This is a genomic window from Candidatus Eisenbacteria bacterium (assembly GCA_016867715.1).
In the GTDB taxonomy this organism is placed as follows: Bacteria; Orphanbacterota; Orphanbacteria; order Orphanbacterales; family Orphanbacteraceae; genus VGIW01.
Genome location: VGIW01000007.1, coordinates 1 through 57,671 on the forward strand (window position 1 = coordinate 1; position 57,671 = coordinate 57,671).

At 65.5% G+C, this 57,671-nt stretch carries 46 protein-coding genes (1 of these 46 running past the window's edge); 18 read left to right on the forward strand and 28 right to left on the reverse strand.

All coding sequences use genetic code 11. The annotated features are described in order from the left end of the window. Positions 1-12 precede the first annotated feature (12 nt). Together FJY73_02600 and FJY73_02605 are read right to left on the reverse strand one after the other, a co-directional pair. Complete coding sequence (locus FJY73_02600) at positions 13-648, reverse strand: hypothetical protein (GenBank protein ID MBM3319546.1); 636 nt, start codon at positions 646-648, stop codon at positions 13-15. Further along, positions 641-1,048, reverse strand: coding sequence for a hypothetical protein (locus FJY73_02605; protein ID MBM3319547.1), 408 nt, complete (start codon positions 1,046-1,048; stop codon positions 641-643). Before FJY73_02605 ends, FJY73_02600 begins: the two co-directional genes overlap by 8 nt. Before the next feature lie 104 nt (positions 1,049-1,152). Here FJY73_02605 and FJY73_02610 point away from each other — a divergent pair, with 104 nt between their 5' ends. The 3 genes from FJY73_02610 to FJY73_02620 all read left to right on the forward strand — a co-directional run bounded on the left by FJY73_02610 (position 1,153) and on the right by FJY73_02620 (position 5,376). After that, on the forward strand, positions 1,153-1,335 hold the full coding sequence (locus FJY73_02610) for a hypothetical protein (protein MBM3319548.1): 183 nt from the start codon (positions 1,153-1,155) through the stop codon (positions 1,333-1,335). A 308-nt stretch (positions 1,336-1,643) separates the two neighbouring features. Continuing rightward, positions 1,644-2,147, forward strand: a complete 504-nt coding sequence (gene tpx / locus FJY73_02615; GenBank protein ID MBM3319549.1) for a thiol peroxidase — start codon at positions 1,644-1,646, stop codon at positions 2,145-2,147. A gap of 316 nt (positions 2,148-2,463) precedes the next feature. Continuing rightward, positions 2,464-5,376 carry a S8 family serine peptidase gene (locus tag FJY73_02620; GenBank protein ID MBM3319550.1) on the forward strand — a complete coding sequence of 971 codons (2,913 nt, stop codon included), beginning with the start codon at positions 2,464-2,466 and terminating at the stop codon, positions 5,374-5,376. A 139-nt stretch (positions 5,377-5,515) separates the two neighbouring features. Here the strand turns inward: FJY73_02620 and FJY73_02625 are convergent, their stop codons facing one another. From FJY73_02625 to FJY73_02675, 11 genes are all read right to left on the reverse strand, one after another. Further along, positions 5,516-6,403, reverse strand: coding sequence for a cyclase family protein (locus FJY73_02625; GenBank protein MBM3319551.1), 888 nt, complete (start codon positions 6,401-6,403; stop codon positions 5,516-5,518). Next, the gene (locus tag FJY73_02630; GenBank protein ID MBM3319552.1) at positions 6,403-7,869 is read right to left on the reverse strand and encodes a DUF1116 domain-containing protein; all 1,467 of its coding nucleotides are present in this window, start codon (positions 7,867-7,869) and stop codon (positions 6,403-6,405) included. The genes FJY73_02625 and FJY73_02630 overlap by 1 nt, the downstream gene beginning before the upstream one ends. After that, complete coding sequence (fdrA, locus tag FJY73_02635; GenBank protein ID MBM3319553.1) at positions 7,866-9,404, reverse strand: acyl-CoA synthetase FdrA; 1,539 nt, start codon at positions 9,402-9,404, stop codon at positions 7,866-7,868. Before fdrA ends, FJY73_02630 begins: the two co-directional genes overlap by 4 nt. After that, positions 9,401-10,255, reverse strand: coding sequence for a DUF2877 domain-containing protein (locus FJY73_02640; protein MBM3319554.1), 855 nt, complete (start codon positions 10,253-10,255; stop codon positions 9,401-9,403). The genes fdrA and FJY73_02640 overlap by 4 nt, the downstream gene beginning before the upstream one ends. Continuing rightward, a complete protein-coding gene (locus FJY73_02645; GenBank protein MBM3319555.1) occupies positions 10,252-12,582 on the reverse strand; it encodes a xanthine dehydrogenase family protein molybdopterin-binding subunit in 2,331 nt (776 codons plus the stop codon). Before FJY73_02645 ends, FJY73_02640 begins: the two co-directional genes overlap by 4 nt. Then, on the reverse strand, positions 12,579-13,085 hold the full coding sequence (locus FJY73_02650) for a (2Fe-2S)-binding protein (GenBank protein MBM3319556.1): 507 nt from the start codon (positions 13,083-13,085) through the stop codon (positions 12,579-12,581). The genes FJY73_02645 and FJY73_02650 overlap by 4 nt, the downstream gene beginning before the upstream one ends. Further along, positions 13,082-13,939: a xanthine dehydrogenase family protein subunit M gene (locus tag FJY73_02655; GenBank protein MBM3319557.1), complete on the reverse strand. Its 858-nt coding sequence runs from the start codon at positions 13,937-13,939 to the stop codon at positions 13,082-13,084. Before FJY73_02655 ends, FJY73_02650 begins: the two co-directional genes overlap by 4 nt. A gap of 10 nt (positions 13,940-13,949) precedes the next feature. Then, positions 13,950-14,348, reverse strand: coding sequence for a DNA-binding protein (locus FJY73_02660; protein MBM3319558.1), 399 nt, complete (start codon positions 14,346-14,348; stop codon positions 13,950-13,952). A 3-nt stretch (positions 14,349-14,351) separates the two neighbouring features. Further along, on the reverse strand, positions 14,352-15,530 hold the full coding sequence (locus FJY73_02665; protein MBM3319559.1) for an acetyl-CoA acetyltransferase: 1,179 nt from the start codon (positions 15,528-15,530) through the stop codon (positions 14,352-14,354). Then, a complete protein-coding gene (locus FJY73_02670; protein ID MBM3319560.1) occupies positions 15,527-16,201 on the reverse strand; it encodes a hypothetical protein in 675 nt (224 codons plus the stop codon). The genes FJY73_02665 and FJY73_02670 overlap by 4 nt, the downstream gene beginning before the upstream one ends. A 122-nt stretch (positions 16,202-16,323) precedes the next feature. Next, complete coding sequence (locus FJY73_02675) at positions 16,324-18,513, reverse strand: DUF5110 domain-containing protein (protein MBM3319561.1); 2,190 nt, start codon at positions 18,511-18,513, stop codon at positions 16,324-16,326. A gap of 291 nt (positions 18,514-18,804) precedes the next feature. Between FJY73_02675 and FJY73_02680 the strand changes: the two genes are divergently transcribed. The 4 genes from FJY73_02680 (at position 18,805) to FJY73_02695 (ending at position 29,813) form a co-directional block, all read left to right on the forward strand. Continuing rightward, a complete protein-coding gene (locus tag FJY73_02680; protein MBM3319562.1) occupies positions 18,805-21,156 on the forward strand; it encodes a hypothetical protein in 2,352 nt (783 codons plus the stop codon). A 66-nt stretch (positions 21,157-21,222) separates the two neighbouring features. Continuing rightward, positions 21,223-25,800 carry a GNAT family N-acetyltransferase gene (locus FJY73_02685; protein ID MBM3319563.1) on the forward strand — a complete coding sequence of 1,526 codons (4,578 nt, stop codon included), beginning with the start codon at positions 21,223-21,225 and terminating at the stop codon, positions 25,798-25,800. 139 nt (positions 25,801-25,939) lie between these two features. After that, entirely contained in the window at positions 25,940-27,907 is a 1,968-nt protein-coding gene (locus FJY73_02690; GenBank protein MBM3319564.1) for a DUF3857 domain-containing protein, read from the forward strand. A 13-nt stretch (positions 27,908-27,920) separates the two neighbouring features. Then, positions 27,921-29,813: a DUF3857 domain-containing protein gene (locus tag FJY73_02695; protein MBM3319565.1), complete on the forward strand. Its 1,893-nt coding sequence runs from the start codon at positions 27,921-27,923 to the stop codon at positions 29,811-29,813. Positions 29,814-29,983: 170 nt separating this feature from the next. On the opposite strand, the gene FJY73_02700 is transcribed toward FJY73_02695, so the two are convergent. The 3 genes from FJY73_02700 to FJY73_02710 form a co-directional block, all read right to left on the reverse strand. Next, positions 29,984-30,757 (reverse strand): slipin family protein, encoded by a 774-nt coding sequence (locus FJY73_02700; GenBank protein MBM3319566.1) that lies wholly within the window; start codon positions 30,755-30,757, stop codon positions 29,984-29,986. 5 nt (positions 30,758-30,762) lie between these two features. After that, positions 30,763-32,175: a nodulation protein NfeD gene (locus FJY73_02705; protein MBM3319567.1), complete on the reverse strand. Its 1,413-nt coding sequence runs from the start codon at positions 32,173-32,175 to the stop codon at positions 30,763-30,765. 88 nt (positions 32,176-32,263) lie between these two features. Next, the gene (locus FJY73_02710; GenBank protein ID MBM3319568.1) at positions 32,264-33,574 is read right to left on the reverse strand and encodes a deoxyguanosinetriphosphate triphosphohydrolase; all 1,311 of its coding nucleotides are present in this window, start codon (positions 33,572-33,574) and stop codon (positions 32,264-32,266) included. A gap of 171 nt (positions 33,575-33,745) precedes the next feature. Here FJY73_02710 and thiD point away from each other — a divergent pair, with 171 nt between their 5' ends. The 3 genes from thiD to FJY73_02725 all read left to right on the forward strand — a co-directional run bounded on the left by thiD (position 33,746) and on the right by FJY73_02725 (position 35,743). Further along, on the forward strand, positions 33,746-34,549 hold the full coding sequence (gene thiD / locus FJY73_02715; protein MBM3319569.1) for a bifunctional hydroxymethylpyrimidine kinase/phosphomethylpyrimidine kinase: 804 nt from the start codon (positions 33,746-33,748) through the stop codon (positions 34,547-34,549). A gap of 78 nt (positions 34,550-34,627) precedes the next feature. Then, a complete protein-coding gene (locus tag FJY73_02720; protein MBM3319570.1) occupies positions 34,628-35,176 on the forward strand; it encodes a flavin reductase in 549 nt (182 codons plus the stop codon). A gap of 57 nt (positions 35,177-35,233) precedes the next feature. Further along, positions 35,234-35,743, forward strand: a complete 510-nt coding sequence (locus tag FJY73_02725; protein ID MBM3319571.1) for an RDD family protein — start codon at positions 35,234-35,236, stop codon at positions 35,741-35,743. 87 nt (positions 35,744-35,830) lie between these two features. On the opposite strand, the gene FJY73_02730 is transcribed toward FJY73_02725, so the two are convergent. The 4 genes from FJY73_02730 to FJY73_02745 all read right to left on the reverse strand — a co-directional run bounded on the left by FJY73_02730 (position 35,831) and on the right by FJY73_02745 (position 39,828). Then, positions 35,831-36,409, reverse strand: coding sequence for a fumarate hydratase C-terminal domain-containing protein (locus FJY73_02730; GenBank protein ID MBM3319572.1), 579 nt, complete (start codon positions 36,407-36,409; stop codon positions 35,831-35,833). Next, positions 36,396-37,274 carry a fumarate hydratase gene (locus FJY73_02735; protein ID MBM3319573.1) on the reverse strand — a complete coding sequence of 293 codons (879 nt, stop codon included), beginning with the start codon at positions 37,272-37,274 and terminating at the stop codon, positions 36,396-36,398. The genes FJY73_02730 and FJY73_02735 overlap by 14 nt, the downstream gene beginning before the upstream one ends. A gap of 120 nt (positions 37,275-37,394) precedes the next feature. Further along, on the reverse strand, positions 37,395-38,693 hold the full coding sequence (locus tag FJY73_02740) for an acetyl-CoA hydrolase/transferase family protein (protein ID MBM3319574.1): 1,299 nt from the start codon (positions 38,691-38,693) through the stop codon (positions 37,395-37,397). A gap of 7 nt (positions 38,694-38,700) precedes the next feature. Next, positions 38,701-39,828: an alanine dehydrogenase gene (locus FJY73_02745; protein ID MBM3319575.1), complete on the reverse strand. Its 1,128-nt coding sequence runs from the start codon at positions 39,826-39,828 to the stop codon at positions 38,701-38,703. 138 nt (positions 39,829-39,966) lie between these two features. Here FJY73_02745 and FJY73_02750 point away from each other — a divergent pair, with 138 nt between their 5' ends. The 6 genes from FJY73_02750 to FJY73_02775 all read left to right on the forward strand — a co-directional run bounded on the left by FJY73_02750 (position 39,967) and on the right by FJY73_02775 (position 45,815). Next, a complete protein-coding gene (locus FJY73_02750) occupies positions 39,967-40,299 on the forward strand; it encodes a cupin domain-containing protein (GenBank protein ID MBM3319576.1) in 333 nt (110 codons plus the stop codon). 215 nt (positions 40,300-40,514) lie between these two features. Beyond that, positions 40,515-42,212, forward strand: coding sequence for an acetate--CoA ligase (acsA, locus tag FJY73_02755; GenBank protein MBM3319577.1), 1,698 nt, complete (start codon positions 40,515-40,517; stop codon positions 42,210-42,212). A gap of 52 nt (positions 42,213-42,264) precedes the next feature. Then, positions 42,265-42,522 (forward strand): acyl carrier protein, encoded by a 258-nt coding sequence (locus FJY73_02760; protein MBM3319578.1) that lies wholly within the window; start codon positions 42,265-42,267, stop codon positions 42,520-42,522. 64 nt (positions 42,523-42,586) lie between these two features. After that, entirely contained in the window at positions 42,587-43,801 is a 1,215-nt protein-coding gene (locus FJY73_02765) for a glycine C-acetyltransferase (protein MBM3319579.1), read from the forward strand. A 10-nt stretch (positions 43,802-43,811) separates the two neighbouring features. Further along, positions 43,812-44,600 carry a methyltransferase domain-containing protein gene (locus FJY73_02770; protein ID MBM3319580.1) on the forward strand — a complete coding sequence of 263 codons (789 nt, stop codon included), beginning with the start codon at positions 43,812-43,814 and terminating at the stop codon, positions 44,598-44,600. A 180-nt stretch (positions 44,601-44,780) separates the two neighbouring features. After that, complete coding sequence (locus FJY73_02775; protein MBM3319581.1) at positions 44,781-45,815, forward strand: bifunctional transcriptional activator/DNA repair protein Ada; 1,035 nt, start codon at positions 44,781-44,783, stop codon at positions 45,813-45,815. A gap of 207 nt (positions 45,816-46,022) precedes the next feature. On the opposite strand, the gene FJY73_02780 is transcribed toward FJY73_02775, so the two are convergent. Next, positions 46,023-47,924, reverse strand: coding sequence for an OPT/YSL family transporter (locus tag FJY73_02780; GenBank protein ID MBM3319582.1), 1,902 nt, complete (start codon positions 47,922-47,924; stop codon positions 46,023-46,025). Positions 47,925-48,173: 249 nt separating this feature from the next. Here FJY73_02780 and FJY73_02785 point away from each other — a divergent pair, with 249 nt between their 5' ends. Beyond that, the gene (locus tag FJY73_02785) at positions 48,174-49,223 is read left to right on the forward strand and encodes a toll/interleukin-1 receptor domain-containing protein (protein ID MBM3319583.1); all 1,050 of its coding nucleotides are present in this window, start codon (positions 48,174-48,176) and stop codon (positions 49,221-49,223) included. A 103-nt stretch (positions 49,224-49,326) separates the two neighbouring features. On the opposite strand, the gene FJY73_02790 is transcribed toward FJY73_02785, so the two are convergent. Beyond that, a complete protein-coding gene (locus FJY73_02790; GenBank protein ID MBM3319584.1) occupies positions 49,327-50,631 on the reverse strand; it encodes a COX15/CtaA family protein in 1,305 nt (434 codons plus the stop codon). Between the two features lie 170 nt (positions 50,632-50,801). Between FJY73_02790 and cyoE the strand changes: the two genes are divergently transcribed. After that, positions 50,802-51,782 (forward strand): protoheme IX farnesyltransferase, encoded by a 981-nt coding sequence (gene cyoE, locus FJY73_02795; GenBank protein ID MBM3319585.1) that lies wholly within the window; start codon positions 50,802-50,804, stop codon positions 51,780-51,782. 66 nt (positions 51,783-51,848) lie between these two features. Here cyoE and FJY73_02800 read toward each other — a convergent pair whose 3' ends face one another. The 6 genes from FJY73_02800 to coxB all read right to left on the reverse strand — a co-directional run. Continuing rightward, a complete protein-coding gene (locus FJY73_02800; GenBank protein MBM3319586.1) occupies positions 51,849-53,204 on the reverse strand; it encodes a sulfatase in 1,356 nt (451 codons plus the stop codon). Positions 53,205-53,339: 135 nt separating this feature from the next. Then, complete coding sequence (locus FJY73_02805; protein ID MBM3319587.1) at positions 53,340-53,942, reverse strand: heme-copper oxidase subunit III; 603 nt, start codon at positions 53,940-53,942, stop codon at positions 53,340-53,342. Next, positions 53,939-54,304 (reverse strand): cytochrome C oxidase subunit IV family protein, encoded by a 366-nt coding sequence (locus FJY73_02810; protein MBM3319588.1) that lies wholly within the window; start codon positions 54,302-54,304, stop codon positions 53,939-53,941. The genes FJY73_02805 and FJY73_02810 overlap by 4 nt, the downstream gene beginning before the upstream one ends. A 32-nt stretch (positions 54,305-54,336) precedes the next feature. Then, on the reverse strand, positions 54,337-55,134 hold the full coding sequence (locus FJY73_02815; protein ID MBM3319589.1) for a cytochrome c oxidase subunit 3 family protein: 798 nt from the start codon (positions 55,132-55,134) through the stop codon (positions 54,337-54,339). A gap of 1 nt (position 55,135) precedes the next feature. Further along, on the reverse strand, positions 55,136-56,782 hold the full coding sequence (gene ctaD / locus FJY73_02820) for a cytochrome c oxidase subunit I (GenBank protein MBM3319590.1): 1,647 nt from the start codon (positions 56,780-56,782) through the stop codon (positions 55,136-55,138). Between the two features lie 9 nt (positions 56,783-56,791). Continuing rightward, positions 56,792-57,671: the 3' portion of a cytochrome c oxidase subunit II gene (gene coxB / locus FJY73_02825; GenBank protein ID MBM3319591.1), read on the reverse strand. It continues 89 nt past the right edge of the window; 880 of the gene's 969 nt are visible here — the last part of the coding sequence; its start codon lies off the right edge, out of view — the gene reads right to left on this strand; it ends in the stop codon at positions 56,792-56,794.

The window sequence follows — 57,671 nt, forward strand, 5'->3', positions numbered from 1 at the left end:
TGCGAAAGATCCCTACTTGTCCAGCTCCACCTTCGGGCATCCCGCCCCGTCGAGCGTGACGGTTCCGGAGAGCCCCTGTTCGGCGAGCTGCCGTTCGATGTCGGCGATCACGTCGGCGTCGGTCATTCCCGGCGTGCGGCGCACCTCGATCCGGACGCATGTCGGATCCGTCCCACTCTCCGTTTCGCAACGAATCTCAGGGATTCCCGGATTCCCTTCTGCAGAGGCGCGGACGCAGATCCGCGCGCGTCCATCTTCCCTTGAAACGTCAACCTCCGCGCCGATCGCTCCCTTCATCTCCTTTGCGATCTCCGCGACCGCCTCCGCCCCGGGAGTCATTCCCGAGAGCGTGAAGGCTACGTCGTGCCCGACCGTCTTCTCGTACGAGATGGGAACGAACAAGAGGACGGCGGCGATCGCGCAGCCGGCAAGGCCGGTGGCGAGCCGCGGTCGATCGATAATCCCCCGCGTGAGCTTCATGACCACACCTCTCTTCTTTCGGTTCGCGATCCACTCGATCCAAGACGTCGATGTTTCCGAGAAGGACGGCAGGTCGCGACGGCTCGCCGCGCGAAGCGCCTCGATGTCCACGGAGTAGGCTTCCTTCCGTCCGACGTCTGTTCCTTCATACCGGACTCTTTCATCCATCGTTCGTCTCCAGTGGAGGGAGGCATTCGGTTGCGTGCCAGGTCGGCCTCGCCGAATCGCCTCGCGCCGCCGTGCCCGTCGCGGGCTTTCTCTTTCGCCGCACGGGCCCTGCACCTTCCTCGTGAAACCCGAGCCTCTCGTAGAACCGGCGGAGCTTCTCGCGACCGCGCGCGATCCGAGACTTCACCGCCGGCACGGAGGCTCGTTGGAGAACCGCGATCTCTTCGACCGGAAAGTCCTCGAGCTCGAAGAGAACAACGGCCTCGCGTGGGAGCGCGGGCAGCCGCGCGAGGGCTCCCGAAACCCGCCGCGCCCGCCGCCGAACGGACCGCTGTTGGGAGGGTTCACGAGTGCCGATGATCTGGAGTGGAGGCCGAGCATGTCTTCTCTGCCATCTCACGTGCAAGTTTTTTCGCACAAACGCGTTGTGGGGATCCCGCGGCGGCTCGGCGATCCCTGCCGGCGGGCACGCGGATTGCGGACCTGCCGGGGAGAGGGGTGACCGTGAGGCGGAAGAAGACATCCCAGCGCCTCTTGGAGATGATCCAGGGGCCGGAGGTTCGCGCGGCGCTCCCGCTCGCCGTGCGGACGTTTGCGCTCGTCGCGGTCGGCATCGTGTCCGCCAGAGGTTTCCTCGCCGTCTTTCGCCGGGTTCTCGTCTCGCTTCTCGGGTCGGGTCTTCCCTAAGCGCAGTCCGCTAGAAGCTTCTCTGTTGGTTTTTCGGCCGGCAACGTGAGACGCCCTCTTGCGCCGGGCGCACGTCATGCCGCCGGTTCGGCAGGGCCGGGCGTGCTCCCGACCGCGCCGTCGACGGATGGACGCCGAGCCGTGTCCCCTCCTATTGGTCGCACGCCGATTCCCAAGAAGCCTTGGTTGCTCCATCCACCGGTTCCGCTTATGTTCCGTGCGAGTGAATCGGCAAGTGCGGTCATACGTACCGATGTCCGCTTCAACCAAACGATAGGAAGCGGCTCGTTGCGGAAAGGAGAAACAGGATGGCCAGGATCGCGTTCAAGGGACAGCCGGTCGAGACGATCGGCACTCTGCCGAAGGTGGGGAGCGCGGCTCCCGATTTCAAGCTCGTGAAGACCGACCTCTCGGAGGCGTCGCTCGGCGACTTTGCGGGGAAGCGCGTCGTGCTCAACATCTTTCCGAGCCTCGACACGCCGGTCTGCGCAACGTCGGTCCGGCGTTTCAACCAGGAGGCCGGGAAGCTCGCGAACACGGTCGTGCTCTGCGCGTCGATGGACCTCCCGTTCGCGCACGGGCGTTTCTGCACGACCGAAGGACTGAAGGACGTGCGCGGCGTCTCGGACTTCCGCTCCGGTTCCTTGGGCAAGAACTACGGCGTGCGAATCACCAGCGGACCGCTTGCGGGACTTCTCTCTCGCGCGGTCGTGGTGATCGACGAGAAGGGGAAGGTCGCCCACACCGAGCAGGTGCCGGACATCGTCCAGGAGCCGAACTATGACGCGGCGCTCGCGGCGCTCTCGGGTTGATTCTCTCCCGGACTTCCCGGCGGTGTTCCCGCGGAATGCCTTGATCGGCGGGGTGGCCCCCTCCATCCCGCCGATGAGTCCGTTTCCGAGAAGACCGCAACCACTTGTTGCGCAATAGAATACGACACGCGCCCCTCTCGCGCCTTCGGCCCGCGCGGGCACCCGGTTCCAACCTGTACCCTCCGCCTCGTCGGTTGCGGAGCCCACGCACGCCGGCCTTGAGTGAAGAGAGGCGGTTGCGGTACAATAAGCCTCGAAGCTCGCTCCCTTCCCGCCGTGTTCCGGACAAAGGCCCGCCCGGGGCCGAAAGGAGATCGTGGTGCGACTTGCCACCGTTCTCGCGACCGCTCTTCTTGCGCTCTCCGTTCTTGCCGCGCAAGCGGGGACCATCCACCCGATGCTTGAGGCGCGAATGGATGTTCTCCGCGACGGAGAGCCGATCAGCGTTCTCGTTCACATGACCGAACAGGCGCCGATCGCCGAGCTGAACCAGCACCTCAAGACCGAGCGGTCGACGATGGCCGAGAGGCATCGGCGCGTGATCGAGGCGCTCAAGACCGCCGCCAAGAGCCAAGAGCCGCTCGCCGCGCAGCTCGAGTCCTCGAAGGGAATCGGCGGCGTGGTCGGCTACACGCCCTACTGGATCTCGAACCTCTTCGTCGTGTACGCCACGAAGGACGCCATCTACGAGATCGCTGCGCGAAGCGACGTGGACTTCGTGGAGCCGAACTTCACCGTGAGCCTGATCAAGCCGGTGGGGACTCCGGAGCTCGGCTCGAGCGAGGAAACGCCGGCTCTGCGCGGGATCGGCGTCCCCCCGGGGATCCGGGCCGTGCGCGCGGATCAAGTTTGGTACGAGCTCGGCGTCAACGGAAGCGGGCGCCTCATCGGCAGCCTCGACACGGGCGTCGACGGCAACCACCCCGCCCTCGCGAGCCGCTGGCGCGGAACGCACGCGCGGTGGCAGGAGTGCTGGTTCGACGTGCTCGGCTCGGGCGGGACAACGTTCCCTACGGACACGCACAGCCACGGAACGCACACGACCGGGACGATGACCGGGATGGCGCCGGACGACACGATCGGGGTCGCGTGGGGCGCCGAGTGGATCGCCTGCAACGCGATCAACCAGGGGGTCGGGAGCGAGTTCGACAACGACATCATCAAGGCGTTCCAGTGGTTCGCCGACCCGGACAGCAATCCGAACACGATCGACGACGTTCCCGACGTCGTGCAGAACTCGTGGGGGATCAACGAGGGGTTCCCGGGCGGCTACACCGACTGCGATTCCCGCTGGTGGGCGGTGATCGACAACTGCGAAGCGGCGGGAGTGGCGACGATCTGGTCCGCCGGCAACGAGGGATCGGGCGCGCAGACCCTTCGCTCGCCCGCCGACCGCGCGACCACGCTGACCAACGCTTTCTCGGTCGGCGCGGTGAACGCGACGAACTACTCGTGGCCGTATCCGATCGCGGGCTTCTCGAGCCGCGGGCCGACCGGTTGCACCGTCCCCGCCGATCGCAAGATCAAGCCGGAGGTCGTGGCGCCCGGCGTCAGCGTCTACTCGTCGGTTCCGGGCGGCGGCTACCAGCAGAGCGGATGGGACGGGACCTCGATGTCGGGGCCGCACGTCGCGGGAACCATCGCGTTGATGCGCCAGGCGAACCCGAACCTTGACGTCGATACGATGAAGATGATCCTTATGCAGACCGCAAGGGACGAGGGGACCGCGGGCGAGGACAACACGTACGGGCACGGGTTCATCGACGCGTATGCGGCCGTTCTCGCCGCGGTGGAAGGATACGGGCGGATCGAGGGGGTCGTGACGAACGGAAGCTACGGCAACGGTCCGCTTCCGGGCGCCGAGGTCGTGCTCGATGGGACCGGCTACCGCTGGCTGACCGCGGCGAACGGCTCCTACGGCGGCTTCGCGGAGGAGGGAACCTACACGGCCCGGGCGTCCCTCGCGGGGTTCGCTCCGCTTGAGATCCTCGTCGAGATCGTTTCCAACGACACCACGGTTCAGAACTTCGCTCTGACCGACATCGCGGGCCCCGCGATCACCGAGGTCTCCGAGCCGTTCGCGACCACCGACGAAACGGGACCCTACGCGATCGGCGCGAACGTCGAAGACTACAGCACCGTGGCCTCGGCGAGCCTCTTCTATCGGGTGGCCGGCGGTTCGTGGGTCGAGGTTCCGATGACGCGCGGCCGCGCGCTCTACGAGGGATCGATTCCCGGCGCACCCGCGAACACCCAGATCGATTACTACGTGTGGGCGGAGGACGGCATCGGGCTCTCTTCCGTGAACCCGTCCGGAGCGCCGGCGGCCTTCTACTCGCTCTTCATCACCGAAACGATGTACGCGCACAACGCGGAAGATCCGGGCGACGCGAACTGGATGCTCGGAATGCCGGGGGACGCGGCGACCACCGGGATCTGGGTGCGCGTCGACCCGAACGGAACGTCGTACAACAGCGTGCCGATGCAGCCCGAGGACGACCACACGCCGGCGCCGGGCGTGAAGTGCTTCGTCACAGGACAGGGGAGCGTGGGAGGCGGCGCGGGAGATGCGGACGTCGACAACGGCTGCACGACCCTTCGGAGCCCGATCTTCGACCTCAGCGACGCGAGCATGGCGTTCGTGCGCTACTGGCGATGGTACGCCGAGGGAGGGAACTCCACCGACGACCAGTTCGCCGTGGACGTCTCCGACGACGGCGGCACGACGTGGGTCCCGCTCGAGCGCGTCCCGTCGATCGCGAACACGTGGACGGAGGTAGCGGCGAACGTTTCCGACTTCGTGGATCTCACGCATCAGGTGGTCTTCCGGTTCGTGGCGTGCGATCTCAACACGCAAGGGCTCACCGAGGCGGCGATCGACGACTTCGCCGTCGAGACCTTCCAGGCGATCGACACGGACGTCGCGGCCGCGGCGGACGGAATCCGCGCGACCGAGCTTTTCGCGAGCCGTCCGAACCCGTTCCGCGCGGGAGGCGAGGTCTCGATCCGGTTCCAGCTTCCCCGCGCCGAGAATGTCGAGGTGAAGATCTACGACCTCAGCGGGCGCGTCGTTACGACGCTCGCCGAGGGGCGTTTCGCCGCGGGCGAACACCGTCTCGCTTGGGACGGGCGCGACGCGGACGGCAAGGAAGTCGCTTCAGGTGTGTACTTCTATCGCATGAAGAGCGACACGCGGACGGAGAGCCGCCGCCTGACGATCCTGCGGTAGACGATCGCCCGAGCGGAAGAGACGACGCCCGGCCGGAACCCCTTTCCGGCCGGGCTTTCGTTCACCCCAAGCCGATCGAAGCGCGTCGGGTGTTCTCCTCGCAGGGGTGCGGGGCGAGTGCGTGAACCCGCGAGTTTCCCTACCGACGGCTCGCCGAACGGGCGCGGGCCTCTTCGTGAAGCCACTCGTTCAGGGCGCCCGCGACATCGCCGAAGCGGGTGAGCTTCGCTTTCGCCTTCTTCTTCGTCAGCTCCGCGTGAAGGCCGTCGTCGACGAACGCGAGGATGCGGCAGATGCACGACTCGCCGTCGACGAGGCGCCAAGGGAACGCGCCGATCACGGCGCGCCGGTTCAGAAGAAGATCGATGTCGCCGCCGAGGCACTCGGCGTGAACGATCCCGTGATTGAACAGCTCGAGGTGCATGAGCTGGTACTTCGAGTCGTCGAAGAAGTCGTCGAGCGGCTTGCCGTGCTTCTTCCGAAAATGCGTGTCCGCCTCTTTCGCCTGCCGCGGCATCCAGTTCCGGATGATCGTGTTCATCGGGTGGTCGGCGCTCCCGCAGTCGACGCCGAGCCAGCGGAGCTTCTTCGCACGGCACCATTCGGCGAACTCCCGGTCCGGACCCGGGTGCTTCACCATGTAACGGATCTCATCCGCCGCCGGCTGGTCCCATCCGAAGTGGTGGTAACCGGTGTGGATGACGAGGATGTCCCCCTCGCGCACCTCGACCCGCTCCTCGACCATGCGCGAGGTGTAGACGTCGTAGTCTCCCGCCGCGTCGGAAAGATCGACGACGACCCCTTCATGCATCAGGTAATCGAGATCGAGCGAGGCGATGTCCTTCCCCGGCGTGTGGAAGTGGATCTCGCCGTCGAGGTGCGTGCCGACGTGGTTCGAGTGGGTGAGGATCTGGCCGTTCGCTCCGTTCGGCGCGAGACGCTTGAAGTACTTCATTTGAAGCGGCTCGTAGGTGGGCCACGCGGGCGTGCCGATCCCGAGCGGGATGGAGAGATCGATGGGGCGCATCAGGACCTCCTTGTTTCTTCTCTTCGCGCCGCGCAATGCTCGGCGAACGCGAGGAGGGCGTCGTGAAAGCACTTCCAAGGCGGGCGCACGAGCCCCGCGCCGACCTGCCCGATGCCCGGTTCCCGGTGGGCGATGCCCGTGTTGATCGTCGGGAGGAGGTTTCGTTCCTCGACCTTTCGAATGTCGATGCCGACCGGCGTTCCCGCGAAGCCGAGCGCGGGGATCGCGAAGGCGCCGTTCGCGCCGATCGCGATTCGGCGCATCGCGCGCGTCGTTTGAAGAGCGTCTTCGGCCGATCCGCCGACGAACTGAACGATCGCCGGAGCGGCCGCCATCGCGAAGCCGCCGAACCCCGCCGTCTCGGTGATCGAGGAATCGCCGATGTCCGCGTTCGCGTCCCCCTCTCCGAAGCCGGGGAAGTAGAGGCCGCGGACCGTCTCGGCGGGCGCGGTGAACCAGCGCCCGGGCATCGAGGCGAGCCGGATCCCAAAGTCGGTTCCGTTCCTCGCCATCACCGAGACCATCGACGACAGCGTTTCCCCCTCCGCCGCGAGGAGCATGCACTTCGCCGCCGGCATCGAAAGGTTCAGGAAGAAATGATCGTTTCCGTGGATGAACGCGAGGGCGCGCGCGGCTCTCTCCCGGTCCGCGGCCGCGCGCACGATCGCGGGGGCAAGCTCCCGGAAGAGAAGCGAGGTGGCGGCGCGGTTCCGGTTGTGTCCCTCGTCCCCCATCTGGAGGGCTTGCGCGAGGAGAGCCTTGAGGTCGATCGGACCGCGCGCGGCGAGCGCGTCCGCGAGAAGCGGCGCGAGATCGTCGGATAGATATCGCAGCCGCGCGATCACATCCTCGGAGAACGCGCCGTAGCGGAGGACCTTCCCGAGCCCCTCGTTCAGCGTGGAGAAGGCGCGGTTTCCGCGGCCCGCTCCTTCCCCGTCCTCGACGATCCAGACCGGCATCGACGGCGTGACGAGACCGGCCATCGGTCCGACCGCTCGGTGTTCGTGGCACGGCTCGAAGCGAACGCCTCCCGCCGCGGCGATCCTCTCCGCTTCTGCCGCGCTCTTCGCTCGGCGCTCGAAGAGGAGGCCGCCGATCACCGCGCCCCGCATCGGGCCGCACATCCGCTCCCACGCGACGGGCGGACCGGCATGAAGAAAGAGATCGTCGGCCATGCCGGGGATCGTCTCTCTCGCGACGCCGATCCCGACGAGGCGGGGGCGGCTTTCGAGAAGACGCGCGAGCGCGCGTTCGTTCGCCGCGTCGATCGCGGGGCCGAGGGGTTCGGAGAGAAGCGCGCGGAGAGCGGCGATGCGCGCGGCGTCGCCTCCGGCGGGGGGGAGGAAGGGGACCCGCGCGACCCTCGCGCCGGACGCCTCGGGCGCGCGCGCGACGCTGTCGATCCCGAGATGGACGACCTCGATCGGACCGGCAAGAAGCGCGCGCGACGCGGCACGATCGTTCATGGGCGCCCGCCTCCTTGCAGAAGCTCCGCGGCCGCGCGGGCCGCGCGCGCCGCGCTCGCCGCAACGAGAACGCCGGCTTCGCGGAGAACCCTCTCCTGACGGTCTCGGTCCTGCGGATCGTCCGCCGCGCCGGCGACCGAAGAGACGATCTCGAGTCGCGCTCCCTTTCTCGCGGCGCGCGCCTTCTCGATCGCCGCGGCGATCTCCGGAGCCGGATCCGGATGCGCTCCGTCGCCGAGAACGAGATCGAGAAGAAGAAGGCCGATCGACGGATCGGCTCCCGCGCTTCGGATGAGATCGCAGCGGACGGTCGGGTCGATCATCGGGTGCGGCTTCCCGATCGTGTAGAAGTCTTCCCCGAGGTCGACGAGGAGATGCTCCGTCCCCTCGATCGGCCGCCCCGCGGGGAGCGGATGATTCGGCGTCCTCGCCTCGATTCCGCGGAGGGCGAGCGCGTGCTTCGCCTCCGCCGCAAGGGACCCGCCGCCGAAGAGCCCGAGAAGCCGCCCGCGGACCGGGTCCTTCTCCCGAAGAGCCGCTTCGAGCGATCGGTCCGATTCCTCGAGGAAGGCGCTTGCGTCCGCCGCGCGAGACGCATACGCCGCCGCCGCGGCCGCCGCTTCGTCGATCGAGCCCGCGTACACCACTCCTTCCTCGGGAGGCCGCCCTGCTTCTCCGAGGAGGCGGACGATGCACGGCTTCCCGATCCCGGCGAGAAGACCGTGAAGGCGCCTGGCGACCTCGAGGTCCGGGTTCTTCGCGATGAGAAGAATGACCTCGGTCGCCGCGTCCTCCGCGAGAAGGCGGAGGCCGAGCTCCGCGGTGCGTCCGTTCACCGCCCTCGAGAGATCGCGCCCTCCGGTTCCGATCGCGTGCGAGATCCCGACCCCCATCCGGTCGAGGAGACAACTCGCCTCCTGGATGCCGGTCCCGGACGCGCCGACGATGCCGATCGGACCTCGGCGCACGCGGTTCGCGAACCCGAGACCGACGCGCGCGAGGATCGCGGTCCCGCAGTCGGGTCCCATGAGAAGAAGCCCGAGGCGCCGCGCGCGATCCTTGAGCTCAATTTCATCCTCGAGCGAAACATTGTCGCTGAAAAGAAAGACGTGGCGTTTCTCGTCGAGCGCGCGGTGCGCGACGAACGCCGCGTACGCGCCCGGCACCGCGATCGACACGAGGTTTGCGGCCGGCCGATCGGCGAGCGCCTCGGAGAGGCTCCCCGGAGCGGCCTCTCCCACGGGCGTCGCCGCCTCGGAGGCTTCCCCTCGGAGCGTCGCGTCGAGCGCCTCCTCCGCCGCCTCGAGGTCCGTCTCCCGTTCGCCCCGAAGCGCGGCGACGAGGTCGAGCGGCGTGATCTCCGCCTCTCGGCCCAAGCGGAAACCCGCGCGCGCAAGAAGATCGATGTTCATCGGCGTCCCCATCAGAACCTCGGCCTCGCGGATGCCGGGAATGGACTTCAAGGCATGCGCCGCCGCCATGAGCCGCGCGGAGTCGTGATAGGCCCCCTTCCGGATCAGCACGCGCTCGGTCATGCGGCACTCTCTTGATGATCGAAGGATCGCGCGAGCCCGAGCGCTCCGTCGATGAGATCGGCGCCGGTGCGGGCGCCGATCGCGGCGAGGCGAAGGGATCGCGCGGCGACCTCGGAAAGGGGCGCGCGCGGATCCCCGAGGATCGAGACGAAGGCGATCAGCGCCTCGGGAAAGCGGCGGCCCGATGCGTGGAGAAGCATCTCGCGGGCGACGGGGGTCGTGTGCCCGCGGGGAACGCGCCCGAGCGCGCCGAGGTAGGTGGAGACCGCCTCGCGAGCGATCCGGCCGCCGCGCGAGAGATGAAGAGCCGCCGCCGCGAGCCCGACGAGACGGTCGTCTCCGCTCGGCGTGAGGCCGGGGCCGAGGCCGGAGAGGGCGAGGATGCGGCCTCGATACGCCTCTTCGCTCACGCATCCCCCGAGGAGCCGCGCGGCGATCTCCTCTTCCGCCGCCGGTTCCGGGAACGGAGCGGAAGGCGGGGGAAAGAACTCGACATGAGCACGAAGCGCCTCGCGGGAAAGGGCGATCTTCTTCTCGGGAAGCTCGAGCGAAATCCCGGGGCCGCGAAGGAGAAGAGCGCGCGCGCCTTCGGCATCGGCGATCCGAAGCGTTCTCTTTCGAAAGGAGACGGTCGATCCCTCGCGGGGGAGCGGAACCCCACGGGGAAGCGCGGCCGAGAGCGGAACAAGATCCTTGAGGGATGAAAGAAAAGTGAGCGCGGGGCCCTCCCGATCGTCCGGCCGGAGAACCGCGGCGTGCGCGAAGACCCGCTCCACCCGCCCGCGCCACTCGCTCGTCCTTCTCGCGAGGGCGGCGTCGAATCGGTCGACGACATGCGGCGGCGATCTCACCCGCCCTTTTCCTTCCTCTTGAGGGCGGCCCGCACTTTCTCCGCCGTGATCGGGAGATCGAGGATCCGGATCCCGCAAGCGTCGAAGAGCGCGTTCGCGACCGCGGCGGGTGTCGGGATCATCGTGTGCTCGCCGATCCCGCGCGCGCCGAGAGGCCCGTCCGCTTGCGGCGTCTCGACGAAATCCAGCCGGATCTCGCGGGGGAGGTCCTCAGTCGTCGGGATCTTGTAGTCCACGAGAGATGCGTTCGCGACGCGGCCGCTCGCCGGATCGACGACGAGTTCCTCCATCATGCCGGTGCCGAGCCCCTGCACGACGCCTCCGTAGAGCTGTCCCGCGATCATCGCGGGATGGATCACGCGCCCCACGTCGTAGCACGCGGCCACGCGGTCCACCGTGTATTCTCCCGTTTCCGGATCCACGGTCACATCCACCGCTTGCGCGCCGAACGTCCACTTCGCGACCGGCTTCGGGCTCTGGCTCGTCTCCGGATCCAGATGGATCAACCCTTCTGGTATGAATGATCCGGCGGCCGCGACCGGCCCTCCGATCGTGTGCCCGTCCGGGAACTGGTATCCCATCGCGAGCTTCGTGATCGGGATCGAGCGGCCGCTCTTCGCGTGGACGACGTTCTCCTCCTCGACTGCGAGCTCCGAGGCGGGGACGCCGAGCGTCTCAGCGGCGGTCGCGAAGAGCTGATCGCGAATCTTCTCCGCGGCGCGGAAGATCGCGTTCCCCGTCGCCCACGATTGCCTCGAGGCGACGGTCTGCCAATCGTACGGGAAGGAATCGGTGTCCGGGTTGCCGCGCACGCGAACCTTCTCGATCGGCATGTTCATCGCTTCGGCGGCGAACTGGGCCGCGACGGTCTTGAGGCCCTGTCCGATGTCGATCCCGGAGATCAGAACCTCGAGAGTTCCGTCCTCCGCGTACTTGAGAAGAACCGACGAGGCGGCGTCGTTCGGCATCGCCGGGGCCTTCACCGCGCAGGCGATCCCCTTCCCCCGGTTCGGAGAGCGGGGGCGGTTCTCGCGCATCCCGATCATCTCGGCGACCCGGCGGATGCACTCGTCCACGCGCCCGGCCTCTTCGCCGAGCACCTCGCCGGTGACGGTCGACTTGCCGGGTCCGAGGCAGTTCAAGAGGCGGAAATCCGCCGGATCCATGCCGATCTCGCGGGCGACGATGTCCATCTGCTGCTCGAGAGCCCAATGAATCTCCTGCATCCCAAACCCGCGGTACGCGCTTCCGACCGGACGGTTCGTGTAGACGCCGATCGAATCGCCCTCTACGTTCGGGAACTCGTACGCGCCGCCGCAGGTGTACCCCGCGGCACGCACGATGTTCACGCCGTAGCCGCCGTAGGCTCCGCAATCCCAAAGATAGTGCATCTTTTGGGCTTGAACCTTTCCGCTCCGGTCGATCCCGGTCGTCAACGTGGCGGTGAGTCCTTGGCGGACGACGGTCCCGTAGAACTCCTCCGGTCGGTCGATGAGAAGCCGCACCCAGCGGCCTCTCGCCTTCATCGCGAGCGCGACCGCGATCGGCTCGATGCCGATGCCGGCCTTCCCGCCGAACCCGCCGCCGACCGCGGGAACGCGGACGGAGATGTCCCCGTGCGGCATCGAGAAGCAGGCGGCGAGGAGGTGTCGGACCGTGAAGGGGCTCTGCGCCGACGTGTGGACTTCGATCCTTCCCGAGAGGTCCGCGCGGGCGACCGCGACGTGAGTCTCGAGCGCGACATGCTGCACCTGCGGCACCGCGAACGTGTTCTCGAACACACAGGCGCACTTCGCCAGCGCTCTCCGGTAGTCCCCTTTCCGCACCTTGAGATGGTTGCAGATGTTCGTGCCGCCTCGGGGACGGATCCAGGGGACGCACTCGTACGCGCCGAGGTCCGGGTGGACGAGCGGCGCGTCCGGTCCGATTCCGGCGACCGCGTCGAAGTTCGCGGGGAGCGGCTCGTAGTCGACCTCGACGAGAGCGGCCGCCTCGCGAGCGGCCTCGGGTGTCTCCGCCGCCACGGCGGCGATCGAGTCCCCTACATGACGCGCTCGGTCGATCGCGAAAATCGTTTGATCCTTGAGATAAATCCCGGTGTGGAAGGGGAACTCGCGTCCCGTCGCGACGGCCCGCACGCCGGGAACGCGCTCCGCCTTCTCCGTCCGCACGCCGAGGACCCGCGCGTGCGCGTGCGGGGATCGGACCACGTGCGCGTGCAGCATGCGCGGGAACTTGAGGTCGGCCGTGTAGCGCGCGCTCCCGGTCACCTTCTCCAACCCGTCGACGCGCGGAACGTCCTTTCCGACCCAGCGGGGCGCGCTCATCCCGTCTTCTCCTCCGGCGCGCGGGCGGCCTCGCCGCGCATCGCGGCGGCCGCGGCGAGGACCGCGTCGATGATCTGCCGGTATCCGGTGCAGCGGCAGAGGTTCCCGGAAAGCGCGGATCGAATCTCCGCCTCGGTCGGGCTCGGGTTCTCGCGGAGGAGCGCGAGCCCGGCGAGAATCATGCCGGGGGTGCAGAAGCCGCATTGCACGGCGGTATGCGCGAGGAACGCCGACTGGAGCGGATGGAGGCGCGAGGCGTCCCCGATCCCCTCGATCGTCGTCACCGAGCAGCCGTCCGCCTCGACGGCGAGCATGAGACAGCTGTTCACCGGCTTGTCGTCGACGAGGACGATGCAGGAACCGCATTCCCCCTCGCCGCACCCCTCCTTCGCGCCGGTCAGGTCGAGCGTGTCCCGAAGAAAGGAGAGGAGCGTTTGGTTCGAGGGAACCGTCCGGCTTTCCTCGAGACCATTGACCCGCAAAGTGATCGTGTGCTCCGTCATTTCGTTCGCCGGTCGAGCGCGGCGGCCCCGCGCCTCACGAGAACGCCCACCATCTCGCGCCGATACGCGGCGGTTCCCCGAAGATCGGTGATCGGGCGGCACGCCTCGCGCGCGATCTCGGCCGCCCGAGGCGCGGCGGCGGCTCCGTTTCGGTCGAGACAGGCCTCCGCCTCGGGAACGCGGAGCGGCGTCGGCGCGACCGAGGCGAGCGCCACGCGATGGCGTCCCGGATCTTCTCCGTTCGAGCGCGCGACGAGCACGCCGACGGTCGCGAGGTCCATGCCGCGCCGGCGCGACAAACGGAAGTAGGCTCCGCGCCATCCCGACGCCGCGAGAGGGAGAACGACCTCCGTGACGAGCTCGCCCGGAAGGAGGGAGGTCTCGCCGGGTCCCGTGAAGAAATCCGCGATCCGGATCGCGCGCGATCCGGACGGTCCGCACGCCGCCGCTTCCGCGTCCAAGGCGAGGAGGGCGACCGCCGTGTCCGCCGCCGGCGAGGCGTTGCAGATGTTCCCGATCATCGTCGCTCGGCTCCGGAGAGGCCGCGCGCCCACCCGCGTGCAGCATTCGGCGAGCAAAGGATACCGTTCGCGGACGATCGGATGCTCGGCGATCGCCGCGAGGGGAACCGCCGCCCCGATCGAAAGGTCTCCGTTCGTTCTCTCGCGGATCGCGGAGAGATCGTCGATCCTCTTGATGTCGATGAGAAGCCTCGGCGCGCGCTTCCCGATCCTCATCTGCGTGAGGAGGTCGGTTCCTCCCGCGAGATAGGCGGCGCCGGGGCTCTCCCCCCACCGGGAGACCGCCTCTTCGACGGTCCTGGCGGCCGCGTATTCGAATCGGGAGAGAAGCACGGCGAATCCCCTACGGGCTCGGATCGAAAAGTTGAAGTCCGTAACAATCGCGTCTGACGAGCTCACGGACGAGCCCCGGACGCGCCTCGAGGAGCGCTCCCGTCTTCGGTTTCTCCGTCATGAGCACGCCCACCGCGCGGATCCCGTTCGTGAACTCGACCACGCCGAAGGCGAGGCTCGGCCGGTCGATCCCCTCGGGGAGGGCGTAGATCCTCGTCCACGTGAGGAGCTTGCAAGGGCCGCCGAGCGGGACTTTCTCGAAGTCGGAATACACGGTCGTCGAGGGATCGCGGCGGTTCCGGCACTTCCGGCAGATCATCGGCGCGGGATAGTAGAGCGCGCCGCACTCGGGGCATCGATACGCGTAGACGTTTCGGTCGACGGCGTAGAGCTCGGTCGTGGTCGGCATGGTCTACTCCTTGGCGAGGATCGTCGCGACGACGTTGTTTCCGAAGCCTCCGAAGTTGACTGCGAGACCGTAGCGCGGGTTCTTCACGCGCCGCCCTTCCTCCGCCTCTCCGCGGAGCTGCTTCACGATCTCGTGGATCTGGGAGACGCCGGTCGCGCCGACCGGGTGCCCTTTCGCCTTGAGGCCGCCCGACGTGTTGATCGGGATGCGCCCTCCGATCTCGGTTTCGCCCCGTTCGATCGCCTTCTTCGCTCCGCCCTTCGGGAAGAAACCGACCTCCTCGCTCTCGGCGACCTCGAGGATGAGAAACGCGTCGTGCAGCTCCGCGAAGGAGATCTCCTTCGGACCGATCCCCGCCATCGCGTACGCCCGCTCGGCGGCGAGCCGAACCGCCTTGAGATCGAGAAGGTCGTCCCGATTGAACACGCAATGCGTGTCGGTCGCCTGTCCGATCCCCGCGATGCGGATCGGTCTCTTCTTGAACCGTCCGGCCGTATCCATCGCGGTAAGCACGACCGACGCGGCCCCGTCGGAAACGGGACAAAGGTCATAGAGACGTAAAGGATCCGCCATCACCGGGTTCACGACCTCCCGGTGCGGTCCGTCATAGATCCCGTCGATGCTCGCCGTCTCCTCGATGTGGGCGAAGGGGTTCTTCTCCGCGTTCTGGTGCGCCTTCACCGCGATCATCGCGAGATGCTTTTCCGTAAGGCCGTGCCGTTCCATGTACGCGCGCGTGAACATCCCGCCGTACGCGGGGAGCGTGAGCCCGTAGGGGTACTCCGCGTCCGGATGCGTGAGCGTGGCGACGAAATCGGTCGCCTTCCATCCGGTCGTTTCGCGCATCCGCTCGCCGCCGGTCACGAGGACCGTGTCCGCCATCCCGGCCGCGATCGCGAGATACCCGCACTTGACCGCGGAAGCGCCGGAGGCGGGGCCGTTCTCGATCGTCTCCGCCATCGCCGGCTCGAGGAAGATGCGCGAGACGAGCGCCGAGGCGATCCCGGTCTGGTTGTTGATCGCTCCCGCCCCCATGTTGGCGACGAAGACCTGGTCGATGCCCCCCTCGATGCCCGCGTCCTTGAGCGCCTCGAGAGACGACCAGGCCATGATGTCCACGAGGTCGTAGTCCAAGCGGCCGAACTTCGTGTGTCCGATCCCGGCGATTCCGACCGCCCTCATCGCTTGAACCCCGGAATCTGCGGGTACTCGTCCGGAAGGACGAGCGTGTCCGCGGTGCGAAGAACCTCCGGCGGGACGGGGCGCGTGCCGGCGAGAAGCCGCGTCTTGTACAGGTCGTACAGCTTCCTGGTGAGCGCGTACGACCCGACGCCGCCGAGCTCGTGCTGGAAATCAGGTCTCGGCTCGAGCTGGTACTCGATCATCCACCGCTTGAAGCCGAGGTAGCTCTCCGCGACGATGAAGACCTCTTCCTGATTCAGGACATCCATGTGATGTTCCATCTTGGCGGCGAACATGTGGGCGCCGCAACGAAGGCCCCGATGGATCGTCAGCGTGTGATAGCTCATTCCGCGTTTCTCGTCGATCATCCGTCCGTTCACGAGGCTCGCGATCACGCCGTCGATCGTGCCGACGAGGCAGTACGGATCGAGCGTGCGGTGGAGATACTGGCTCAAGAGCTCGGCGTACATGCGCGCCGCCACGATGTCGTAGAAATCCTTGCGAACGCGGACGAGAGGTTCGATCGCCTCGAGAAGAATTGGGATGTCGTCCCCCTCGGCCTGGCGCACGACGAGAGTCTTGCCGGACGCGAGGACGATCATTTTCGGAGGATAGGGCGGCATCGCCCGCGCGGGCGGCCGGAGCCTCTTCTCGAGTTCGTCCAGGATCATGAACGCTCCTTTCGCGAGAGGGGGCGGGCGCCGGAACCGAGCGGGACGAACGGATCGACGCCCGCCCTATGATCGTAAGACGCGCGCCGTGTTCGGCGCAAGAGGCGTTCGCGTGAACCGTGCTACCGCCGGACGCGAATAGAGACCGAGTCCCGGCCCTTCCATTCGGTTTCGAGAGTCCCCTCGTCGAGGAGAAGCCGGACGAACGTCTTCCTCTGCGGCTCTTTCCAGTACCCGTCGACGATGCGCGAGGCGAGGCGCACGACGCCCCGCGTCTCTCTCGCCTCGAACTCGGTGATCCGAAACGCTCCTTTCCGGTACTCGAGGCTTTCTCCGTCGTCCTCGTAGAGGGTCCCCTTCGCGCGCCCTTCGGCGTCCAGCCGGACGAGGAGCGTGAGCGGATCGAGCGGCTTCTCTCCGGTGTGCTGCATGACGGGACCGATCGGGACGATCGCCCCGCCGCGAATGTAGAGCTCCGGAAGATCGGGATCCTCTTCGCCCGCGGTCTCTTCCCACGGGATCTTCTTCCAGTCGCCGATCGGCATCACGGGCACGCGGTCGCGCTTCGGGGTCGTCCGCGCCGAGACGAGAAGGTCCGCTCCGAGAAGGAACGCGTCGTCCTCGGATCGAAGATCCGGGTCGGAAGGGTCGGCGAAGAAGAGGGGTCTCGCGACCGGAAGCCCGGTGAGCGATGTCTCGCGGAAGACGGTGTAGAGATACGGCATCAAGCGGTAGCGGCGCTCGATCGCCCGCCGGCACGTCGCCTCGGTTTCCGGCCCGAACGACCACGGCTCCTTATCGATGTTCCCCTTCGCGGTGTGTCCCCTCGCGAACGGAAAGAGCGCGCCGATCCCCATCCATCGCGCGAAGAGCGCGGCGTCCCCCGCTTCGGCGAAGCCGCCGATATCCGGCCCGCTGAACGGCTGGCCGGAGAGCCCGAGGTTCAAGACGTTCGGGATCGAGACGTCCAAGTGGTACCAAGTCGCCAGGTTGTCGCCGCTCCACGCCGCCGCGTAACGCTGTCCGCCGAGATGGTTCGCGCGTGAAAGAACGAACGGCCGCTTGTCGGGGCGCGCGAGAAGAGCGCCCTCCCGGGTTGCGCGCGCCATCAGCATGCCGTACGCGTTGTGATAGCGCGCGTGCGTGTCCGCTCCGCCGAGCGCCTCGTCCGCCCGGTGGATGTTCGAGAGGGGCATCGTCTTGTCCCACACGTCGAAGACCGCCGGCTCGTTCATGTCGACCCAAACCCCCCCGATCCCTCGCGCGAGGAAGTCCGCGACGAGATTCGCCCACCAGTCGCGCGCCGCGGGAAGCGTGAAGTCGGGGAAGACGCATTCGCCCGGCCAGACCCGCCCCGTGTACGGGCTTCCGTCCGCGCTCTCCACCCAGAGATTCCTCTCGCTTCCCGTGTCGTACACGCCATACCCGTCTTCCTTCTTGATGCCCGGATCGAGAATCCAGACGGTGTGAAAGCCCCGCGTGCGCAGGTCCTCGTTCAGGCCGAGCGGATCCGGGAAGCGGGTCGGATGAAACGTGAAGGATCGAAAGCCGTCCATGTAGTCGATATCGAGCCAGACCACATCGCACGGGATTTCCTTCTCACGAAACGCGCGCGCGATCTCCCGCACGCGCTCATCCGGAAAATACGAATAGCGGCATTGGTGGTAGCCGAGCGCCCAGAGCGGGGGAAGCGGCATGTGTCCGGTGAGATCGGCGAGCGCGCGCACGACCTCGTCCGGGGATTCGCGGTCGATCGCGAGCACCGCGAACGGCGGACCTTCGGTGATGAAGAGGATGTCCCCCGCGAGGTCGAGATGGCTCCGGTAGGTCGTTTCGAAGAGGAGCCCGAACGCGGTTCCGTCCGCGCGGACCGCGAGCACCCAAGGATGCGATTGATAGAGATGAGGGGTTTCGTCTCCCCATCCGAACGCGTCGTGATTCCAGAGCGTCGTTCTCCGCCCGTTTCGGAGAAGCGGTCCCGGGACCAAGCCGGTCCCATACAGGCTCGTTCCCTCGTCGATCCTCACGCGGACGCCGTTCCGATTGTGAAGATTCTCGAACCGCGGCCGCACCGGGAAGTCCGCAGGCGCGGGCTGGATCTCCGCGAGCGGTTCCCGGAGCGCGATCGACGGCGCGGCGCCCGCCCGCGCTTCCTCCGATTCGTGGAAGCGGACGATTCGTTCTCCGACGAGATAGGCCGCCGGGTCGGCGAGCGCCTCGGACCCGATCGCGAGCGCGAGAATCACGAAGAGGAATCGCAGGGCGAACCTCGGCGCGATCGATTCGGAGCTTCTTTGTTTCTTCCTTCTCATCGTTGGTCCGCTCACCCCTCAGGATCGAGCGCGGCTCCTCGTTCGTCGAAAGGCCCCCGCTCGATCGGTTCGACCCATTGTAACCGAGGAGCGTCTCCGACCCTCCCGCGAAAAGGGGAGCCGCTCGGCCGGCCGTCCGAGCGGTATCTCCGGATCGCGTTGTGCCGCAATGGATTAAGAGGTCTAAAAAGGCGGTTTCCGCCTTCCCGAAGCGGTTCTCCCCCGGGCGTCTCTCCGGTATACTCGTTCCCGAATCGGGCGAGGGTCTTCCAGCCAGCCAAGGAGTCGAACATGGCGTTTGAATTGGGACCGAGGCGCGGGATCGTTGTCGCAATCGCCGGCGAGATAAAAAAGGCGGACCCCCCGCTTTCGGATGAAGACGCGGAGCACTTCGAGACATTCGACCTCATCTATCGATCGCTTTGCGCGCTCTTGTACAACTACGTCCCGATGTCGGGACATCCGGGCGGATCGATCTCATCCGGCCCGTTCGTTCAATCGCTTCTCTTCGATGCGATGGACTACGACCTCTCCGATCCGGACCGCGTGGACGCGGATCTCATCTCCTACGCGGCGGGGCACAAGGCGCTCGGTCTCTACGCGATGTGGGCCCTTCGCAACGAGGTGGCCCGGATCGGCGCCCCGGAGCTTCTCCCGAAGGACGAGAGGAAACAGCTTCGTCTCGAGGATCTCCTCGGTTTCCGGAGAAACCCGGTCACCGACACCCCATTGTTCAAAAAGTTCAGCTCCAAACCACTCGACGGGCATCCTACTCCGGCGACCCCGTTCCTCCGTCTCTCGACGGGAGCGTCGGGGGTCGGCGTGGCGACGTCCCTCGGGCTCGCGTATGGGGCGAAGGACTACTACGGCGCCGCGGCACCGCGCGTCCACATCGTCGAAGGAGAGGGAGGAATGACGCCGGGGCGCGTGGCGGAGGCGCTCGCGGCGGCCGGCACCGCTTCTCTCGACAACGTCTTTCTTCATGTCGACTGGAACCAAGCCTCGATCGACACGAACCGTGTCTGCCGCGAGGGTACGACGCCGGGCGACTACGTGCAGTGGGATCCGATCGAGCTTCTCCATCTGCACGATTGGAACGTCGTTCGCGTCGAGGAGGGGAGGGACTTCCGCCGTGTTCTCGCCGCGCAGCGGAAAGCGCTTTCGATCGACAACGGACAACCGACGGCGATCGTCTATCGAACGGTGAAGGGTTGGAACTACGGCATCACGGGACGCGCCTCGCACGGAGCGGGACACAAGCTCTGCTCCGACGGGTTCTACGAGGCGCTCGATCAGATCCGTCCGGTGATCGAGCCGAAGCTTCCGCGCTGCTGCGAGGGGGAGCTGCGCTGCAACGGTCCCGACGGCCGCGCGGTGATGGAGGAGTGCTTCTGGGAGGCGCTCGAGCTCATCCGGAGAGCATTGGAGACCAATCGAGAGACGGTCGACTTCCTCGCAGGCCGCCTGGTCGAGGCGCGGGAGCGCTTGAACCGCCTCGGGAGACAGCCGCGCAAGGACGCTCCGAGCGTCGAGAAGATCTATCGGATCGCCTCCGAGTCGGCGGCGAGAGTCCCGGCGGAGCTCGCGCTGAAGCCGGGCGCGTCGACGACCCTTCGCAACGAGCTCGGACGCGCGCTCGGCTACTATAATAAGGAGAGCGGCGGCGCCCTCTTCGCGGCCGCGGCGGACCTTCTCGGTTCCACCAGCATCAATCTCGTGAACGACGGCTTCCCCGACGGCTACTATCACTCGAAGATGAACCCGGACGCCCGTTTGCTTTCGATCGGCGGGATCTGCGAGGACGCGATGTCCGGGATTCTCGCGGGTCTCTCCACGTACGGGCGGCATATCGGGGTCGGCTCTTCTTACGGCGCGTTCCTCGCGCCTCTTGGGCACATCTCGGCGAGGCTGCACGCGATCGGGAACCAGGCGCGGCGCGAGCTTTCCAAGGAGCCGCACAAGCCGATGGTTCTCGTCTGCGCCCACGCCGGGTTGAAGACCGGCGAGGACGGCCCCACGCACGCGGATCCGCAGGCGCTCCAGCTCCTTCAGGAGAACTTCCCCGCGGGAACCGTCGTCACGCTGACGCCTTGGGATTCGGCGGAGGTCTGGCCGCTTCTTGCCGCCGCGCTCGCGAAACGGCCGGCGGTGATCGCGCCGTTCGTGACGCGTCCGAACGAGATCGTTCCCGACCGCGCGGCGCTCCGTCTCGCCCCGGCCGAGGAGGCGGCGAAGGGGGTGTACCGTCTCCGCGCAGCGAAAGGCAAAGCGGACGGAACGGTGGTGTTGCAGGAGAGCGGGGTCGCATGCGCGTTCGTCGAGGGGGCGCTTCCTCTCCTTGACAAGGAAGGAATCGATCTCGACGTCTACTACGTCGCGAGCGCCGAGCTCTTCGACATGCTTCCGAGAGAGGAGCGCGAGAGGACCTTTCCCGAGGAGCGCGCGAGCCGTGCGATGGGGATCACCGGCTTCACGCTTCCGACGCTCTACCGCTGGGTCGTGTCGGAGCGCGGGAGGAAGCACAGCATGCATCCGTTCCAGAAGGGGCATTTCCTCGGGAGCGGGCAGGCGGACATGGTGCTCAAGGAGGCGGGACTCGACGGGAGGAGCCAATTCGAGGCGATCCGGCGTTTCGTCGCCTAGCGCTCTTCGGTAGTTCGTTCGTGTGTGAACGATCGGTTTTCGGTTCAGGGCGGAGGGTGCGGATCCATGAGCGTGGAACTTCGGGAACACGAATCGGCGCTGGCGGCGATCGTCTCCTGGGGGGCGATGGAGCCTCTCCCTCAAGAGATGTCGGTCCGCCTTCTTCGGGCGGCCGAGGAGCTCGTCGCGTCCGGCGGGGCCGGCGCGGTCGATCCCGTCTTCTGGCACGAGTATCTCGACCGGACGCGCCGTTCGTTCTTCCTTCGAAGCTTGCCCGACCGCGCGCACCGCGTGCGTTGGGCGGAAACGGCCGCGACGGCGATCGAGATCTCGGGCTACACGCTCGAGATGCTTCTCGAGCAGCGCCTTCGCGCGCACCCGGATCGGCCGCTCCTGCAAGAGGGGGCGGCCGGCGAGCCGAGACGCTGGAGCTACTCCCAGGTCGCTCGGCGCGCGCGCGCCTTCGCCGCTGCCTTTCTCCAAGTCGCGGACGGCTCGCCGCGCGTCGCGATCCTCTCGGAGAACTGTGTGGAGGGAGCCTGCGCGGATCTCGCGTGTCTTATCCACGACATCCTCGTCGCGCCTCTCGATCCGCACTTGAGCGCGGAGACGATCGCTTGGGTCTTCAACGAACTCCGCATCAACCTCGTCGTCACGGACTCGGACGAACGGCGAGCGCGCCTCCAGGAAATCCGCTCGTCGGTTCGCGAACCGTACACGATCCTTCTGCTCGACAGCGAGGCGAAGCCGGCGGATCCGCGGGAGGCGGTTCTCGAGGACCTCGCCTCGCGCCTCTCGCGCGAGACAATCGATCGCCTGCTCGACGCGCGAAAGCGTCTCGGTCCGCGTGAAGCGGCGACCGTCATGTTCACCTCCGGATCGACCGGCATGCCGAAGGGAGTCGTCTTCAGCCGGCTCAACCTACTTTCCAAGCGGTTCGCGCGCGCTGCGGCCCTTCCGGCCGTCGGCGAGGAGGAGGTGCTCTTCTGCTACCTCCCGCTCTTCCACACGTTCGGCCGCTTCCTCGAGCTGATGGGGATGCTCTTCTGGGGAGGGACGTACGTCTTCGCAGGAAACCCGTCGAAGGAAACTCTTCTCGCCGGCCTTCGAGAGGTCCGCCCGAGCGGGCTCATCGGGATTCCGCGGCGATGGATGCAGATTCGCGAACGCGTGCTGGAGATCGCCGGAGATCGCTCGCCCACGGTCGAGGATTTTCACGAGGTCGTGGGCGACCGGCTCCGATGGGGCCTCTCCGCCGCGGGTTTCCTCGATCCGAAGGTCTTTCACTTCTTCCAGAGGATGGGCGTCGAGCTCTGCAGCGGCTTCGGCATGACCGAGGGGACCGGCGGGCTCACGATGACGCCGCCCGGAGAGTACGAGGACAACACGGTCGGCATTCCGCTCCCTCTCGTCGAGGCGCGCCTCAGCGAGGAAGGGGAGCTCCAGGTCGCCGGACCGTACATCGCCGCGTATCTCGACGAGCCCCCTCCCGCGCCCGGCGAGAAGAGATGGCTCCGGACCGGCGACATCTTCCGCGAGCGTCCGAGCGGCTATCTCGAGATCGTCGATCGCATCAAGGACATCTACAAGAACAGCCGCGGGCAAACGGTCGCGCCTCGGCGGGTCGAGTCGAAGTTCACGGATGTCCCCGGAATCAAGAACACGTTTCTCGTGGGGGACGGACGCGATTTCAACGCGCTCCTCATCGTTCCCGACGAGGAAGACCCGGTTCTCCGCGCCATTCCCGATCCGGAGAATCGCCGCGAGTATTTCGATCAGATCGTGACCGCCGCGAATCGAGATCTCGCGACGTACGAGCGCGTGGTGAACTTCGCCGTGATTGAACGCGATTTCGATCAGGAGCACGGCGAGCTGACCCCAAAGCGATCATTCAAACGTAAAACGATTGAAGCGAACTTCGCCGGCGTGATTCACGAGCTGTACAGGAGCGACTCGGTTCTTCTCGAGGCGGGGGGCGTGAGAGCGCGGATCCCGCGCTGGTTCTACCGGGATCTCGGGATTCTCGAGACCGATATCGTCGCGGTGAGCACGGGGCTCGTGAACCGGGTGAGCCGGATGGCGCTGCCGCTCGCCGCGCCGGAGGGATCTCCCGGCGTTCTGGTGGGCGATCTCGAGTACGTCGTCCCGGAAGGCCCGATCGACCTCGGTCTCTTCGCGCGGCAGCCGGCGCTCTGGATCGGCAATCCTTCCCTCGTCGCCTTCTCGCCGTGCAAGGAGGGATGGGATCTTTCCCTCGGCGATGTCTCTCCGCAGGTCCTTCTCCCGATTCGGCGCGCGGAGGAAGCGAGGGAGGACCCGGCGCGAGATCTGCCCGCGACCGGAGGACGCAGGCTTGCGGAGATCAACCGGCTCTCAGTGCTCGCGCTCTATGCGAAGCCGAAGGAGTCGATCGAAGCGCTGCGCCGGCTCGGCGAGGCTCTCGGATCGGTCGATCTTCGCGTTGGAAGCGTGATTCGAAGACGCATCGAGGCGCTCGCTCGCCATCCGGACTTTGAGGTTCGGTGTCTCGCGTATCGCACTCTGCTTCTCGACGAGCCGATGCCGGACTACGGAGAATTGCTCCCGTCGTTCGTCCTCTCCGGTCTCCCGTTCCTGAACGAGGAGAGCATGGAGGAGATCGCGCGCGCGAACATCGAGCGCCGCCGGCTCGAGGCGCTTCGCATGCGCTTCCTCAGCTACCGGAATCAGCTCGGGTGGCCGGCGACGCCCGCGGTGCGCGCGCAGTTCGAGGTGTTCTTCACGCTGCTCGCCAATTTCGCGCGCTACCACCCCGAGTACTACGCGGCGGTTCGGTCGGAGCTCGTCACCTGGATCCAGCACAAGAGCGATCCGGATCTCGCCCGTTCCGCGGAGCTCGTGTTCATGCAGCTCGCCGACTGGCATCAGAGGAAGCTCGCTGTCGAGGCCAGGGACGAGGGTCCGGAGGAGTGGAAAGGGAAGATCGTTCTCGAGGACGGGCTTTCGGCATCCGAGGTGAAGCACATCGAGACCGTTCTCGTGGGGACGACCTTTCTCAAGGAATCGGTGGCGCTCGCGTTCGACGCGGAGGCCTTCGACGTCCGGGAGGTGCCGCCGGACGGGATCTGGATCTCCCGCGTGCATTCGCTTCACGACCACCGTCTCTATCGGGTGAGCATCAACACGGTCAACGACAAACACTACGACCTCCTGCTCCTGCTCCGCCCGGATCTCGACATGTCGATCGTTCATGACACAAACTTCTGGATGATCGCGATTCGCGGTTATCCGGAGGGCACCCCGGCCGTGCCGCGCTTCGGCATCTGCCGGCCGGAGCTCGGCGCGATCTCTCTCGCGTTCGTGAGCGATCTCACCGTATGGGAGCGGATCCGCGAGGCCGCCGATTCCTCGGAATTCCAATCCGTGTGCGGGACCTGGCGGAGCCTCTTCGTCCGCGGCATGGCGGCGTTCTTCCTCGGATGGCGAAACAGCGGCCGCAGGATCGTGCCCGGAGCCGTGAATCCGAAGAACGTGGCGGTCTCTGAGCCGGACTTCCGCGAGGGCGCTGTGGTCCTTTCTCTCGCGGGATGGAAGCCCTATCGGAGTCCGGTCGATCTCGTCGGCCCCATGCTGCGCAACTTCTTCCGGCAGATCGAGCACCACTATCCGCGCTGCCGCCAAGGGCTCGACATCGGCTGGATCTTCGATGCGTGCGTCGAGGGGCTCGGGCAGGAAGAGGGACGGCGATTCCTCGAGGATTTGCGGTCGCGGATCGGTATCGAGGAGCTTCCGGGGGACGCGAAAAGGCTCGCGCGGTCGCTCGACGATTTTCTCGATCGCGTGCGCCGCGAATACCATCTTCCAGTCCCGCTCCGATGCGCGATCGATCGCTACGGCGAGTGGGAACGAGCCGATCCGGAAGCGACTTGGAGCGCGAAGCACCAGATCGTTCGCGAGCTGTTCCGTCTCTATCGGCTTTCTCGTTTCGGGGCGCTCGCCCGCTACACGCTCTACCGCCGCACGGTCTTCGCCTCGGCGCCGCCCGACGTGATCGAGCCCTTCGATCGGCTGCTCGGGCGCATGTTCCGCAATCCATCCGAGCGCCCGACGCGGATGGTCGAGCTATCCGATCTGCAGGCGTCCGTCGCGGGGGACGGGGAGCAGAGAGCGGTCTTCAGCGGGCTCGTCTTCCCGCAGGCGCGGGCGGCCGTCGAGGTCGTCGCGGTGGGCGATCTCGACCGGAAGCACGTCATCGTGCGGTCGGAGCTGATCGACGAGAGAGGGGAGAAGTACACGGTGCGCGAGCCGGTCGAGCCGGCGGAGATCGGACAGCTGGTCGGTCTGATCATCCAAGGGGGCTTCCCGAACATCGTTTCGAAGAACGACAGGTACCTCGTCGCGATCGACGGACAGGAGCGGGTCGTCGGAGGAGTCTTCTACAAGCTGCACGATCCGAAGGTCGCGCATCTCGACGGGATCGTCGTCGCCGCGTCCCTCCGGAGGCGCGGGATCAGCGGAGCTCTTCTCGAGGATTTCTGCTCCCGCATGGCGGGCCAAGGGATCGAGGTCGTCACGACCCACTACTTCGCGCGGCGCTTCTACCTCGCGCACGGCTTCCATGTGGACAAGGCATGGGGAGGGCTCGTTCGATTGCTTAATACATAAACATGTCCCGGCGGAAACGGCCGCCTCGCGACCGGAAGGCGCATGCCGGCGCGGCCCGAGTACAACCGCAAGATCCGAGAGCATCATCAGCCGCGGTCGGCGCGGACAGCGACTCGAAACCGACCGCAAGGAGGTCCGGATGCGTCATCTCGCGTGGATACTGCTTCTCTCCTTCTCTCCCGCGCTCGCCGCCATCGATCCGCCGTCCGTTCTCGATCCTGAGGAAGCGATCGCCCTCCTCGCGGGCGCGGACGCCTCCCGGTACGCGGGGAACGACCGCGTGGTCGTCTTCGATCGGACGGAGGTCGACGTCGAGGAGACCGGTCTTTCCCATCGCTACGACCACCGTCTCGTGAAGGTGCTGGATTGGTCCGGCGCGCGCGCCCAGGCAACGCTCCGCTTCGACTACGATCCGGCGTCGAACATCGTCGAGATTCTCGCGGTGCGCATCCACCGCGCCGACTCGACCATCGTGGACATCGATCCGGCCTCCGTCGTCGACGCCACCGCACCCGCGCACCTCATCTATTGGGGCGGCCGCATGAGGGTGCTCGGAGTCGGCGCGCTCGAGCCGGGCGACGGGGTCGAGACGATCACCTACAAGAAAGGGTTCCAGATCGCCTATCTCGACGCGGAGACCGAGGACGAGCGCTATATCCCTCCGATGCGCGGCCACTTCTACGAGGTCCTTCTCTTCCAGGAAGGTCTTCCCCTGATCGAGAAGTCGTACACCGTTCATCTCCCGAAGGACAAGCCGCTCCAGTACTCGGTCTACAACGGCGAGGTGATGAGCAGTCTCACCTTCGGCGAGGATGCGCACATCTACCGCTTCTGGAGGGCAAACGTCCCCGCGCTGAAGCGCGAGCCGGGCATGCCGGACGTCTCGGACGTCGTCCCGAAAGTGGTGATGGCGACCGTGCCCGATTGGGAGGAGAAAAGCCGCTGGTTCTACGCCGTGAACGAGGATCGCGATATCTTCGGCTGGAACCTCGAGATCGAAGAAAAGGTGAACGAGATCACCCGCGGCTTGAAGACCGAGGACGAGAAGATCGCCGCACTCCTTCACTGGGTCGCGCAGAACATCCGTTATAGCGGCCTCAACATGGGAGAAGGAGAGGGGTACACGCTCCACCCGAGCACGATGACATTCCGCGACCGTTGCGGCGTGTGCAAGGACATCGCCGGAATGCTGGTCACGATGCTTCGCGTGGCCGGCTACCCGACGTTCGCGGCGATGACGATGGCGGGCTCGCGCGTCGAGAAGATTCCCGCGGACCAGTTCAACCACTGCGTGGTCGCTCTCCGGAAGGAGGACGGTTCGTATCTGATGCTCGATCCGACGTGGGCTCCGTGGAACAATCCGATTTGGAGCCGCTGGGAGGGCGAGCAGCACTACGTCATCGGATCTCCGGAAGGAGAGGATCTGATGATGATCCCCGCCTTCGCGCCCGAGGACAACCTCCTCGCCATCCGGAGCGAAGCGAAGATCCTGAAAGACGGCGCGCTCGAAGGAACCCTCGTTCTCGACGGGAAGGGGGCCCTGGACGGACGCATCCGGAACGCCGCGGCCGACCGAGCGAAGCGGAATGTCCGCTTGGGAATCGAGGAGTGGCTCGGCGCGGTTTCTCCCGACATCGAGCTGATCGAGTATCGCTTCACCGATCCGCGCGACTTCACGATCGACTCCTCGCTTAGGATCCGCTACCGGGTCCCGCGGTTCGCCGACCTTCTCGGAGACGATCTCGTCTTCCGCTCCCCCGCGCTCCGTTTCATCGCGGAGAACGCGAGGCTCTCGAGATTGGCGTTCCTGCCGGACAACGAGGAGCGCACGCACGGTGCGTTCCTGTGGGGCCCGCAGAGGATCGCGATCGACGAGACGGTGAACCTTCCCTCCGGCTACAAAGCCGAGGAACCGGAAGGGACTTCCGTCGAGGAGAAGATCGCGGCCGCCAAGCTGAGCTGGGAAGCGAAGGGCGGCGCGCTCGTCCTGAAGGGTGAAACGGTGATCGAGAAACGCCAGCTCACCGCCGAGGAGTATGCCGGCGCTCGAAAGGCCCGAAACGCCGTCGTGGATGCATCGAACAACGAACTCTATGCCAAGCGATAGTGAGGTGATCGACGTGAGGAATCGAATTCGGCTCGCTCTTGCTCTTCTCTTCTTCGCTTCCGGCGCGATCGCCCCTCTCCTCGCGCAATCGGCGGGGATCGGCCCGCTCTCCGACGAGGAGATCCTTCGGCGCGTCCGAACGGCGCCCGCCGAGAACTCGAAGCCCGATCTCGACGCGCTCGTTCTCTTCGACGGCGTCTTCGTCTCGTTCCGGGACGGGAAGGCCGAGATGCGCCGCCAGCGTCTCACGAGGATCTACACCGAGTGGGCGATGGACGAGCTCGGGGATCCCCGCATCGCGCACGATCGAAGCCGCCAGGAGCTCGTGATTCACGCGAGCCGCACGGTTCTCGCGGACGGCCGGATCGTGGACGCACCCGAGAACGCGTTCAACGATGTGACGCCCGACGGGCTCGATCGTTCGACCGACCATATCGACATCCGCGAGATGGTCGTGACGCACACCGGGCTCGAACCGGGCGCGATGGTTCTTCTCGATTGGACGGTGCGCGACACGGTTCCGCGGGAACCGCACCCCGGTTTCGCGATCTTTCCTCACGGGAGCTACCCGGTCTTGGAGATGACGATCGCGGCCGAGGGTCTTCACGGCGAGGTCGTCCGTCCCCGCGACGCGCTCTTCGACATCCCCGACGCGGGCAAGGAGGCGAGACACCTCGTCTGGCGTCTCGACGACCTGCACGCCGTTCCTCCTCTCCGCGGGCACGAAGGGGATCAGCTCCCGTGGATCGCGCTCTCTCCCTCGGAGTCCTGGGACGAGGTCGTCGGCCCGGTCGCGAGAAGCATCGAGAACGCGGCGGCGGAAAGGGAAGGGCTCTCCGCGGCGATCGAGAAAGTGGAAAAGGAGAAGCCTCTTCTCGGGGACCGCGAGGCGCTGGAGCGGTTCGCCAAGATGGCGGCCGACCGAACGACGCTCGTTGCGTACGGGCCGTGTCGGTATCAGCTCCCGCCGAGAAGCGCGCAAACCCTCCTCGAGAGGGGCACCGCGACCCCGCTGGAAAGAGCCGTTCTTCTTCTCGCCTTCTGCGAGGAGCGCGATCTCGCGGCCGAAATCATCTTCCCCGGCCGGTGGAAGGATCTCCCGGTCCGAACTCCCGCGCTCGGGGCTTTGGGGCATCCGATGCTCCGCGTCGCGGGAGGGCACGGCGAGGTTTGGTGGGTCGATCCGACCGACGGAGCGGTCGCCGCGACCCCGCCGTTCGGTTCAGGGATCGAGTATTTCATAATCAATGGAAAGGAGCCCGTGCGGGAGCGGTCTCCCCTGCACGCGAACCGGGTCGAGATCGCCGTGTATTGGGACCTCGTCTCGGGAGAGGGGAAGTGCGAGGGGATGGTCTCGGGGCCGCACGCGGCGGATCTTGGCATCGAGAACCCCGAGAGCTTCATCGAGAAGTGGCTCGGGGAATGGAGCGAAGACGCGGAGGCGGCAGAGGTCCGCATCCCCGAATCGCGTCCCGGGCGCTTGATCTTCTCCGGAAGCGCGAAGGCGCCGCTTTCCGCTCCGGACGATCGGGGACGAATCCTCGTCGCTCTTCCCGTCGCGCCGATCGCCGTGGGGGATCTCCTCCCCTCGCCGCCGAACCCGGCTCACGGAACGTCCGACCGTCTCCTCTTCTCTCCCGCTCCGGTCGAGGTGAGCGTCACCTGGAAGCTGCGGGCGCCGCAAGACCGCGCGGTTCTCCCGGGCGAAAGCGCGGAGGAAGTGTGCGCGGGGGGCGAGTTCTCATTCCGGCGGAACGGAGAGGGAGAGATAATCGAGGCGAACTACACGCTTCTCTGGGACGGTCGGTCGGTCGGCACGGACGCCTACCGCGAGTTCCGCGCGTTCCGCTCCCGTGTTCTCGACGAGAGGCTGACGCGGATCGTGCTCGAGGCGAAGGAGAAGTAGGCTTCGGATTCCGGGGACGCAACACCCGTTGTGCGAGACACGGGACGGGACGCGCGGGATCCCGATCTCGAACGGAGCGAAAGAGAGATTCCGTCCCTGGAAACGCCCTTCGATGGTGACAGACACGATCCTCCGAGACGGTGTCTGTCACCATCTTTCCATATCCGAGACTACCCCTTCGGGGCTCGTCCCGAGCGGTCCATGCTATCGATCATGCCGCGCAAGAGCTCGATCGGAATCGGGAACAGGATCGTCGAGTTCTTCTCCGCCGAGATCTCGGTCAGCGTTTGCAGGTAGCGGAGCTGGATCGCCACCGGCTCCGCGGCGATCGTATGAGCGGCCTCCGTGAGCTTCCCGGCCGCCTGGAACTCGCCTTCCGCGTGAATCACCTTCGCGCGGCGCTCCCGCTCCGCCTCCGCCTGTCGGGCGATCGCCCGCTGCATCTCCTGAGGCAAGTCGACGTCCTTCACCTCGACCGCCACGACCTTGATCCCCCAAGGATCGGTTCTCTCATCGAGGATCTGTTGAAGCTGCTGGTTGATCTTCTCTCGGTTCGCGAGAAGGTCGTCCAGCTCATGTTCTCCGAGCACGCTCCGGAGCGTCGTCTGCGCCATCTGCGACGTCGCGTAGAGGAACTTCTCCACCGCGACGATCGCCTTCTGGGCGTCCATCACCTGGAAGTAGAGGACGGCGTTCACCTTGACGCTCACGTTGTCGCGTGTGATCACGTCCTGCGGGGGGACATCCATCGCGAGCACGCGGAGCGACACCTTCACCATCCGGTCGATGATCGGGACGAGAAGGACAAGGCCTGGGCCTTTCGAGCCGACGAGGCGTCCGAGCCGAAAGACGACGCCGCGCTCGTATTCGCGAAGAACGCGGACGGCGCTTCCGAAGAGCATGAGGAGGAGGATCAAGACGATGCTGAGAGAGGGGCCGTACATCACGTCTACCCGTCCTTTCTTTCCTGGTCCGCCGGACGGACCTCGAGAACCAAACCGTCCACCTTTTCGATGACGATCCTCGTTCCGGCCGCAACCGGCCGATCCGACACGGCCGACCAGTGCGCGCCCGCGACGAACACGGTCCCCTTCGGCGCGATCTCGGTGCGGGCGACGCCGATCTCCCCGACGAGGCCGCGCCGCCCGGTCGTCGGCTTCTTCCGCCTCGTCCGGAAGGCCATCGCGAGGGCGAAGACGAAGAACGCGACGGTCACCGCCACCGCCGGGAGAACCACCGCGAGCGAAACGCGCAGGAACGGAGCCGGAGAGCGGAAGAGGAGAACCGACCCCAAGACGAGGGCCGCGACACCGCCCGCGGTCAGCACTCCAAAGCTCGGGGTGAACAGCTCCGCCACGAAGAAACCGACGCCGAGAATCATGAGAAGAAGCCCCGTGTAGTTGATGGAGAAACTTTTTAGCGCGAAGAGAGCGAGCACCAGACAGATCGCTCCGACCACGCCCGGGAAGACCGTTCCAGGAGAGGAGATCTCGAAGAACAAACCGTAGAAACCGAGAAGGAGGAGGATGTAGGCGACCGTGGGATCGTTCAGAAAGGCGAGGAAGCGATAGCGCCGGCTCATCGAGAACTCCTCGACGTCGGGGTCCCGCAGCGAGAGCACGAGGGCTTCGCCCTCCGAATCGCGGACCTCCATGCCGTCGAGCTTCTCGAAGAGCTCCGCGCGGCTCGCGGCGACGCAATCGGCGATTCCGATCGCGACCGCCTCGTTCGCCGGGGTCGATTCGCTCGCGCGCACCGCTCGCTCCGCCCATTCCGGGTCGCGGCCCTTCTCCTCGGCGATGCTCCGGAGATACGCCACCGCGTCGTTCGTCGCCTTGTCGGAGAGGGTGGAGTCCATTTGGGCGCCGCCGATGTTCACCGGATGCGCGGCTCCGATGTTCGTTCCGGGGGCCATCGCGACGGCGTGCGCGGCCATCGCGATGAAGGCGCCGGCCGAGGCCGCTCTCGATCCGCTCGGGGAAACATAGACGATGACCGGAACCTCGCTCGAGAGAATCCGCTTCACGATGTCGCGCATCGCCGTGTCGAGCCCGCCCGGCGTGTCGAGCTCGATCACGACGGCGTCCGCGGAGCGCTTCTCGGCTTCGTCGATCGCGTCGACGAGAAAGCTCGAAGCGACGGTTCCGATCACGCCCTGGAACGGAACCCAAAGCACCCGCGGCGGGCGGCCGGAGGGAGAAGCCGCGTCGGTGAGGGAATCGTCCTCCGAGGGAACGCCCGGGAGGGGAAGAAGAACGAGCCCCGCGAGAAACAGAATCGCGCACGCGGCGGCGCGGGCGGACCGGTTCGTCAAGAACTGCATGCGTCCTTCTCGCTTTCCGTCGGTCGATCCGCTCTCCATAGTAATCCTCGGCCGGACGTGCCGCAAGAAGCGAGATCGGGACCGTCTTCGGGGCTCCCGCGCCTCGCCCGAATCCTCGAACGCCGTCTCACCGCGGAAGAGAGATTCCGGACAGACGGCGGAAGAGGGAGACCGCGTAGCCGTCGGTCATGCCGGAGACGAAATCGGTCACGCGGAGGATCTTCTCGTAGTCGCTCGCCGATTCCGGGAAGAGCTCCGGCATCCAGGCGCGGATCCGTTCGTACTCGGGATGCGCGGGCCGGAGCGCGGCGCCGACGAGCCGATCGAGCAGCGCGCCGATCGCCTCGTAGCCGGCGATCTCGATCTCCAGCACTTCCTCGCACTGGTAGCACCGGCGCGCAACGAGAGCGGTGATCGCGTCGATCTTCTCTTTGGACGGGATCGCGTCCACCAAGGCTCGATCGAACGCGCCCTCCAGAATCCCCGCCTCCTCGCGAAGGAAGAGATCCGCCGCCTCGCGAACCAAGACGTCGATCGAGCGGGCGCGGAGATAACCGACGACCGATTTCTCATCGTCCCGGTCCGCGGGAGATGGGCTCTCGCCTTCTCCCGCGATCGCCTCCAGAAGATCGCGCGCGTCATCGTAGCGGATCTTTCCGAGGCGAAACCCGTCCTCGAGATCGAGGATCTGGTAGCAGATGTCGTCGGCCGCCTCGACGAGGAAGGCGAGAGGATGGCGGCACCACCACGCGCTCTTCTCCGAGAGGGGAAGGAGCCCGAGCGCGTCCGCCGCCGTCCGGAAGATCTCCTTCTCGCTTTGGAAGACGCCGAACTTCCGCGCGCTCCGGCGGGGCCCCGGGTCCTCCTCGAGAAGCGATTCCCGCGGATACTTGCAGAACGCGCCGAGGGCGGCGTAGGTAAGACGCAGGCCGCCCCGCCCCCTCGCCATCTGAAGACGCGTGAGAACGCGAAGTCCCTGCGCGTTCCCTTCGAAACGCTTGAAGTCTTCACTTTCCGCGTCCGCGAGGCGCGCGTTCCGGAACCGCTCCGGATCCCGGAACCACGTGCGGATCGCGTCCTCTCCCGAATGGCCGAAGGGAGGGTTCCCGATGTCGTGCGCCAAGCACGCGGCGGCGACGATGTCCCCGAAATCGCGGGGAGCCGCGATCGGGCCGAGGCCGTGCTTCTCGGCGAGGCGCGCCCCGACGAGGGTGCCGAGGCTTCTCCCCACGCAGCTCACCTCGAGGCTGTGCGTGAGGCGGGAGTGGACGTGGTCGTTCTCCGGCATCGGGAAGACCTGCGTTTTGTCGTGCAGCCTCCGGAACGCGGAAGAGAAGACGATGCGATCGTAATCCCTCTGGAACCCGCTTCGCGCGTCCCCGGACGGCGAGCGGCCTCCGCCGAGCCGTTCCTCGGCGAGAAGCCGTTCCCAACGCATCGCTTTCTTCATGAAGCTCTGCCCTCCCGCGAGCGCCCCGAGTCTATCGGTCTTCGGACCGCACGGCAAGGCGCCATTCGTCGGCAGCCGAGAGACGATCGCCGTCTCCGCTTCCGGAATGCGGTGCGAAGAGACCCCGCTTCCGCTATACTGCGCGGGCGGGAGCGACCGATGAAGCAGGTGATGACGATCGCCGGATCCGATTCTGGCGCCGGCGCGGGGATCCAAGCGGATCTCAAGGCGTTCGCCGCGATGGGGGTTTACGGGACCACCGTGATCACCTCGGTCACGGCGCAAAACACGACCGGGGTCACGGATATCCACGATGTGCCGGTCTCGAACATCCGCGCGCAGATCCGCGCGCTCTTCGACGATTTCGACATCGCCGCCGTGAAGACCGGGATGCTCGCTTCCGCGGAGATCGTCGCGTGCGCCGCGGAGGAACTTGGGCGCGCGGGGGAGCGTCCGATCGTCGTCGATCCGGTGATGATCGCGGCGAGCCGGGCGGCGCTCATGCGGGAGGGAGCTTTCCCGGAGCTGATCGCCCGGCTCCTTCCTCTCGCAACCGTGACGACGCCGAACCTGCACGAGGCGTCGGTGCTCGCGGACATGCGGGTCGAGACGAGCGAGGAGATCCGCGAGGCGGCGCGGCGGATCCGCGATCTCGGGAGCCGCTGGGTGCTGGTCAAGGGAGGGCACGGCGAGGGGAAGGAAGCCGTGGACGTCCTCTACGACGGCCGTACGTTTCTCGAGTTCCGGGCGCCTCGTCTTGTGACCCGCTGTGTGCACGGAACGGGATGCACCTTCGCGTCGGCTCTCGCCGCGAGGCTCGCTCTCGGCGAGTCGGTGCCGCGCGCCGCGCGAAACGCGAAGGTCTTCATCACGGAAGCGATACGCCGCGGCATCGAGGTCGGACGAGGCAACGGCCCGACGAACCCGCTCTATCTGTTGCCGGAGTGGACGATTGATGCCTGAACGAACCGGCAGGTCGGAAGGGATTTCCGCGCGAGGGAGATCTTTCACGTATCAAGTCGATATCCCCGGGGGGCGCACATGAACCGGCGGGCGATCGCGATCGGGGATTTTCTGGTCCGATCGCACCATCTCTGGGACTCCCAGTGGCTTTTGCTCGCCGTGGGGGATTTCTCGAAGGGCGACTACAACGCGATGGCGGTTGGTTGGGGGAGTTTCGGCACGATGTGGTCGAAGCCGTTCGCTCAAGTGGTCGTCCGCCCCACGCGCCACACGTTCGAGTTCATGAACCGCCACGCCGGCTTCACGCTCTCTGCCTTTCCCGAGGAGCATCGGAACGACGTCTGGCTTCTCGGAACCTCATCGGGCCGCGATGGCGACAAGATCGCGCGGACGAGCCTGACGCCCGTCCCGTCCTCGCGCGTGGCCGCTCCATCGTTCGCCGAGGCGGAACTCGTCGTCGAGTGCGTGAAGATGTACTGGCAAGACATGGATCCGGCTTGTTTTCTCGTCCCCGAGATCGAGGAGAAGTATCCCGAGCGAGATTATCACCGAATCTACTACGGTGAGATCGTCGCGGTGTTCGGAACGGATCGATTCCGTTCACCGGAGCCGCCCGCGAAGGAATAACCGCCGAGTCCGCCGATCGGAGCGGCCGACGGACGGACGCCAAGCAAGGAGCGAGGAATGGAAGAGAGAGTGAAAAACAACCGGCCGCCGGGATCGCCGACGAGCGGAGAGCCGCATGCAGGCCGCGAGGAGCCGCCTCTCGACCGCAGGCTCGTCCCTGCGGATCGAGCCAAGCGGGCGGGCGCCTTCTTCATCGATTGGTTCATCGGGTTTCTTCTCGGGATGATCCCTGCGATCGGATGGCTGGCGGGGTCGGCCTACATGCTTCTCCGCGACGGTTTCTCGAGCGGGATCCTCGACCGCCGCAGTCTCGGGAAGAAGGCGATGCGCATCCGGCCGGTTGTGCTGGCCGGATCGCCGGTCACGTTTGCCATCTCGGCGCGCCGAAACGTCATCTTCGCGGTTCCGCTCCTTCTTCTCGTGATCCCCGTTCTCGGGCTCGTGCTCGCGCCCGCCGCGTCGATCGTGATCCTCATCATCGAGACCGGGCTCGTTCTCACGGATCGCGACGGCCGCCGTTACGGCGATCGTATCGCAGGGACGCTGGTCGTCGAGTCGGAGGGCTGATCCCCGAGGGCGGAAGAGACCCTTCCCGGAAAGAAGAAGGGCGAGGGACGCGTCGCTCCCTCGCCCGCGACTTCGCGGCAGCCGTTCCTACTTCTTCAAGAGCTCCTCGAACGCCTTCTTCGATTCGTCCCGCACCTTCTCGTGAATGCTTGTGCCGTGCGAATCGATCGTGACGATCACCGGGAAGTCCTCGACGCGAATCACCCAGAACGCCTCGGGCGTCCCGAACTCCTCGAGCTTGTGGACGTCGACGACTTCCTTCACCGATTGGGCGATCGATGTGCCGCAGCCGCCCACCGCGTGGAAGTAGACGGCGCCGAACTTCCGGCACGCTTCCTTGGTCGACTCGCCCATGCCGCCCTTCCCGATCACGCCGCGCACCGTGTAACTCTCGATCACCTTCGCCTGATACGGCTCCTCGCGGGCGCTCGTGGTCGGTCCCGCGGCGACGAACGTCCACTTGCTTCCTTCCTTCCTCACGACCGGTCCGCAATGATAGATGACTCCCTCGCGGAGCAAATCGTCGAGAAAATGAGGCCGCTCTTCCACCATCAGTTTGTGTCCGGCGTCCCGCGCGAGGACGACGATCCCGCTCAAGAGGACCGTGTCCCCCGCCTTCAGCTCGCGGATCTTCTTCTCCGGGATCGGGATTTCAAGCCTCAGCATAGACCGCCTCTCCGTTTCTCAACGTCATCTCCTTGCGCCGGCACGCCCAGCACATATAGGAAACGGCGACATAGAATGTGGCCGGATGACGGTGCTGCTTAGCGGCGAACACGCCGAGCACCGTCGTCTTTCCGCCGAACCCCATCGGACCGATCCCGAGCTTGTTCAGATCGGCGTGAAGCTCCTTCTCGAAGGCGTCGAGGATCGGATCCTCGTTCTTCGACCCGAGGCGGCGGAAGAACTGCTCCTTCGAGAGAAGATAAGAGGTCGAGCGATCTCCGCCGATCCCGATCCCGACGACGCCCGGGGCGCATCCCATTCCCTGCGCTTTGAACACGGCGTCGAGCACGACCTTCCGCACCCCCTTGAGGTCGCGGCCGGCTCCGAGCGCGCCCTCCGGGAGCTTGTACTGCGTCCCGACGTTCTCGCTTCCGCCCCCCTTCAGCATCAGCCTCACCAAGGTCTCGCTCTTCTCCCACGCCTTGAACGACGCGTACGGGGCGTTCGTCCCGATGTTGGTCCCCGAGTTCTTCCCGGTCACGGGATCGACCGCGTTCGGCCGAAGAAGGACCTCCTTCGTCGCCTTCTCCGCGGCGGTCTCGATCGCCTTCCGGAAAGCGATCGTGTCCGCCCCCACCGGGTGATGGACATAGAAGACGAGAGAGCCCGTGTCTTGGCAAATCGGGGTCGCGTTCTCGCGCGCCATCCGAACGTTGTCGAGAATCGCCGCGAAGGTGTTCGCCGCCGTGCCTCCCGGCGGCTCCATCTTCTCCGCGCCCCGAAGCGCCTTCTCCACGTCCGAGGGAAGGTCGGTGGAGGCGCTCCGGATCAGCGTGAAGAGCTGTTCGACCAGTTTGTCGTTCATGCACCACCTCTGTCGGAAGAAACGAAACACATCTTCCGTCGAAACGAGAAATCGCGCGGGCCTTCGGCGAGCGGGAGAGGCCGGCGGGGCGTCTCCCCGCCCGACGCGGGCGGGATCGTCCTACGGGATGAGCTTGCGTTCCTTCGCCGACTTCAGAAGTTCGTCGCGGAACTGAGGAGCCGCGATGCCGATGAGAGCCTCCGCCCGCTCCCGGAGGTTCTTCCCGAAGAGCTGCGCGACCCCGTACTCGGTGACGACGTAGTGAACATCGGCCCGGCTCGTCACGACGCCGGCCCCCATCTGCAGGAAGGGCGTGATCCGGGAACGCTCGCCGTTCTTCGCCGTGGCCGGGAGCGCGATGATCGGCTTTCCGTTCTTCGAGCGGGCCGCCCCGCGGATGAAGTCGACCTGTCCCCCGAAACCCGAGTACACCTTCCAGCCGATCGAGTCGGAACAAACCTGGCCGGTGAGATCCACCTCGATCGCCGAGTTGATCGCCACGAGGTTATCGTTCTGGCTGATGATGAAGGGGTCGTTCACGTACTCGACCGGGTGCGCCTCGATGAACGGGTTGTTGTCGAGGTATTCGTAGAGCTCTTGGCTCCCGAGCGCGAACGTGATGATGACCTTGCCCGGATGGAGCGTCTTCTTGGCGCCCGTCACGATCCCGCTCTGGATGGCGCGCATCGCCCCGTCGGAGATCATCTCGGTATGGATGCCGAGGTCGGCGACCCCTTCCATCGAGGCGTAGACCGCATCCGGAATCCCCCCGATCCCCATCTGGATCGTCGATCCGCTGTCGATGAGGCGCACGATGTGTCTGCCGATCGAGAGCTCGACGTCCGTCGACGGTTTCGATTTCAAATTGGGGAGAGGACGGCTCACCTCGACGATCCCGTGCGTCTGGCGGACGTGGATGAACGAGTCGCCGAGGATGCGCGGCATCCGATCGTTCACCTCCACGACCACCTTCTTCGCGTGTTGGCAGGCCGTCTTGGTCGCGAGGGTCTCCACGCCGAGGCTCATGAAGCCGTGGAGATCGGGAGGAGAGACCTGAACCATTGCGATATCAAGAGGAACGATTCCCTCGCGGAAAAGCCGCGGGATCATGTAGAGGAAGATCGGCATGTAGTCGGCGCGTCCCTCGTTGACCGCCTTGCGGTCCGCGGGGCCCACGAAGAGGGAATTGTGCCGGAAATGCCCTTCCATCTCGGGGCGGGAAAGAGGGTCTTCCCCGAGAAGCAACACGTGATTGAGCTGGACGTTCTCGAGCTCCTCGTAGCGCTCCGCGAGGGCCTCCACGAGGGAGATCGGAATGGCCGCGTTTCCCCCGTAGTAGACCCGATTCCCGCTCTTGACCAACTTCGCGGCGTCCGTCGCCGAGCATAACTTGGACTTGTAATCGTCGAGCCAGTTCATGATCCTTCTAGCTTTCCTTCCGGAGGATTTCCGCCAGCGAAACCTGCGGGATTCCGAGGGCCTCTCCAGCGCGGGCGTTGACCATCTGCCCCTTGTACATGTACGTGCCCCCCGCGAGGCCGGGATCCTCCAGGAGCGCTCTCTCTAGTCCTTTTTCCGCGATCTTCAAGATGAAGGGCAACGCGCCGTCCGCCATGGCGCGCGTGGCGGTCCGGGGAATGTCGGAGGTCATGTTGGGAATGCAACAGTGCACGACGTCGTGCACGCGGTAGGTCGGATCCTCGGGAGTGGTCGGCCGGCTCGTTTCGACGCAGCCGCCCTGATCGATCGACACGTCGATGATCACGCTTCCCGGCTTCATCGCTCGAACCATCGCATCCGTGACGAGAAGCGGAGACCGGCCTCCCGGGATGAGAACCGCGCCGATCAGAACATCGGCGATCGCGGTGTAGCGCTCGAGCCTCGCGACGCCGCCGACGGCGGTCATCACCTGACTGCCGAGCAGGCGCGCGGCCCTTCTGAGCTTGCGGATGTCCTGGTCGATGAGGATGACTTGCGCGCCGCGCGCCACGGCGTGCCGGGCCGCGGTGACCCCGACGGTGCCCGCGCCGAGAATGACGACGGTGGCCGGCGGTAGACCCGGCGCACTCCCGAGGAGAATTCCTCTCCCCCCCGGCTCGTAGCGGAGAAGCTGCGCCGCCGTATCCACCGCCATCTGCCCGGCCAGCTCGCTCAGCGGGAGAAGGGCGGAGAGATCTCCGTCCGGGCCGCGGATGATCTCGTAGCCGATCAGGGTGGCCCGCGCCTCGATCAGCTTCTCCACGAGCTCGCGCGGGGCGACCGCAAGATGGTGGAACGCGCAGAGGACGCTCTCTTCCTTGAGAAGGCCGACCTCCTCGAGGGAGAGGGCGCCGAAACGACAGACGAGGTCCGCGCGGTTGTAGATCTCCTCGGGGCCGTAGACGATCCGGCCGCCCGCGTCGGCGTAGTCCTCGTCGCTGAAATGCGCGGCCTTCCCAGCTCCTCGCTCGATGTAAACTACGCTGCCGCAATCTGTTAGGCGGGCGACGCCGAACGGGTTGAGCCCCACCCGGTGCTCGTGGCGGCTCGTCTCACGCGGTACTCCGATAACCATGTCATCTTCCTCCTCACGCAACCCGAGAATCGTATCGCGAGCGGGAAGCGGCGACAAGAGGTAACCTTGGTCCGAGCCCGGCGCGCTCAGAGAGGCGAAGCGGGAGGAAGCGCGCCGAGATCGTTATGGAGGTCAACAATGAGAGTACGAAATGTTCATCACATCGAGCCGAAGGACGCCGGGATGGCGGGCGTCCGGATCCGGGTCGCGATCGGCAGGGACGAGGGGGCGCCGAACTTCGTGATGCGCTACTTCGATGTCGCCCCCGGGTGTTCGACCGCGGACCACGCGCATGCGTGGGAGCACGAAGTGTACGTGGCGAGAGGGCGGGGCGCCGTCGTGACGAAAGAGGGGCCGGCCCCGATCGGGGCGGGCGACACCGTCTATGTCGCGCCGAACGAGCAGCATCACTTCGAGAATCGCGGGGAGGAACCGCTCGAGTTCGTCTGCGTGGTCCCGCACACGGATTGACTCAGGCAGAGGACCCGCCTATCGTGATTCCGCGCAATGGGTTGCGCCGGACGCCGAGAACGGTCCCGGCGATCGCCGGTCGGCCGCTCGGGGAGTTCCGCTCTTCCCCGCGGGCGGAAAGACGTCTATAATGCGAGGTCGACCTCGGCGGACATCGCCGCGCCTCGCGGCCATCCATTCGGTCGAAACAGAACCTGCAGCAAGAGGGAATCGATATGCCGAGCAACATCGGGAATCCGGAAGAGCGCCGGCTGAGCTTCTCCTGGAGCGACGCGCGCAAGGAACTCGATTTTCCGGAAGATTCGCACAACATCGGGTGGTACTGCTCGGACCGGATCTGCGATCTCGGGATGGGCGAGAAGACCGCGCTCGTCTGGGAGGCGGTGGACGGCAGGGTCGCGCGCTTCACCTTCAACGATCTTCGCGTCTACTCGAACGCCTACGCGAAGCATCTCTCCGGCCTCGGTCTCCGGCCGGGCGATCGCGTGGCGGTCTTTCTGGAGCGCGTTCCGGAGCTCTACATCGGGATGCTGGGAGGCCTGAAGGCGGGGCTCATCATGCAGCCTCTCTTCTCCGCGTTCGGAGAAGACGCGCTCGAAAAGCGGCTCTCGAACGCCGAGACGAGCGCGATTCTGACCTGCCGGAAGCTGACCTTTCGTGTGCGAAAGATTCGGGAGCGTTGTCCGTCCCTCCGGCACGTGATCGTCAGCGATCCGGGCGATCTGTCGTTTCAAGAGGGAGAGACCGCCTTCGGGCTGGAGACGGCGAAGCCGGTCGAGTCGTTCGCGTGTTATCCGGCCGATCCGGAGACCCCGTCGATCCTGCACTACACGTCGGGAACGACCGGCATGCCGAAGGGCGCGCTTCACGTCCACGGGTCTCTTCCCGCCCAAGCGCTCACCTCGAAGTGGGTGCTCGACATCAAGGACGGGGATATCTACTGGTGCACCGCGGATCCCGGCTGGGTGACCGGAACGAGCTACGGGATCATCGGGCCGTGGGCGATCGGCGCGACGCAGTACGTTCTCGAGGCGGGGTTCATCATCGACCGGTGGTACCGCGCGATTCAGGATCAGAAGATCACCGTCTGGTACAGCGCTCCGACCGCCATCCGGATGCTGATGAAAGAGGGGGAGGCGAAGACGAAGCAGTACGATCTTTCTTCACTTCGCCACTTGTGCAGCGTCGGCGAGCCCTTGAACCCTGAAGCGGTCGTTTGGAGCGAGCGCGTCTACGGGCTTCCCTTCCACGACACCTGGTGGCAGACCGAGACGGGGTGCATCCAGGTGACGAACGTGCCGGGGTTGGAGATTCGCCCGGGGAGCATGGGAAAGCCGTTCCCCGGAGTAACGGCGGCGGTTCTCGCCCACGATTTCACGGAGATCCGCGAGCCGAACAAGCAGGGATTGCTCGCGCTGAAGCCTCCGTGGCCGTCGATGTTCCGGACCTACTGGCGCAACCCGAGCGCCTACGAGAGCAAGTTCAAGAACGGGTGGTACCTCACCGGAGACCGCGCCCGGATCGACGAGGACGGATTCTACTGGTTCATGGGGCGCGACGACGACGTGATCAACACCGCGGGGCATCTCGTGGGGCCGTTCGAGATCGAGAGCGCGCTCCTCGAGCACGAGGCGGTGGCCGAGAGCGCGGCGATCGGAAAGCCGGATCCCGTCAACATGGAGGTCGTCAAGGCGTTCGTTGCCTTGAAGGCGGGTTTCGAGCCGAGCAAGAAGCTCGAGATGTCGATCATGAACTTCATCCGCAAGAAGCTCTCGCCGCTCGCGATGCCGCAGGAGATCGAGTTCGTCGAGAAGCTTCCGAAGACGCGGTCGGGGAAGATCATGAGGCGCGTTCTGAGGGCGCAGGAGCTCGGCCAAGAAGTGGGCGATCTATCGACGCTGGACGACAACTAGGAGGAATGGGGCGGCGGACGCCGCGAGGGCCCCAGCCTGGAGGATCGGATACATGAGCGACGACCTGAAGCGGAAGATCATCGAGTTCATTCGGGAAGAGTATCTTGAGGACGACAGCATGGAGCTCAAGGACGACACGCCTCTCATTTCGAGCGGCATCGTCGATTCCTTCTCGATGGTCTCCTTGAAGATGTATCTCGAAGTGGAGCTCGGAATCAAGATGACGGACGAGGAGGCGAGCACCGAGGCGTTCGACTCGGTGAACAGCATCCTCGAGCTGGTGCGGAAGAAGCTGGCGGAGAAGAAATAGCGAGGAGTCTGTTCCGGCGCGGCGGGGCCGACTCGAGCGTCCGGGGTCTTCGCGAGGTGGTCGCATGGCATACACAAGCGCGGTGCGCGAACAATTCCGAAACACGCTGAAAGAGGTCGAGGAGGCGGGGCTCTATAAGGACGAGCGCTACATTTGCAGCGAGCAGGGCGTGGAGATCGTCGTCGAGTACCCGCGCGGCTCCAAGCCGATGAAGGTCCTGAATTTCTGCGCGAACAATTACCTCGGGCTTTCGAGCCATCCGGACGTGACGGCCGCCGCGCAGAAGGGGCTCGAGGAACGCGGCTACGGGATGAGCAGTGTCCGCTTCATCTGCGGCACGCAGGACCTTCACAACAAGCTCGAGAAGCGGGTCGCGGAGTACCTCGGAAAGGAAGACGCGATCCTCTTCTCCTCGTGCTTCGACGCGAACGCGGCGATCTTCGAGGTCCTCTTCGACGAGAAGGACGTGCTCCTGAACGACCGATTGATCCACGCGAGCTTGATCGACGGGATCCGCCTCTGTTCGGCTCAGAGGGACAGCTACAAGAACGCCGATTGCGCGCACCTCGAGAAGAAGCTAGAGATGTGGAAGCCTCGCGCCCGGAACATCTGCATCGTGACGGACGGCGTCTTCAGCATGGACGGGATCCTTGCGCCGCTCGACAAGATCGCGGATCTCGCCGACCGGTACGGGGCGATGGTCCTCGTGGACGACAGCCACGCGACCGGCTTCATCGGAAAGACCGGGCGGGGGACGCCGGAGCATTTCGGCGTGATGGATCGGATCGACATCATCACGACGACGCTCGGGAAGGCGCTCGGAGGCGCGAGCGGAGGGGTCGTCGCGGGTCCCCGCGAGGTGACCGAGATGCTCCGCAATCGCGGACGGCCCTATCTCTTCTCGAACGCCGTCCCGCCCCCCATCATTTCGGCCGCGCTCCGAGTGATCGACCTCGTGAGCGAGACGACGAAGCTCCGCGACAAGCTCGAATGGAATGCGCGGTATTTCCGGGAGAAGATGGACGCCGCGGGCTTCCGTCTCGTTCCGGGGGAGACCCCGATCGTTCCGGTCATGCTCGGCGACGCGAAGCTCGCCAACGATATGGCGCGCGAGCTTCTTCAAGAGGGGATCTACGTCATCGGCTTCTCGCACCCGGTCGTTCCGATGGGGAAGGCGAGGATCCGCGTGCAGCTCTCCGCGGCTCACGAGAAGGAGCACATCGACAAGGCGGTCGATGCGTTCATCAAGGTCGGGAAGAAGCTCGGCGTGATTCGGTGAGGACCGACGGATGGCAAAGAGCCAGTGGGCCGCGTTCTTCGACGATCACGCCCCGCGGTACGACGAGAACGTCTTCACGAAGAACACGCTCGCCGAGGTCGATTTCCTGATCGAAGCTCTCGGCCTCTCGCGAGGGGACTCGATCTTGGACATCGGGTGCGGCACCGGGCGACACGCGGTCGAGCTCGCCTCGAGGGGGTTCGACGTCACCGGCCTCGACATCTCGTCCGGGATGCTCGCGGAGGCGAGGAAGCGGGCTTCCTCGGCGGGCGTCGAGGTCGCTTGGGTCCATGCGGACGCGAGGCGCTTCGCCTTCCGGCGCGGGTTCGACGCGGTCGTCTGTCTCTGCGAGGGGGCCTTCGGGCTTCTGACGGACGCCGACGATCCGATCGGCCAACCGCTCGCGATTCTCCGGAACGCCGCGGGTTCGATGAAGACCGGCGCCCGCGCCCTCTTCACCGTCTTGAACGCCATGAGGATGATCCGGAGGGCGAAGGGAGAGGGGGCCGAGGATGCCGAATTCGATCCGATCGCCCTGGCGGAGCGCACCGACTGCTTGCCTCCGGGATCCTCGAGGAAGTACTCCCTCTTCGAACGCGGCTTCGTTCCGACCGAGCTGGTTCTCCTCTTCGGAACGGCCGGTCTCGAAGTGCTCGAGATCTGGGGCGGAACCGCGGGAAACTGGGGGAGGCGTCCGATCGATCCGGACGAGTACGAGATCATGGTTCTGGCGCAGAAGCCCGAGCGTCCTCCCGCTCCCCCCTTCGGCTTCTTCGCACGCCGTGAATTCGGTACCTGATACCCCATTTCGATACCCCATTTCACGGAAGGAGTCCGCCGTGCAGCTGGACAGGCATCGGAAGATCGGGTATCAGGTGCCGAATGTGCGCGGGATTCGACGCCTGATTTTCGGTGGAGCGGGGATCGGGCGGTTCGCTACACTCTTCACATGAAGCATCGCCTTCCGCCGATCAGCGAGATGGAGCGGGCCTGCCGCGAGCGCGACGCCTCCTACGACGGGATCTTCTTCCTCGCGGTGCGAACGACCGGCGTCTTCTGCCGCCCCTCCTGTCCGGCGCGGAGACCTCTTCCCCGCAATGTCGAGTACTTCCCGAGCGCTCGCGAGGCCTTGAAGGCCGGCTATCGGGCCTGCATGCGCTGCCGGCCGGCGGACGCCGACGTTCGACCCGAGTGGGTTCGGGCTCTCCTCGAGGAAATCGACCGCGCGCCGTCCGGTCGAATCACGGAGGAGGATCTTCACGAGCGCGGCATCGATCCCTCAACCGCGCGGAGATATTTTATGAAGCATTATGGGATGACGTTTCAAGCGTTTGCTCGATCGCGCCGAATGGGAGAGGCGCAGCGTGTCTTGCGGGGCGGAGGGGCCCTCGACGACGCGGTCTTCGAGTGCGGATACGAATCGCACAGCGGATTCCGGGACGCGTTCGCGCGCGTTTTCGGGAAGCCGCCGGGGAGGAGCCGTGCGTCGGAATGCGTCTCGCTCGGGTGGTTTCCGAGTCCTCTCGGGCCGCTCGTCGCCGGTTCCATCCCGAGCGGAATCTGCCTTCTTGAGTTCGCCGATCGTTTCCTCGCGGAACCGCGCCTCGCGTCCGCGCGGAGAGCGTTCCACATCCCCCTGGTCCCCCGCTCCACCGATCTCTTGAAGAGGCTGAGCGAAGAGGTTTCCGGATACTTCGCTCGGGAAGTGCGCCGCTTCACAGTACCGCTCGTCTGCTCGGGGACCCCGTTCCAACGGAGAGTCTGGGACGAGCTCCTCAAGATCCCATACGGCGAGACGCGCTCTTACGACGACCTTGCCCGCGCGATCGGCTCTCCGGCGGGGCGGCGCGCGGTGGGAAGCGCGAACGGTCGAAACCCGATCGCGATCGTGATCCCGTGCCACCGGGTGGTGAACAAGGACGGACGCCTCGGCGGGTACGGAGGCGGTCTCAGACGAAAGCAATATCTCCTCGATCTCGAGCGCGCGGGAACTCACCCAGCGAGGACGGCCTGATCGTCGGTCGACGGCGGACGCTCGCCGCCGCCACCCGCCGTGGTGGCGTTGGTGGACGGCGGGTCACTCCTTCGCGCCGCATGCGCGAAGGAGCTTCCTCGCCACCCCGTCGCTCTTCGCGACGGGGAGCTCCGGCTCGGTCGTGTCGGCGGCTGTCCGTTCGATGCTCGTTCTTGCCCGCCGCGGCGGCCTGGGGGAGGGAATAGGCTAGCCCCTGAGCGCGACGGTGAGCACCATGATCACGATGCCGATCAGCGCGCCGCCCGCGATCACTCCGGCGCAGATCGTCTCCTGGTTCGCCACGATGTTCACGTTCATCCACGACTTCGGGTTCGTGAAGCGCCGCGCGAGCAGCCAAAAGATGAACGCCCCGAGAAACATCAGCCATGAGTCGGAGAAGCGAAGCACGAACGCGAGCCCCATCCCGACTCCCGAGATCGGCCAGCGGTTCTTCGTCGTGATCTTCAGCACCTCGAAGAGAATCCCGAGCGTCGCGCCGATCACGACGGCGACGAGCGCGGTGACGTGCAGGATGCTGAAACCTCGCGTGAGCACCTCCGCGACCGCTTTCCAGATCATCGCCGCGATCATCGGGAGGCGGTCCGTGCCGAACACCTCGATGTTCCCGCGGAAGAGTGCGTAGTAGAAGATCGGCGTGCAGGCGAAGCCTCCCGCGATGATCCCGAGCACGTGGCCCATCGCCTGAAGACGCGGTTTTCCGCCGAGCATGTAGCCCGGCTTGATGTTCATGAGGAGGTTCGACGCATGCCCCGCGACCTCGCCGGTGATCCCGGCGGTGATGAGGTTCGTCGGCGCGTTCCCCGGCGCGAGGCCCGCGTACGTGAGCTGCGTGAGCTTGCCGAGCGCGCCCGTCGGCGTGATCGCAGTGAGGCCGGTCGCGTTGGCCGCGATCAGCGTGAACACGAACACGAGCGGGATCGCGACGACCCCGAGCCACCAGGAGATTTGGAAGAACGCGAGCCCCATCAGAACGATCACCGCCCCGATGACGGGAATCCCGATCGCGAAGACCTTCATAGGGAGCTCGATGTTTCGGAGAAGATCGGCCTCCGCCTCGGCGCTCTTCTTTCGCCCGATGTTCTTGAACGCGGCGAGGAGCATCTGGGGCTTCGAGAAGAAAGAGAAAAGCGAGGCGGTCGTCATCATCGCCACGCCTCCCCAGAGAGACCACATCGTGATCCCGCGGAACCCGGTCTCCGTGATGATCCCCTTCTGGACGAGGATCGGGGCGAGGATGAAGTAGTTCAGCACCGCCCCGATGATGAGCGAAACGCCGGTGCGGATCCCCATCAGCCCGCCCGCGCCGATCATGACGATCTCTGTGTCCCAGCGAATCGTGAGGTCGCGGAGCGGGGTTCCGAGAAGCTTCGGGGTCGTGAACGAGTAGACGAAGTCATCCCAATGCTGCCAGTAATTGTTCACCCATTCGCCGAAACGGCGCGCGCCGAGCGCGATCCAAAGCCCGCCGTCCCGGATGAAGTTGATCGCTCCGGAGATCCCCGCGAAGGCGAGAAGAAGCTTCTCCTGGGAGATCCCGTCGGTCGTTTCCTTGTGACTGTGCAAGGTGTCCATCACGACGCCGGCCGCGCGCCCTTCGGGAAACGGGAACTGCTCGTCGTTGATGAACCGCCGCTTGAGGGGGAAGGCGAAGAGCACGCCGAGTATCGCGAGCACGATCATCCAAGTGAGGGAGTGCCACATCGGGATCACCCGTCCGGTCACCATCATGTAGGCGGGAAGGCTCGCGATGAGCGGCGCGGTCATGTATCCGGCCGCGGTGGCGATCGACTGCATGATGTTGTTCTCGAGAACGTGGAACTCCTTCTGCCCCGAGATGCGCGAGATCGCGCGATGCAGAGCGAAGGCGAGGATGACCGCGGTGATCCCGACGCCGAGCGTCCATCCGGTGCGCACTCCGACATAGAGGTTGGTCAGCGAGAGAACGCCGCCGAGCAGCATTCCGGTGATCACCGCGCGCAACGTGAACTGCGGAACGTCCCCTTTATAGACCTCGCGGTGCCACCACTCGTCCTTCTGCTTCAGCGTCCATGTTCGGACTTGTTCTTCCGTCAGCTGCTTGATCGCCATGCGACTCCCCCGACGCGGCTCCGCGGAACCGCGCCATTCGGTCTCTCAAGCCGATTCACGCTCGATCGATCGCGAGCGCGGCTCCGGTCATTGTAACGGGAAGGCGTTGGAAGCGACAACGCGAATCCAGGCGGGTTCGGGCCTCTCGGACCGCTCGGCCCCGCGCGTTGACATCCTCGACCCCCAAAGGTAAGATGATGCGGCATAGTCACGGACCATGGGCCGGCCGACTCTTCCGGAGACCAGCAAATGCGGATCTTCATCGGGTGGTCGGGCGATTTGAGCCACAGAGTCGCCGTCCTTGTTAAGGAATGGCTCTCAGACGTTCTTCAGTCCGACAGACCTTTCGTTTCCTCCGAGGACATCAAGAAAGGCGCACGGTGGTCCTCCGAACTCGCCGCGGTTCTAAAGGAATGCTCGTTCGGCATCTTCTGCGTTGTTCCAAGCAACGCTCGGGCTCCTTGGATGAACTTCGAAGCAGGTGCGATCGTCGGGGCTATGCCGACCTCCCGCGTGAGCACGTTCCTTTTCGGGGTCGACCAGTCGGTCATTCAGGATACGCCCCTTTCTATGTTCCAATCGACGGTGTACGAGGAGACGGATCTTCTCCGGCTCGTCCGCTCGATCAATGATCTGCGAGTCGAGGACCGGATGGACGAAACGCGGCTAAAGAGGAACTTCGGCGCATTCTGGCCACGTCTCAAGTCCGAGCTCGATGAGCTGCTCCTCGATGCCGCACGGCAACCGTCCCGAGCGGATCCGGATCGACGATTCTCATCCGACGTCGAGAGGAGGCTAAGCGAGGCGACCGACGACTGGTGGAAGCATCACGACATCGCGATCGAAGATGCCCTCTTTCGCCACATCGCGGGCAACTTGGGGGACTTCGTGGTCGCCGACCGCCAGCTCGGCTTTCTTGCTGTAGTGGCCTCGTACAAAGGCGAGAAGATGAGGCAATTCACCGAGATCGCGAAAAACAACTCGGTCGTGATCCAAGCGCTGGTTGAGCACGTGGCCTTCCACGAGCACAAGCGGCCGGTTTGGCGTGCGGCCGCAATGCTCGAACGCTGCGATCCGGAGATGCTCGGCAAGAGACTCGCGGCGGCTCTCGCCGGACAAGTGGAGGGGGATGAGCGGCGGCATCTGCTCTCCTCAGTGATCCCCGAGCGCCGAACCTACGCCTACATCGAGGCACACATCGAGAGCGAGATCATTGAGGCCGAGAGGGAGAAGTCCAGGAAGACGCTCGCCGATTTGCGGCGGCAGCTGGGCGAACCACCGCGAGCCCCGGTGGAGTGATTCCGGGAGAGGCGGTATCCCAAGGCACGGCGACCCATGAACTCGAGGTGTGGAGCGCCGTGGAACTTCAACAAGAGCCACTTGCCGGATGGAGCGATTCGCGTCACGTGCAGGCCGGCGCGACGAGCCGCCGAAGCCAAAGGAAGAGAAGCACCGCGTGGGCGAGGAGAGCGGCGCCGACCGCTTGGTGCGCGGTCGTGATCGCGATGTCCGCCGCCGAAGGGGGCCCGGCTTCAGGCGAGAGGTTGACCGCGACGAGAGCGGTGAAACCGAGCACGATCTGGACGCCGAGAAGGGCGATGAAGAGGAGGCCGGTCCGGCGAAGGGCGGGCACGTCCGCATAGAGACCCCACGCACGCGCTCCGGAGACGGCGCCGAACACGAGAACGACGACCGCAAGACCGATATGAAGATGAAGGCCTCCCGCGAAATGCCTCTCTACGGCGCCCGTGGCGATTTGGACAACGAGAAGAAGAAGAAGCGGGACGGAGAGGCTTCGATCCGCCGCCGCCGAGCGCTTCGCGATCTGCGCGGAGCTCTCGATCCACCGCGCTGAGAGAAAGACCGCGAGCGCGACCGTCATGCCGAAGAAGAGCTGCGCCACGACGCCGTGAACGAGCGCGAGAAGAAGACTCGGCGCCATCTCTTCCGGTGACGTGCTCAAAGTCGGCCTCCCCGTGACGCGCATGCCGCCGAGGAAGCCCTGCGCGATCATGAGAACGAGCGCCCCCGCGGCGAACCCCTTGAGCCACGGACGGCGGTCGTGTCGAAAGACGCGAATCGCGAGGACGAGCGTCGCGAGGCCGACCAGCGTTCCGAGAAGCCGGTGGGCATGCTCGTAGTAGATGTCTTCCGACATCTTCGCGAGCGGATAGAGAAACATATTATACCCAAAGGAATTTGGCCAGTCGACGACCGCGAGACCGGCGCGCGCGCCCGTGACGATCCCTCCGGCGACGAGAAGGAGAAACGTGGCGGCGACGAGGATGATGGCGAGGGCGCCGGTCCAGTTGCGCGGCGGCGGCCTCTCCCGTGCGCGGCGCGAAGCCCCGCCGATCCCGCCGAGACAAGCGCCGAGGAGAAGAGACCCGACGATCCAGGCCGGGGCCGAGGGACCGAACCGGTTCGGCTCGGGCGACGCGATCACGCTCCCCAGGATGAGAAGGTTGATGAGCGAAGCAATGAGCCCGGTCTTCGCTCCGGCCTTTGCGCCGTCCCCCGTGAGGCGAGCCGCAAGGCGTCCGCCGGCGACGAGAAGAAGAAGGAGGACCGCAAGCGTGAGGGTGCCTGGCGCTTCGACCCCTGGGAATCGACAAACGTACGCGGCGGTCCACATCGCGACCGCCGTTCCGAAGCCGAGCGCCAGGGAAGAACCGGGACCGGGAATCTTCTCCGGATCGACGTTCATCGGCGCACCCCTTTCGAATCGGGCGGACCTCTCTCCGGGTGAAGTCTCTCAGGAGCGAGCTGGCGATGGGAAGGAAAAGTTGCCGGCGGCCGGTGGGCGACATAGTATCAGGAAGGCGCCCCGCGCGCGACCTCGCGCGAACCGCAGCGGATGCGAAGGAAGAACCTATCGTGCTTCGACTTCTTCTTGTCTATCTCGATCTCTCGAAGGCGCGCCTTTCGGCTCTCGTCGTGGCGACCGCCGCGGTTTCCTACATCGCCGCGCGCGGCGAGGAACCGATCGGCCTTCTTGGTCTTTCTTGGACCGCGATGGGGACCGCCCTCGCGGCGGGGGGCGCGAACGCCCTAAACCAGGTTCTCGAGGCGGACAGAGACGGCCTGATGGCGCGAACGAGCGGCCGTCCGTTCCCCGCGCGAAGAATCGGACGGCTTCACGGAGTTCTCTTCGGTCTCGCCGCCGCGATCGGAGGTCCGGTTCTCCTCGCCCTCTCGGTGAATCGTCTTGCTGCGTTGCTCGCGCTCGCGGCGGTCGCGCTCTACGTGCTCGCCTACACCCCGCTCAAGACCCGGAGCCCCGCGTGCACGCTCGTGGGGGCGGTCTCCGGCGCGGTGCCGCCCGTCATCGGATGGACGGCGGCGACGGGGCGGATCGACGCGGGCGGTCTTCTTCTCGGGGGGATTCTCTTTGCGTGGCAAGTTCCGCATTTCCTCTCTCTCGCGTGGATGCACCGAGAGGAGTACGCGCGCGCGGGCTTCCGCATGCTCCCCGTGCTCGATCGAACGGGCCGCGTCGTCTTCCGCATGATCGTTCTCTACAGCCTCGTGCTCATCCCCGCGGCGCTCGCGCTTGTTCTCGTCGGCGCGGCGGGACCCGTATACGCCGCGGGCTCGCTCCTTCTCGGCATCAGCTTCCTGTTCTTCGGGAAGCGATTCGTCGATCGGCGGACCGCCGGCGAGGCGAAGCGGCTCTTTCTCGCGAGCGTGGTCTACCTTCCGCTCCTCTTGGGGCTTCTCGCCCTCGATCGCGGTCCGGCCGGCAATCTCGTGCGGCCCGCGCGAGCGGAGACGGCGCTATCCGAGGACTCGTCCGATCGGTTCGGAATGGGCGAAGGTATGATCGGAGAGAGCGAGACATCCGCGAGCGCCTTCTGATCCTCGGCCGATGCGGGAAGAAAAGACAGGGAGCCGCGAACTGCTCCTTCGTCGTCGAATGCTCTCTCAATCTTCGACGTAGCCGAGCGATCGAAGCTCCTCGATCAGGCCGGAGTCCGCGAACTCCTCCACGGTCTCGGCGGAGCCTTGAAGAAGGCTCGCTCTCTTCTCCTGAAGGGACAGAATGCGCTCGATTGAATCGGCGAGCGCGCGCACGATTTCCGGATGGTTTTCGTGAACGCTCCCAAGCTCGTGCGGATCCGACCGAAGATCGTACAGCTCTTCATGAAATTCGCCAATCCTCCTCTCGACCCGGACGTACTTCCATCCGTTGGACGTCAGCGCCTTTCTGCGCTCGAGGCCTAGAAAACGCCGACCGCTCTCCTGGCTCAATACCGCACGGGGCCGCCAGCCGCGGGCAAGCACGTCCCGTCCGCTCGCCTGCTGACGAAAGCCCGCGAACGCATCCGATTCGACGAGCCCAAGAAGGGTCGGGAGCGCGTCCACCGAAGAAACCAGTTCCGCTATTCTCCGGGCGTCCAACCCGGGCGCGCGGATCATCATCGGGGTTCGCACCTGCTCCTCCCAAGTCGTTCCGTGGGCCAGCCATTCGTGCTGGCCAAGTCCCTCTCCGTGATCGCCGATCAACAGAACCACGGTCTCATTCCAATCGGGCCGCGAACGGAGACGGTCCAGCAATCGTCCAAGCGCATGATCCATAAAACGAATCTCGCCGTCATACGAATTGATCGACGCCCGGACGTCTTCCACCGGCTCAGAGAGGCTGATAACCAAGCTGTCCGGGATGCCTCGCTCTCTCATGTGGCGCTCGAGCGCCTCATCGAACAAGTACATCGACCGGAAAGGCTCAGGAGCGAGGTAGAGCCTGTGAGGGTCGAAGTAGTGGACCCAGATGAAAAAGGGACTCGCGGAGAGGGTGTCGATCCACGCGAGGACGGAGTCCGTTGTTTCGTCCGCGCCTCGCCGAATCTCCTCGGGTTCGTTGAACGTCTCGAATCCGGCGGCGATTCCGGTCGCTCTCTTGACCGGCGCGGCGCTGACGAAGGCGGCAGTACGATAGCCGGCGTCCTTGCAAGCTTCTGCGAACGATTGAAGCTGACCCGTGGATTGGAAGCGCCTGTTTCCACTTGAGAGGTTCGCCAAGATCCCGTGCTCGATTGGATAAGTCGAGGTCAAGATGGAGACGTGACTCGGCAGGGTTGTGGCCATCGGGACGATGCAGCGCTCGAAGACCGCCGATTCCGCCGCAAGCGCATCGATGGCCGGGGACGTATCTCGGAAATAGCCGTAGCACCCGAGATGATCCGCGCGCGCGGTGTCGAGGGTGATCAGCACGAAGTTCGGCCAGTCGAGTCGTGTCCCCTTCGAGCATCCGGAGGTCGCAATTGCAGCGGCGATCACAGCGGTGACTATCCGAAGAATCCGTGATCTCCACCGGGGGGCGTGCCGCGCGTTCGATCGTGAATTGCCCGCCATGGGTCGAAGATATCGCCGCAAGAGAATCGGGTCAAGTGGAGGTCGCGAGAGGACGTCCCGCTACGCGTTCCCGATGAGCAGGACAGCGAAGAGCACGATCCACGCGGCGTCGAGGAAATGCCAGTACAGCGCGCAGGATTCGATCCCACCGGGCTCGGAGGCGGAGGACGGGCCGCGATAAGCTCTCGCCGCGACGATCGCGAGGGCGATGAGTCCTCCAAGCACGTGAGCTGCGTGCAATCCGGTCAACATATAAAACGTAAAGCCGAAAAGAGCGCTCGGCGCGGTCTTTTCGATGGGACCGAGCGCGTTCCAGTTTCGGACTTGGATCACGAGGAAGAGGATGCCGAGGGCGAAGGCGACAACGAGCGCGCGCCGCGCCGCGGTCTTCTTGCCCGCCCGGGTGCTCGTCTTCGCGAAGTGTACCGCTCCCCCTGCGAGAAGGAGGACGAGCGTGGCAAGCCAAAGACCCGCCGGAAGAGAAGGGGCGCCGGCGGGAGGCCACTCCGGTGCGCGGAGCCTCACGACGAGATAGCCGGCGATGCTCGCCGCGAAGAGAACCGAGAGCGAGAGGAGAAAGAGGAACATTCCGAGACGCCGGTCGCTCCCCGCCCGGGCGCCCGCCCCGCCCGCGCCGATCGTTTCGGAAGGGGGGTGGTTCACGGCCGCACCGCGGGAGCGTAGCCCGGAATCAGCTCGTGCTGGTAGTGCGCGGTGTCGAGAAGTGCGAGCCCAACGAAGAGAACGACGAAGAGGAGCGATCCGACAAGCGCGATCGCGTGAAAGGGCTGATCGTAGCGGAGGTGCATGAAGTAGAGGCCGACGAGAGTCGCCTTCACGAACGCGATGCCGAGCGCGATCCAGAGGTTGAGCGATCCGAGTTCGACGCGGACCGCCCCGACGGTCGCGAGGCTGAGAAGAACGAGCGCGAACCAGACGGCAAGGAGGACGCGGAGCGGAACGATGTGCCCCAATGATTCCGCCTCCCGGCTTTCGTGCTCTCTCTCGCTTCGGATTTCGCTCATTGTGCTTCTCCTGCACGTCTTCCGTTCGCTCTCTAGTGAATCAAGTAGAGAAGCGGGAAGAGAAAGATCCAAATCAGGTCGACGAGGTGCCAATACAATCCCGCCCGATCGACCGGCTCGAAGTTCGAAGGACCGTACGCGCCGCCGCGCGCCCGAACGAACACCCACCCGATCACCAAGAGCCCCGCGATCACGTGAAGACCGTGGAGGCCGGTCATCGCGAAGTAGACGCCGAAGAAGAGATGGACGTTGCGCGGCTCCTTCGCGCTCGCGTGCGCCGCGCGTTCCTCGTCGGTGGAGGAGGCGAGCCCGGGCGGACCGATCGCCGCCGGCGGGATGTTCGTCCGATCCCCGGGCGGCGTCTCCCGGGGGATCTCCGGCGCGGAAGAATGTTCCTGCGCCGTCTCCGGGTGATGCGGCCGGTACTGCTCTCCCCACAGGAGCCCGTGCTTCCACTTGTGCTCGTACTCGACGATCTTCACGCCGAGGAACGCGCCTCCGCCGAGAAGAGTGAGCGCGAGAAGAAGCGTAAGGAGACGCCTGTTGCCGAGCTGTGCGGAGCGGACCGCCCAAGCCATCGTGAGGCTGCTCGTGATGAGGATGAGCGTGTTGAGCGCGCCGAGCCGGGCATCGAGAAAGCGATGCGCGTAAACGAAAACCTCGGGATGGTTCCCTCGATAGACCGCGTAGGCCGCGAAGAGACCGCCGAAGAGAAGAACCTCCGTGGCGAGGAAGATCCACATTCCCAGCTTGCCGGACTCGTAGGCCTGGCGCGGCGTCGCGAAATGATGCGGGATCTCGCGCGCGGCGCTCTGTTCGGACCGTCTCAACTCATGCCCCCTCGCGCGCGGTTCTCGGCACATAGCCCCCGATCGACTCGTCGTAGACAAGATGCTCGAGATCGTACGGGTCGCCCGCCTCGGGGGGTTCGGCAAAGTTGTCGTGGGGAGGCGGGGACGCGCACATCCACTCAAGCGTCGCGCTCCCCCACGGATTCGCCGGAGCCTTCCGCCCGCGGAAGAGGGAGTGAATCAGGTTCCCCGCGAGCACGACGAAGGCGACCGCGAGCACGTACGCGCCGATCGTCGAGAGGACGTGGTAAGGCTGGAAGCGGTCCAGGTAGTTGTAGTACCTGCGCGGCATGCCTTGGCTCCCCATGACGAACTGGGAGAAGAACGTCAGGTTGAACCCGACGAAGACGAGGAACGCCGCGAGCCTCCCCGCCTTTTCGCTGTACATTCTCCCGAACATCTTCGGCCACCAATAGTGCATCGCCCCGAGGAACGCGATCAGAACGCCCCCCATCATCGTGTAGTGGAAGTGGGCGACGACGAAATAGGTGTCGTGGAGATGCACGTCGGTCGCGAGAGCCCCGAGGAAGAGGCCCGTGAGACCGCCGATTCCGAAAAGGAGCAAAAAGCTCAGCGCATAAAGCATCGGGGTGTCGAGCCGGATCGATCCCTTGTACATCGTCGCGAGCCAGTTGAACACCTTGATCGCCGAGGGGATCGCCACGCTGAAGGTGAGCGCGCTGAAGATCATGTTGCCGAGATCGGATTGTCCGCTCGTGAACATGTGGTGTCCCCAGACGAGAAAGCTCAGGACCGCGATCGCGACGCTCGAGTAGGCGATCGCCTTGTAGCCGAAGATGTGCTTGCGGCTGAAGACGGAGATCAGCTCGCTCATCACCCCCATCGCCGGGAGAATCATGATGTAGACGGCGGGGTGCGAGTAGAACCAGAAGAAGTGCTGATAGAGGACGGGATCGCCGCCGAGCGCCGGGTCGAAGATCCCGATGCCGAGAAGACGCTCGACGATGAGAAGAAGAAGCGTGATCCCGAGAACGGGCGTGGCGAGGACTTGGATGATCGCCGTCGAGTAGAGCGCCCACAGAAAGAGAGGAAGACGATTCCACGACATTCCGGGGGGGCGCATGCGGTGGATCGTCACGATGAAGTTGATGCCGGTGAAGATCGAGCTGAAGCCGAGAATGAACGCGCCGAGCGTCATCGAGACGACGCTCGTGTGGGTCGTCGTGCTGTACGGGGTGTAGAAGGTCCAGCCGGTGTCGACCGCCCCGAGGAGGATCGACACGACCGAGAAGATCGCGCCGACGACATAGAGATGGTAGCTGAGGAGGTTGAGGCGCGGGAAGGCGACGTCCTTCGCTCCGAGCATCACGGGAAGGACGAAGTTGCCGAACGCCGCGGGGATCCCCGGAATGATGAAGAGGAAGATCATCACCGCGCCGTGCAGGGTGAAGACCTGGTTGTACGTGTCGGCGTCCATGATCGTCCGGCCCGGGGTGAGAAGCTCGGTCCGGATGAGCATGGCGAAAAAACCGCCGAGAATGAGGAAGAAGAAGATCGAGGCGAGGTACATCACGCCGATCCGCTTGTGGTCGAGCGTGAAAAACCACGACCGGAATCCGCGCCCGTGGGAAAGGTAGTTATCCGCGACGGCGGTGGAACCGTTCATGAGAACCTCTTACTCCTTGAGTGTTTTCAGGTACTCGATCATCGCCGTGATCTCCTGGTCCTTCAGGCGGCCCTTGTATGTCGGCATGACCGGTTCGTAACCGGCCACGATCTCGCTCTGCGGGTCGAGTATCGCGCGACGGATGTAGTTCTCTTCGACCGTGTACCTTCGCCCGTCCTTGAAAACGCCCTCGCGCCCGTAGATTCCGAGGAAGGTCGGGCCGATGTTCGACTTCCCATCGATCGAGTGGCACTGCTTGCATCCGCGGGTCGTCATGAGCTTGGCGCCGGCGTCCGCGGGGGCCATCCGCTCGAGGAAGTTCGAGGCGTCCTGGAGCCATTTCTCGAACTCGCCGGGAGGATGCACGATCACGCGCGCGATCATGTCGGAGTGGCTCGTGCCGCAGTACTCGGCGCAGAAGACGTCGTATTCGCCCGGCTCGGTCGCTTCAAACCAGAGGTTGGTGTATCGGCCCGGCACGGCGTCTTTCTTCACGCGGAAGGCGGGGACGAAGAAGCTGTGAATCACGTCCTCGGACGTGAGGACGAGCCGGACCGGCACGTCGAGCGGCACGTGGAGGTTGTCGTCGACATGTCCGTTCGGGTAGGTGAAGAGCCACTTCCATTTCTGTCCGACGACGTTCACCTCGTACGTGTTCGCCGGAGGAGTCGCGAGGTTCATGTAGCCCGTGAAGCCGAGGTAGAAGATGATGAAGACGAGGATGAGAGGAATGACGGTCCACATGAGCTCGAGACCGGTGTGATGCGTGGCGGTCTTCTCCGCCTCCACGCCCCGCCCCCGGTGGTAACGGATGATGAAGAAGAGCATGAGCGCGACGATGAGCAGAAAGAAAAAGATGCTCACGTAAAGGATAAAGTCGAAGACGCGG

Excerpts from the sequence above, each read along its gene's own strand:
- FJY73_02600 (MBM3319546.1), bottom strand. The coding sequence starts at position 648 with ATGGATGAAAGAGTCCGGTATGAAGGAACAGACGTCGGACGGAAGGAA.
- FJY73_02710 (MBM3319568.1), bottom strand. The coding sequence starts at position 33,574 with ATGCGTTGGGAACGGCTTCTCGCCGAGGAACGGCTCGGCGGAGGCCGC.
- fdrA (MBM3319553.1), bottom strand. The coding sequence starts at position 9,404 with ATGACCGAGCGCGTGCTGATCCGGAAGGGGGCCTATCACGACTCCGCG.
- FJY73_02675 (MBM3319561.1), bottom strand. The coding sequence starts at position 18,513 with ATGAGAAGGAAGAAACAAAGAAGCTCCGAATCGATCGCGCCGAGGTTC.
- FJY73_02790 (MBM3319584.1), bottom strand. The coding sequence starts at position 50,631 with ATGAACGTCGATCCGGAGAAGATTCCCGGTCCCGGTTCTTCCCTGGCG.
- acsA (MBM3319577.1), top strand. The coding sequence starts at position 40,515 with ATGCCGAGCAACATCGGGAATCCGGAAGAGCGCCGGCTGAGCTTCTCC.
- FJY73_02765 (MBM3319579.1), top strand. The coding sequence starts at position 42,587 with ATGGCATACACAAGCGCGGTGCGCGAACAATTCCGAAACACGCTGAAA.
- FJY73_02660 (MBM3319558.1), bottom strand. The coding sequence starts at position 14,348 with ATGCCGACCACGACCGAGCTCTACGCCGTCGACCGAAACGTCTACGCG.
- FJY73_02720 (MBM3319570.1), top strand. The coding sequence starts at position 34,628 with ATGAACCGGCGGGCGATCGCGATCGGGGATTTTCTGGTCCGATCGCAC.
- FJY73_02625 (MBM3319551.1), bottom strand. The coding sequence starts at position 6,403 with ATGCGCCCCATCGATCTCTCCATCCCGCTCGGGATCGGCACGCCCGCG.
- FJY73_02750 (MBM3319576.1), top strand. The coding sequence starts at position 39,967 with ATGAGAGTACGAAATGTTCATCACATCGAGCCGAAGGACGCCGGGATG.
- FJY73_02700 (MBM3319566.1), bottom strand. The coding sequence starts at position 30,757 with ATGTACGGCCCCTCTCTCAGCATCGTCTTGATCCTCCTCCTCATGCTC.
- FJY73_02770 (MBM3319580.1), top strand. The coding sequence starts at position 43,812 with ATGGCAAAGAGCCAGTGGGCCGCGTTCTTCGACGATCACGCCCCGCGG.
- FJY73_02760 (MBM3319578.1), top strand. The coding sequence starts at position 42,265 with ATGAGCGACGACCTGAAGCGGAAGATCATCGAGTTCATTCGGGAAGAG.
- FJY73_02645 (MBM3319555.1), bottom strand. The coding sequence starts at position 12,582 with ATGAGCGCGCCCCGCTGGGTCGGAAAGGACGTTCCGCGCGTCGACGGG.
- tpx (MBM3319549.1), top strand. The coding sequence starts at position 1,644 with ATGGCCAGGATCGCGTTCAAGGGACAGCCGGTCGAGACGATCGGCACT.
- FJY73_02780 (MBM3319582.1), bottom strand. The coding sequence starts at position 47,924 with ATGGCGATCAAGCAGCTGACGGAAGAACAAGTCCGAACATGGACGCTG.
- FJY73_02785 (MBM3319583.1), top strand. The coding sequence starts at position 48,174 with ATGCGGATCTTCATCGGGTGGTCGGGCGATTTGAGCCACAGAGTCGCC.
- FJY73_02730 (MBM3319572.1), bottom strand. The coding sequence starts at position 36,409 with ATGCTGAGGCTTGAAATCCCGATCCCGGAGAAGAAGATCCGCGAGCTG.
- FJY73_02735 (MBM3319573.1), bottom strand. The coding sequence starts at position 37,274 with ATGAACGACAAACTGGTCGAACAGCTCTTCACGCTGATCCGGAGCGCC.
- thiD (MBM3319569.1), top strand. The coding sequence starts at position 33,746 with ATGAAGCAGGTGATGACGATCGCCGGATCCGATTCTGGCGCCGGCGCG.
- FJY73_02650 (MBM3319556.1), bottom strand. The coding sequence starts at position 13,085 with ATGACGGAGCACACGATCACTTTGCGGGTCAATGGTCTCGAGGAAAGC.
- ctaD (MBM3319590.1), bottom strand. The coding sequence starts at position 56,782 with ATGAACGGTTCCACCGCCGTCGCGGATAACTACCTTTCCCACGGGCGC.
- FJY73_02690 (MBM3319564.1), top strand. The coding sequence starts at position 25,940 with ATGCGTCATCTCGCGTGGATACTGCTTCTCTCCTTCTCTCCCGCGCTC.
- FJY73_02725 (MBM3319571.1), top strand. The coding sequence starts at position 35,234 with ATGGAAGAGAGAGTGAAAAACAACCGGCCGCCGGGATCGCCGACGAGC.
- FJY73_02630 (MBM3319552.1), bottom strand. The coding sequence starts at position 7,869 with ATGAACGATCGTGCCGCGTCGCGCGCGCTTCTTGCCGGTCCGATCGAG.
- FJY73_02685 (MBM3319563.1), top strand. The coding sequence starts at position 21,223 with ATGAGCGTGGAACTTCGGGAACACGAATCGGCGCTGGCGGCGATCGTC.
- FJY73_02810 (MBM3319588.1), bottom strand. The coding sequence starts at position 54,304 with ATGAGCGAAATCCGAAGCGAGAGAGAGCACGAAAGCCGGGAGGCGGAA.
- FJY73_02680 (MBM3319562.1), top strand. The coding sequence starts at position 18,805 with ATGGCGTTTGAATTGGGACCGAGGCGCGGGATCGTTGTCGCAATCGCC.
- FJY73_02665 (MBM3319559.1), bottom strand. The coding sequence starts at position 15,530 with ATGAGGGCGGTCGGAATCGCCGGGATCGGACACACGAAGTTCGGCCGC.
- FJY73_02670 (MBM3319560.1), bottom strand. The coding sequence starts at position 16,201 with ATGATCCTGGACGAACTCGAGAAGAGGCTCCGGCCGCCCGCGCGGGCG.
- FJY73_02740 (MBM3319574.1), bottom strand. The coding sequence starts at position 38,693 with ATGAACTGGCTCGACGATTACAAGTCCAAGTTATGCTCGGCGACGGAC.
- FJY73_02745 (MBM3319575.1), bottom strand. The coding sequence starts at position 39,828 with ATGGTTATCGGAGTACCGCGTGAGACGAGCCGCCACGAGCACCGGGTG.
- FJY73_02775 (MBM3319581.1), top strand. The coding sequence starts at position 44,781 with ATGGAGCGGGCCTGCCGCGAGCGCGACGCCTCCTACGACGGGATCTTC.
- FJY73_02705 (MBM3319567.1), bottom strand. The coding sequence starts at position 32,175 with ATGGAGAGCGGATCGACCGACGGAAAGCGAGAAGGACGCATGCAGTTC.